The 57,448-nt window shown below is 60.8% G+C and carries 53 protein-coding genes (1 of these 53 cut by a window edge); 31 read left to right on the forward strand and 22 right to left on the reverse strand.

All coding sequences use genetic code 11. From position 1 onward, the window contains the following. Position 1: 1 nt before the first annotated feature. A complete protein-coding gene (pdxH, locus tag D1820_RS04370; RefSeq protein WP_014880086.1) occupies positions 2-607 on the reverse strand; it encodes a pyridoxamine 5'-phosphate oxidase in 606 nt (201 codons plus the stop codon). A gap of 167 nt (positions 608-774) precedes the next feature. Between pdxH and fabI the strand changes: the two genes are divergently transcribed. From fabI to trpE, 6 genes are all read left to right on the forward strand, one after another. Then, entirely contained in the window at positions 775-1,593 is an 819-nt protein-coding gene (fabI, locus tag D1820_RS04375; protein ID WP_024097099.1) for an enoyl-ACP reductase FabI, read from the forward strand. A gap of 116 nt (positions 1,594-1,709) precedes the next feature. Further along, positions 1,710-2,324, forward strand: a complete 615-nt coding sequence (locus D1820_RS04380) for a LysE family translocator (protein ID WP_118068000.1) — start codon at positions 1,710-1,712, stop codon at positions 2,322-2,324. 49 nt (positions 2,325-2,373) lie between these two features. Continuing rightward, entirely contained in the window at positions 2,374-2,877 is a 504-nt protein-coding gene (gene gpt, locus D1820_RS04385) for a xanthine phosphoribosyltransferase (RefSeq protein ID WP_014874783.1), read from the forward strand. A 199-nt stretch (positions 2,878-3,076) separates the two neighbouring features. Then, positions 3,077-4,267, forward strand: a complete 1,191-nt coding sequence (locus D1820_RS04390) for an aminotransferase (protein ID WP_118068001.1) — start codon at positions 3,077-3,079, stop codon at positions 4,265-4,267. A gap of 146 nt (positions 4,268-4,413) precedes the next feature. Further along, on the forward strand, positions 4,414-6,255 hold the full coding sequence (locus D1820_RS04395) for a peptidylprolyl isomerase (protein WP_118070022.1): 1,842 nt from the start codon (positions 4,414-4,416) through the stop codon (positions 6,253-6,255). 15 nt (positions 6,256-6,270) lie between these two features. After that, positions 6,271-7,782, forward strand: a complete 1,512-nt coding sequence (gene trpE / locus D1820_RS04400) for an anthranilate synthase component I (protein ID WP_118068002.1) — start codon at positions 6,271-6,273, stop codon at positions 7,780-7,782. Positions 7,783-7,914: 132 nt separating this feature from the next. On the opposite strand, the gene D1820_RS04405 is transcribed toward trpE, so the two are convergent. Beyond that, a complete protein-coding gene (locus tag D1820_RS04405; protein WP_118068003.1) occupies positions 7,915-9,570 on the reverse strand; it encodes a divergent polysaccharide deacteylase family protein in 1,656 nt (551 codons plus the stop codon). Between the two features lie 198 nt (positions 9,571-9,768). Between D1820_RS04405 and D1820_RS04410 the strand changes: the two genes are divergently transcribed. The 7 genes from D1820_RS04410 (at position 9,769) to lexA (ending at position 15,318) form a co-directional block, all read left to right on the forward strand. Then, on the forward strand, positions 9,769-10,350 hold the full coding sequence (locus D1820_RS04410) for an aminodeoxychorismate/anthranilate synthase component II (protein WP_118068004.1): 582 nt from the start codon (positions 9,769-9,771) through the stop codon (positions 10,348-10,350). Continuing rightward, positions 10,347-11,375, forward strand: a complete 1,029-nt coding sequence (gene trpD, locus D1820_RS04415) for an anthranilate phosphoribosyltransferase (RefSeq protein ID WP_118068005.1) — start codon at positions 10,347-10,349, stop codon at positions 11,373-11,375. The genes D1820_RS04410 and trpD overlap by 4 nt, the downstream gene beginning before the upstream one ends. Next, positions 11,372-12,025, forward strand: a complete 654-nt coding sequence (locus D1820_RS04420) for a uracil-DNA glycosylase (RefSeq protein WP_118068006.1) — start codon at positions 11,372-11,374, stop codon at positions 12,023-12,025. Before trpD ends, D1820_RS04420 begins: the two co-directional genes overlap by 4 nt. Positions 12,026-12,039: 14 nt before the next feature. After that, entirely contained in the window at positions 12,040-12,852 is an 813-nt protein-coding gene (trpC, locus tag D1820_RS04425; RefSeq protein WP_118068007.1) for an indole-3-glycerol phosphate synthase TrpC, read from the forward strand. Beyond that, positions 12,852-13,322 carry a cyclic pyranopterin monophosphate synthase MoaC gene (gene moaC, locus D1820_RS04430; protein ID WP_118068008.1) on the forward strand — a complete coding sequence of 157 codons (471 nt, stop codon included), beginning with the start codon at positions 12,852-12,854 and terminating at the stop codon, positions 13,320-13,322. The genes trpC and moaC overlap by 1 nt, the downstream gene beginning before the upstream one ends. Further along, entirely contained in the window at positions 13,323-14,495 is a 1,173-nt protein-coding gene (gene glp, locus D1820_RS04435) for a gephyrin-like molybdotransferase Glp (RefSeq protein ID WP_118068009.1), read from the forward strand. A 139-nt stretch (positions 14,496-14,634) separates the two neighbouring features. Continuing rightward, a complete protein-coding gene (gene lexA / locus D1820_RS04440; protein ID WP_118068010.1) occupies positions 14,635-15,318 on the forward strand; it encodes a transcriptional repressor LexA in 684 nt (227 codons plus the stop codon). Positions 15,319-15,705: 387 nt separating this feature from the next. Here lexA and D1820_RS04445 read toward each other — a convergent pair whose 3' ends face one another. Next, complete coding sequence (locus D1820_RS04445) at positions 15,706-17,769, reverse strand: ComEC/Rec2 family competence protein (protein WP_118068011.1); 2,064 nt, start codon at positions 17,767-17,769, stop codon at positions 15,706-15,708. Positions 17,770-17,848: 79 nt separating this feature from the next. Here D1820_RS04445 and gltX point away from each other — a divergent pair, with 79 nt between their 5' ends. The 3 genes from gltX to D1820_RS04460 all read left to right on the forward strand — a co-directional run bounded on the left by gltX (position 17,849) and on the right by D1820_RS04460 (position 21,899). Then, the gene (gene gltX / locus D1820_RS04450) at positions 17,849-19,249 is read left to right on the forward strand and encodes a glutamate--tRNA ligase (RefSeq protein WP_118068012.1); all 1,401 of its coding nucleotides are present in this window, start codon (positions 17,849-17,851) and stop codon (positions 19,247-19,249) included. A 126-nt stretch (positions 19,250-19,375) separates the two neighbouring features. Next, positions 19,376-20,671 (forward strand): citrate synthase, encoded by a 1,296-nt coding sequence (gene gltA, locus D1820_RS04455; RefSeq protein WP_014874797.1) that lies wholly within the window; start codon positions 19,376-19,378, stop codon positions 20,669-20,671. 337 nt (positions 20,672-21,008) lie between these two features. Next, positions 21,009-21,899 (forward strand): calcium-binding protein, encoded by an 891-nt coding sequence (locus D1820_RS04460; RefSeq protein ID WP_254683390.1) that lies wholly within the window; start codon positions 21,009-21,011, stop codon positions 21,897-21,899. Between the two features lie 147 nt (positions 21,900-22,046). Here D1820_RS04460 and D1820_RS04465 read toward each other — a convergent pair whose 3' ends face one another. From D1820_RS04465 to D1820_RS04510, 10 genes are all read right to left on the reverse strand, one after another. Further along, positions 22,047-22,823: an enoyl-CoA hydratase-related protein gene (locus tag D1820_RS04465; RefSeq protein WP_040169291.1), complete on the reverse strand. Its 777-nt coding sequence runs from the start codon at positions 22,821-22,823 to the stop codon at positions 22,047-22,049. Positions 22,824-23,009: 186 nt separating this feature from the next. Further along, positions 23,010-23,504, reverse strand: a complete 495-nt coding sequence (locus D1820_RS04470) for a cytochrome c-type biogenesis protein (protein ID WP_118068014.1) — start codon at positions 23,502-23,504, stop codon at positions 23,010-23,012. After that, a complete protein-coding gene (locus D1820_RS04475) occupies positions 23,501-25,465 on the reverse strand; it encodes a heme lyase CcmF/NrfE family subunit (RefSeq protein WP_118068015.1) in 1,965 nt (654 codons plus the stop codon). The genes D1820_RS04470 and D1820_RS04475 overlap by 4 nt, the downstream gene beginning before the upstream one ends. Positions 25,466-25,583: 118 nt before the next feature. Next, positions 25,584-26,195, reverse strand: a complete 612-nt coding sequence (locus D1820_RS04480; RefSeq protein ID WP_118068016.1) for a holin family protein — start codon at positions 26,193-26,195, stop codon at positions 25,584-25,586. After that, the gene (locus D1820_RS04485) at positions 26,186-26,797 is read right to left on the reverse strand and encodes a holin-associated N-acetylmuramidase (protein ID WP_118068017.1); all 612 of its coding nucleotides are present in this window, start codon (positions 26,795-26,797) and stop codon (positions 26,186-26,188) included. The genes D1820_RS04480 and D1820_RS04485 overlap by 10 nt, the downstream gene beginning before the upstream one ends. 119 nt (positions 26,798-26,916) lie before the next feature. Further along, complete coding sequence (ccmE, locus tag D1820_RS04490; protein ID WP_118068018.1) at positions 26,917-27,360, reverse strand: cytochrome c maturation protein CcmE; 444 nt, start codon at positions 27,358-27,360, stop codon at positions 26,917-26,919. Positions 27,361-27,413: 53 nt separating this feature from the next. After that, a complete protein-coding gene (gene argC / locus D1820_RS04495) occupies positions 27,414-28,442 on the reverse strand; it encodes an N-acetyl-gamma-glutamyl-phosphate reductase (RefSeq protein ID WP_118068019.1) in 1,029 nt (342 codons plus the stop codon). Positions 28,443-28,567: 125 nt separating this feature from the next. Next, complete coding sequence (locus D1820_RS04500; protein ID WP_118068020.1) at positions 28,568-29,377, reverse strand: glutamate racemase; 810 nt, start codon at positions 29,375-29,377, stop codon at positions 28,568-28,570. Positions 29,378-29,397: 20 nt separating this feature from the next. Beyond that, positions 29,398-30,318, reverse strand: coding sequence for a lysophospholipid acyltransferase family protein (locus D1820_RS04505; RefSeq protein ID WP_118070024.1), 921 nt, complete (start codon positions 30,316-30,318; stop codon positions 29,398-29,400). Between the two features lie 260 nt (positions 30,319-30,578). After that, a complete protein-coding gene (locus tag D1820_RS04510) occupies positions 30,579-33,998 on the reverse strand; it encodes an indolepyruvate ferredoxin oxidoreductase family protein (protein WP_118068021.1) in 3,420 nt (1,139 codons plus the stop codon). 169 nt (positions 33,999-34,167) lie between these two features. Here D1820_RS04510 and D1820_RS04515 point away from each other — a divergent pair, with 169 nt between their 5' ends. The 7 genes from D1820_RS04515 (at position 34,168) to grxD (ending at position 40,086) form a co-directional block, all read left to right on the forward strand. After that, entirely contained in the window at positions 34,168-35,073 is a 906-nt protein-coding gene (locus tag D1820_RS04515) for a LysR family transcriptional regulator (RefSeq protein ID WP_040178630.1), read from the forward strand. 585 nt (positions 35,074-35,658) lie between these two features. After that, positions 35,659-36,054, forward strand: coding sequence for a hypothetical protein (locus tag D1820_RS04520; RefSeq protein WP_024097071.1), 396 nt, complete (start codon positions 35,659-35,661; stop codon positions 36,052-36,054). A 215-nt stretch (positions 36,055-36,269) separates the two neighbouring features. Continuing rightward, complete coding sequence (gene purL / locus D1820_RS04525) at positions 36,270-38,435, forward strand: phosphoribosylformylglycinamidine synthase subunit PurL (protein ID WP_118068022.1); 2,166 nt, start codon at positions 36,270-36,272, stop codon at positions 38,433-38,435. Between the two features lie 97 nt (positions 38,436-38,532). Further along, positions 38,533-39,081 (forward strand): hypothetical protein, encoded by a 549-nt coding sequence (locus D1820_RS04530; protein ID WP_118068023.1) that lies wholly within the window; start codon positions 38,533-38,535, stop codon positions 39,079-39,081. 67 nt (positions 39,082-39,148) lie between these two features. Continuing rightward, entirely contained in the window at positions 39,149-39,385 is a 237-nt protein-coding gene (locus D1820_RS04535) for a BolA/IbaG family iron-sulfur metabolism protein (protein ID WP_096789236.1), read from the forward strand. Between the two features lie 18 nt (positions 39,386-39,403). After that, the gene (locus tag D1820_RS04540; protein WP_254683354.1) at positions 39,404-39,622 is read left to right on the forward strand and encodes a hypothetical protein; all 219 of its coding nucleotides are present in this window, start codon (positions 39,404-39,406) and stop codon (positions 39,620-39,622) included. Positions 39,623-39,723: 101 nt separating this feature from the next. After that, positions 39,724-40,086: a Grx4 family monothiol glutaredoxin gene (gene grxD / locus D1820_RS04545; RefSeq protein ID WP_040178633.1), complete on the forward strand. Its 363-nt coding sequence runs from the start codon at positions 39,724-39,726 to the stop codon at positions 40,084-40,086. 111 nt (positions 40,087-40,197) lie between these two features. Here grxD and D1820_RS04550 read toward each other — a convergent pair whose 3' ends face one another. Further along, positions 40,198-40,878: a DUF1295 domain-containing protein gene (locus D1820_RS04550; RefSeq protein ID WP_118068024.1), complete on the reverse strand. Its 681-nt coding sequence runs from the start codon at positions 40,876-40,878 to the stop codon at positions 40,198-40,200. Between the two features lie 135 nt (positions 40,879-41,013). Here D1820_RS04550 and D1820_RS04555 point away from each other — a divergent pair, with 135 nt between their 5' ends. Continuing rightward, positions 41,014-41,490 carry a TetR/AcrR family transcriptional regulator gene (locus D1820_RS04555; RefSeq protein ID WP_118070026.1) on the forward strand — a complete coding sequence of 159 codons (477 nt, stop codon included), beginning with the start codon at positions 41,014-41,016 and terminating at the stop codon, positions 41,488-41,490. A gap of 78 nt (positions 41,491-41,568) precedes the next feature. Here D1820_RS04555 and D1820_RS04560 read toward each other — a convergent pair whose 3' ends face one another. Then, the gene (locus tag D1820_RS04560; RefSeq protein WP_024097064.1) at positions 41,569-41,967 is read right to left on the reverse strand and encodes a cell division protein ZapA; all 399 of its coding nucleotides are present in this window, start codon (positions 41,965-41,967) and stop codon (positions 41,569-41,571) included. Continuing rightward, on the reverse strand, positions 41,967-42,965 hold the full coding sequence (locus D1820_RS04565; RefSeq protein ID WP_118068025.1) for a hypothetical protein: 999 nt from the start codon (positions 42,963-42,965) through the stop codon (positions 41,967-41,969). Before D1820_RS04565 ends, D1820_RS04560 begins: the two co-directional genes overlap by 1 nt. A 283-nt stretch (positions 42,966-43,248) precedes the next feature. Here D1820_RS04565 and tkt point away from each other — a divergent pair, with 283 nt between their 5' ends. Further along, the gene (gene tkt, locus D1820_RS04570; RefSeq protein ID WP_118068026.1) at positions 43,249-45,270 is read left to right on the forward strand and encodes a transketolase; all 2,022 of its coding nucleotides are present in this window, start codon (positions 43,249-43,251) and stop codon (positions 45,268-45,270) included. Between the two features lie 67 nt (positions 45,271-45,337). On the opposite strand, the gene D1820_RS04575 is transcribed toward tkt, so the two are convergent. Both D1820_RS04575 and D1820_RS04580 read right to left on the reverse strand, forming a co-directional pair. After that, complete coding sequence (locus D1820_RS04575) at positions 45,338-45,751, reverse strand: hypothetical protein (RefSeq protein WP_162894068.1); 414 nt, start codon at positions 45,749-45,751, stop codon at positions 45,338-45,340. A 42-nt stretch (positions 45,752-45,793) separates the two neighbouring features. After that, entirely contained in the window at positions 45,794-46,765 is a 972-nt protein-coding gene (locus tag D1820_RS04580) for a DUF808 domain-containing protein (RefSeq protein WP_118068028.1), read from the reverse strand. 283 nt (positions 46,766-47,048) lie between these two features. Between D1820_RS04580 and gap the strand changes: the two genes are divergently transcribed. Together gap and D1820_RS19065 are read left to right on the forward strand one after the other, a co-directional pair. Beyond that, the gene (gene gap / locus D1820_RS04585; RefSeq protein WP_118068029.1) at positions 47,049-48,050 is read left to right on the forward strand and encodes a type I glyceraldehyde-3-phosphate dehydrogenase; all 1,002 of its coding nucleotides are present in this window, start codon (positions 47,049-47,051) and stop codon (positions 48,048-48,050) included. Positions 48,051-48,152: 102 nt separating this feature from the next. Next, the gene (locus D1820_RS19065; protein WP_040169328.1) at positions 48,153-48,296 is read left to right on the forward strand and encodes a hypothetical protein; all 144 of its coding nucleotides are present in this window, start codon (positions 48,153-48,155) and stop codon (positions 48,294-48,296) included. 69 nt (positions 48,297-48,365) lie between these two features. On the opposite strand, the gene coaD is transcribed toward D1820_RS19065, so the two are convergent. The 3 genes from coaD to D1820_RS04600 form a co-directional block, all read right to left on the reverse strand. Beyond that, positions 48,366-48,860: a pantetheine-phosphate adenylyltransferase gene (gene coaD / locus D1820_RS04590; RefSeq protein ID WP_014874824.1), complete on the reverse strand. Its 495-nt coding sequence runs from the start codon at positions 48,858-48,860 to the stop codon at positions 48,366-48,368. A gap of 142 nt (positions 48,861-49,002) precedes the next feature. Beyond that, a complete protein-coding gene (locus D1820_RS04595) occupies positions 49,003-49,437 on the reverse strand; it encodes a CBS domain-containing protein (RefSeq protein WP_118068030.1) in 435 nt (144 codons plus the stop codon). Positions 49,438-49,492: 55 nt separating this feature from the next. Further along, complete coding sequence (locus D1820_RS04600; protein ID WP_118068031.1) at positions 49,493-50,389, reverse strand: LysR family transcriptional regulator; 897 nt, start codon at positions 50,387-50,389, stop codon at positions 49,493-49,495. Between the two features lie 132 nt (positions 50,390-50,521). On the opposite strand from D1820_RS04600, the gene D1820_RS04605 reads away from it, so the two are divergent. The 3 genes from D1820_RS04605 to D1820_RS04615 all read left to right on the forward strand — a co-directional run bounded on the left by D1820_RS04605 (position 50,522) and on the right by D1820_RS04615 (position 54,046). Further along, on the forward strand, positions 50,522-52,021 hold the full coding sequence (locus tag D1820_RS04605) for a CoA-acylating methylmalonate-semialdehyde dehydrogenase (protein WP_040169333.1): 1,500 nt from the start codon (positions 50,522-50,524) through the stop codon (positions 52,019-52,021). Positions 52,022-52,234: 213 nt separating this feature from the next. Next, on the forward strand, positions 52,235-53,263 hold the full coding sequence (locus D1820_RS04610) for a fatty acid desaturase (protein WP_102896894.1): 1,029 nt from the start codon (positions 52,235-52,237) through the stop codon (positions 53,261-53,263). Positions 53,264-53,446: 183 nt separating this feature from the next. Further along, a complete protein-coding gene (locus D1820_RS04615; protein WP_118068032.1) occupies positions 53,447-54,046 on the forward strand; it encodes a L,D-transpeptidase in 600 nt (199 codons plus the stop codon). Positions 54,047-54,307: 261 nt separating this feature from the next. Here the strand turns inward: D1820_RS04615 and D1820_RS04620 are convergent, their stop codons facing one another. Beyond that, complete coding sequence (locus D1820_RS04620) at positions 54,308-56,332, reverse strand: UDP-N-acetylglucosamine-peptide N-acetylglucosaminyltransferase (protein WP_254683355.1); 2,025 nt, start codon at positions 56,330-56,332, stop codon at positions 54,308-54,310. A 39-nt stretch (positions 56,333-56,371) separates the two neighbouring features. On the opposite strand from D1820_RS04620, the gene D1820_RS04625 reads away from it, so the two are divergent. Further along, positions 56,372-57,448: the 5' portion of an acyl-CoA dehydrogenase family protein gene (locus D1820_RS04625; protein ID WP_118068034.1), read on the forward strand. It continues 69 nt past the right edge of the window; 1,077 of the gene's 1,146 nt are visible here — the first part of the coding sequence; the start codon lies at positions 56,372-56,374; the stop codon falls past the right edge of the window.

Genomic DNA, 57,448 nt, shown 5'->3' on the forward strand with positions numbered 1-57,448 from the left:
CCTAAGGGCACAGCCGATCCACGGTCCAAAGCGCTTCGGGGGTTTCGCGCCGCCAGACAAACCGATCATGAAGACGGAATGCCCCATCGGCCCAGAATTCGATCTCCAGCGGCGTCAGCCGGTAGCCGCCCCAGAATGGCGGGCGATCCGGGTTTGATCCTTTGGTTGCAGTCACTTTCGCCACCTCTGCCATCAGGGCGCCACGGCTGGATAGTGGCCGCGACTGCGCCGAGGCCCAGGCCCCCAAGCGGCTCTTGAGAGATCGAGATTTGTAGTATTCATCTGCCTGCGGGCCGTTCTCGCGGGTGATGATCCCACGGGCGCGCACCTGACGGCGCAGCGATTTCCAATGCATGACAAACGCAGCCTTGCCCGCCCCGTCCAATTCCTGCGCCTTGGCGCTCTCGTAGTTGGTATAAAAGACAAAGGCCGCGTCCTCGATCTCCTTCAGCAGGACCATCCGGCAATTCGGCAGACCATCTGCATCAACCGTGGACAACGCGATCGCATTGGGATCGTTGATCTCGCTCTCCTCGGCCTCACTCAGCCAGCTGCGGGCGATGGCAAAGGGATCCTCTCCCGCAAAGATACCGCTGCGATCGGACATGGCGCACCTCATAGTCTGTTTTGTTTGGGTTGGCTGGCGCGGGAATGCGCGTGGCTGTTGGGAACCTAGGTCGACATCGGCCCCACGACAAGAGACAGCGCCCTTGAAGCGCCCCGCATGACAGACTAAACGTCGTCTAATTCGAAGATCACAGGCGGAGAACCTGCATGTCTAGTCAACTGATGGCCGGCAAACGTGGCCTCATCATGGGCCTTGCCAATGACAAATCCATCGCGTGGGGCATTGCCAAAGCCTGCGCCGACGCCGGCGCTGAGCTTGCGTTTTCCTACCAGGGCGAGGCCCTGAAAAAACGCGTCGACCCGCTGGCGGCGCAATTGGGCAGCGATATCGTCCTGCCCTGCGATGTGGCCGATGAAGGCTCCGTCGATGCGCTGTTCGCCGCGCTGGAAGAGAAATGGGGGAAGCTGGATTTTCTGGTGCACGCCATCGGCTTTTCCGACAAGAACGAACTGCGCGGTCGCTATGTCGACACCAGCCGAAGCAACTTCCAGATGACCATGGACATCTCGGTCTACTCCTTCACTTCGGTGATGCAGCGTGCCGAGAAGATGATGTCCGAAGGTGGCAGCGCCGTGACGCTGACATACTACGGTGCGGAACAGGTCATGCCACATTATAATGTCATGGGCGTGGCCAAGGCGGCGCTGGAAGCATCGGTCAAGTATCTGGCCGAAGATCTGGGCAAAGACGGCATCCGCGTCAACGCGATCTCGGCTGGCCCGATCAAGACGCTGGCAGCCTCCGGTATCGGTGATTTCCGCTACATCATGAAGTGGAACGAATTCAATTCGCCACTGCGCCGCAACGTGACCATCAATGACGTGGGCAATTCCGCGCTCTATCTGCTGTCGGATCTGTCCTCTGGTGTGACCGGGGAGAACCTGCATGTTGACGCTGGCTATCACGTCGTCGGGATGAAGGCGGTCGACGCCCCCGACATCGACGCGGCCACCGGACGCAAGTAAGGCCGCGCGCAAGCAAGCGCAGGTCCAGCTGCCACACCAGTTGCGGCAGTATCACAAAGCAAGACACAGCAGGCGCGCGGCCCACGCGCGCCTCTTCCAATGACAGAGACCGCATTATGACACTGGCTGCCTTTACCGCTTCCGTCCTGCTCTGCCTGATGGCGGCCATCAGCCCCGGCCCCGCCGTCCTTATGGCCGCGCGCGTTGGCCTTGCCCATGGCTGGCGCAGCGGGTTGGCGCTGGCGATTGGTATCGGCACCGGCGCGGTGCTCTGGGCCTCGGCCGCGCTGTTCGGGCTGAACCTGCTGTTTGACTACGCCCCGTTCCTGCTGACCCTGCTGAAGGTGGGCGGCGCCCTGTTCCTGATCTACATGGCCTGGAACATGTGGCGTCACGCCAATGAGCCGATGTCGCAGGTCAGCGATACGCAACTGCCGCAGACGGCCTTTGCCGCGTTTCGCCTGGGGGTCTTCACCCAGTTCGCAAACCCCAAAGCGGCAGCTTTTTTCGGTGCTGTCTTTGTCGGCACCGTGCCCGATGGCAGCAGCCCTTTCACCCTCGCGGCGCTGCTTATCTGCATCTTTCTGGGTGAAGTCACCTGGAACACCTTTGTGGCCCGTATCTTCTCCTTTGAGAAAACGCGCCGTGGGTATATCAATCTGAAACATGTGATCGACCGGGTCTTTGGCGGCCTGCTCGCCGCCCTCGGGGTCAAGATCGCCGTCCTCTGAGGGCTGATGTGCGATCCGGACGCCAGATCCTAACAGGAGCATCAAAAACATGACCGATCGTCTGCCTCATGAAAAAGGCTTTCATATTTCCTGGGACCAGCTGCACCGCGACAGCCGCGCACTGGCCTGGCGTCTGGATGGGCAAGGGCCCGACAATGGCGCCTGGCGCGCCGTTGTGGCCATCACCCGTGGCGGCATGGCCCCGGCCATGATCGTCAGCCGCGAGCTGGACATCCGCATCGTCGACACCATCGGCGTGAAATCCTACCACCATCAGGATCAGGGACAGGCCGAAGTGCTGAAAGCCCCTGATGCAGAGCTGATGGGCGACGGGGAAGGCGTGCTGATCATCGACGATCTGGTCGACAGCGGCAAAACCCTGGAGCTGGTGCGCCAGATGTACCCGAAGGCACATTTTGCCACCGTCTACGCCAAGCCCAAGGGCCGACCGATGGTCGATACCTTCATCACCGAAGTCAGCCAGGACACCTGGATTTTCTTCCCCTGGGATATGGCGCTGCAATATGTCGAACCCTATCGCGGCACCGACTGATCTCTGTTGATCCAAGCAACAAATGACCACCTAACAAGACGCGCCTTCGGGGGCGTCTTTTTCTTTTGCGCGCAGATGTGGGCTATCCATTTGACCACCCCCAACCAAAGCCCCTTGCAAAACCTCTGAACTTGCGGCGGAGTGGCCCAAACAGGCGCCACCGTTTCACCCACAGACGCCGACGCAGAACAGGACACCCATGCCACAGGCTTCATTTCCAAATGCCCGTACCCGCGACACCTTTGTCTCGCCGATTGTCGAATCCCGGCGCTGGCTTCAGGGGCTGACGCTGCCCGCAGATCTGCCGCTGCTGAACCTCAGTCAGGCGGCACCAGCTGATCCACCGCCGGACGGGCTGCGCCGCGCCATTGCTGAGGCGGCCCTGAACGACGACAGCAGCCATCTTTATGGTGCGGTGCTTGGCCGGGATGAACTGCGCGCAGCCCTCGCCGACAAAATGAACCGTCACTACGCAGCTGATCTGTCTGCGGCAGATGTGGCGATCACCTCCGGCTGCAATCAGGCCTTTGCCGCGACGATTGCGGCGCTCTGTGGTGAGGGCGATCAGGTCATCCTGCCGACACCTTGGTATTTCAACCACAAAATGTGGCTCGACATGCAGGGGGTGGAGACCTGCCCGCTGCCTGTGGGAGAGGCCATGCTGCCCTGCCCCGATGCCGCCGCAAAACTGATCACCGACAGAACCCGCGCCATTGTTCTGGTAACCCCCAACAATCCCTGCGGTGTGGAATATCCCGACGGTCTGGTGCAGCGGTTCTACGATCTGGCCCGCGCCCATAGTCTGGCGCTGATCGTGGATGAAACCTACCGCGACTTTGACAGCCGCAGCGGCCCGCCCCACACGCTGTTTCAGGATCCGAACTGGTCGGACACGCTGATCCATCTTTATTCCTTTTCCAAGGCCTACCGGCTGACCGGCCATCGCCTCGGCGCGATTGCGGCCCATCCGGACCATCTGCTGGAGATGGAGAAATTTCTCGATACCGTCACCATATGTCCGGCCCAGCTGGGACAGGTCGGCGCGCTCTGGGGGCTGGAGAACCTTGACGACTGGCTCGCGGGTGAACGGCAGGAACTGCTCAACCGGCGTTCTGCAATTGAGGCGGGGTTTGCGCCACTTGCGGCGCAGGGCTGGCAACTTCTCGGGTGTGGTGCCTATTTCGCCTATGTCGCCCATCCCTTTGCGGCCTCTTCGGACGCGTTGGCCAGACGTCTGGTGAAAGAGGCCGGTGTCCTGATGCTGCCCGGCAGCATGTTCACCCCGGACGGCGATCCCAGCGGCGCACGGCAGTTCCGCATTGCCTTCGCCAATGTCGACACACATGGCATCCGCACGCTTTTTGACCGACTGGCAAGCTGGACAGCCTGACCCATCCACCCCACTCGCCCGCTCTGAACATGGACGCTGATCAGTCGTCCCTTGCCCCTTTCAAGGTGGCAGCGTATTCAGAGCCTCGACATTTCAGCATTCCCGACTGCCCGGTGCAGTTCGGCGACCGGCAATACGAGGACATCATGGCTGCAGGCATGAAAAAACTATCAAATACATTTGTCTGGATCCTGATGGGGATGCTGATTATCGGTCTGGCCGGATTTGGCGCCGTGAATTTCACAGGCTCTGTTTCCTCCGTCGCCGTGGTTGGCGATCAGGAGGTCTCGGTCGATGATTACGCCCGCGAATTGCAGCGCGAACAGCGCGCGCTTGAGGCGCAGACCGGCCAGCGCATCCCTATCGCCCAGATGACCGCGCTTGGTATGGACCGCGTGGTGCTGGGGCGTTTGATCGCCATTGCCGCCCTGGATCAGGAAAGCAGCGATCTTGGCCTGTCGATTGGCGATCAGAACCTGTTTGATGAAATCAGCCGGATCCCGGCCTTTCAGGATGGCACCGGCGCCTTCAACCGAGACACCTATCAATATGCACTCGACAATATCGGCCTGACCGAGGCCGCGTTTGAGGCCGACCTGCGCCGAGAATCCGCCCGCACCCTGGTGCAGGGCGCCATCATGGCGGGTACTGAAATGCCCGACACGCTGCGCGACACACTGACCAGCTATGTCGGCGCGCGCCGCAGCTTTGAATGGCTGACAGTCAGCGAAGACAGCGTCGCCCTCACCGCGGTCGAGCCGAGCGAAGACCAGCTGCGCGCCTTCTATGACGCCAATATCGACCAGTTCACCCTGCCCCGTACCAAGGTGATCACCTATGCCGCGCTGCGCCCCGACGCGCTGGTGGATGAGATCGAGATCGACGACACAGCGCTTGAAAAGCTCTTCAACGACCGCAGCGCCGAATATCAGGTGCCCGAGCGCCGTCTGGTGGAGCGTCTGGTCTTTGCTGACCGGGACGCCGCCGACAGCGCCAAGGCGCAGCTTGACATCAACGGCAACACATTTGACGCGCTGGTCGCGGATCGCGGCCTCAGCCTGCAGGACGTGGATCTGGGCGATGTGACCATGGGTGACCTTGGCAGCGCAGGTCAGGACGTCTTTGCCGCACAGGTCGGCGATGTCGTCGGGCCGCTCGACAGCGATCTGGGCCCGGCCCTGTTCCGCGTCAATGGCCGTCTCGAGGCCCGCGTGACCATCCTTGAGGATGTCAAGGATGAGCTGCGCGCCGAACTGGCCACCGACCGCGCCCGTCGCCTGATTGAAACCCGCGCGGAGGAGATCAACGACATGCTCGCCGGCGGTGCCACGCTGGAGGAGCTGATTGACGAACCCGGCATGGAACTTGGCAAGGTGGACTGGCACAGCGGCAGCACCGATGGCATCGCCGCCTATGACGGGTTCCGCCAGGCCGCATCCGCCGTCACCGCCGAAGACTTCCCCGAAGTGGCCTTCCTTGAGGATGGCAGCCTGTTTGCAATCCGCTTGGATGAGGAACTGGACCCGCGCCCCGAACCCTTCGCGGATGCGCAGGACAAACTGCGCGCGGCCTGGCAGACCAAACGGTTGCAGGACGCCCTGAAGGCCGAGGCCGAGCGTCTGGCTGATATGCTGCGAAACGGCGAAGACCTCCCCGAGGGTATCGAGTTGACATCAGAAACCGGCCTGACCCGCGCCGCCTATATCGACGCGGCACCACAGCCGCTGATGGCCCGCGTCTTTGATCTGGCAGAGGGCGAGGTTGCCGTGGTCAGCGATGACACAGCCACTGTTGTGGTGCGCCTCACTGAGACCCTGCCGGTGGCCGATACGCCAGAAATGGCAGCGCTGGCCGAGGCGATGGGCACCCAGCTTGATCAGGCGCTGGCACAGGCCCTGTTCGAAGCCTTCGTCCAAGATGCCCAGACCCGCGCGGCCCCGCGCATCGACCCGCAGGCGCTCAATGCCGTGCAGGCCAACTTCCAGTAATCAAGGCAGACCGAAATGGCCCTGACCCCCGATTTCGACACATTTGCCAAGGCCTATGAGGCCGGTGAAAACCAGGTCGTCTACACCCGGCTTGCCGCCGATCTCGACACGCCGGTGTCGCTGATGCTGAAGCTGACAGGCGCCCAGAAGGACGCCTTTATGCTGGAGTCCGTCACCGGTGGCGAGGTGCGCGGGCGCTACTCCATTATTGGCATGAAACCGGATCTGGTCTGGCGCTGCCACGGGGAACGCGCGGCCCTCAATCGGTCTGCCCGCTTTGACGCTGATGCCTTTGAACCGCTGGACGGCAACCCGCTGGACTGCCTGCGTGACCTCATCGCCGAAAGCAAAATAGACCTGCCGGATGATCTGCCGCAGGCCGCAGCCGGCCTGTTTGGCTACCTCGGCTATGACATGATCCGGCTGGTCGAACATCTGCCGGACGTGAACCCCGATCCTCTTGGTCTGCCTGACGCGCTGATGCTGCGCCCCTCTGTTATCGCGGTGCTCGACGGGGTTAAGGGTGAGGTGACCGTGGTCTCCCCCGCCTGGGCCAGCGACGGCCAGTTGGCCAAGGCGGCTTACGCCCAGGCCGCAGAGCGGGTGATGGACGCGGTCCGAGATCTGGAACGCGCCATGCCCGCCGAAAGCCGCGATCTCGGCGATGCCGATGAGGTAGCGCCGCCTGTGAGCAATTTCACCAAGGACGGCTATATGGCCGCGGTGGAGACTGCCAAGGACTACATCCGCGCGGGCGACATCTTTCAGGTGGTGCCAGCACAGCGCTGGACGCAGGAATTCCGCCAGCCCCCCTTCGCGCTTTATCGCTCCCTGCGGCGCACCAACCCCTCGCCCTTCATGTTCTACTTCAACTTTGGCGGCTTTCAGGTGGTGGGGGCTTCCCCCGAAATCCTCGTCCGTGTCTTCGGGCAGGAGGTCACCATTCGGCCTATTGCAGGCACCCGCCCACGTGGCGCCACGCCCGAGGAAGACAAGGCGCTGGAACTGGATCTGCTCGCCGACAAAAAAGAGCTGGCAGAGCACCTGATGCTGCTGGATCTGGGCCGCAACGACACTGGCCGGGTTGCCAAGATCGGCACCGTGCGCCCAACCGAGAAGTTCATCATCGAACGCTACAGCCACGTCATGCACATTGTCTCCAACGTCGTGGGTGAGCTGGCAGAGGATAAGGACGCGCTGGACGCCTTCTTTGCCGGCATGCCCGCAGGCACGGTCTCCGGCGCGCCCAAAGTGCGGGCGATGGAAATCATTGATGAGCTGGAACCGGAAAAACGCGGCATCTACGGCGGCGGCGTCGGTTATTTCTCGGCCGGCGGCGACATGGACATGTGCATCGCGCTGCGCACAGCCATCGTCAAGGACCAGAACCTCTATATCCAGGCCGGTGGCGGCGTTGTCTATGACAGCGACCCGGAGGCCGAATATATGGAGACGGTCCACAAATCCAACGCCATCCGCCGCGCCGCTGCGGATGCGGCCCGCTTCACCGGCAACGGCAACAGCTAGGTCAAAGGCTGGGCGAGCAGCCTGTCATGAGCGCCTGCCTGTCACCTTTCCCAAAATACTCTCGCCGAAGGCCCCAAAGGCGTCGCTCCAACCGGAGCGGCGCCTTTGTCATAAAACCACCTGCCGCGTCGTTTATTCCGCCTGCAGCTTTGCGCGCAGAGAGGCCGAGACCGGCGCCAACGACACCCGGTTTGCCCGGTCCTGAAGGCCCCAGATCAGCAAGGCGGAAATCGTATCCGGCTGAACTCGGCCCAGCATGATCACGGCCCCTTCCTGCCCGGCGCGAAACGCAGCCTGATCCAGAAAGCGCCGGATCGCGCGGGGGTCCTGCCCGGCGCCGTCGAAATCACGGAACACCACACCTGCCGGAACACCTTCGCGCAGGGCGAGCTTCTGCACGGTGTTGAGCCCGGCATCCTGCGTCACCATCCCGTACCCCATCGCGCCAAGCGCCGTGGCCATCTGATCGGCCAGCGGGCGATTGCCCTGAAACCCGGTGGTCACGCCTTCCAACACGGCGACGGCCTCTGGCAGCGTCTCCAGCCAGACCTGCAAGGCCGTCTCTGCATCCTGCGGCGCGGCATCGCGGGGCAGATCGGCGATCAGCATCACCTCAAACCCGGCAGCGCGGTGGCGTGCCATCTTCGCGGCCGCCTCCGGGTCCCTTGGATCCAGCGCAAAGCTCAGCGGATAGGGGAAATCCTGCAAGGCCTCAGCACCTATCGCATCGGCATCATCGATGAGAACAATCGACATCAGGGCGCGGTCCGCCTCCGGCGTGAAGGCTTCGGCGTTGCGTTCAAACGGCACCCCATCCGCCTGCGCATTGGTCTGACTGCCGACCGCCGGCGCATTGGCCTGATCCCGCTCCGTCAGCGGGCGGACCGGGGTGCCGATCCGTGGGCGGCTGCCGGTTTCATCCACTGTGTTGCTCGGTTCTGTCGTGGGGGTGGTTGTTGGCAGATCGGAAATCCGCCGCGCCCCGGCATCCTCGTCCTGGCCTTCGGCACCCGTCCTAGGTTCAGCGCTTGCCGCAGGCTGCGTGCCCACCTCCGTTGGCCCGGCCTGCCCCAGTCCCGGCACCACTGGAATCGCCGTCGGGCCAGGGACCGCGCCCAAGGCTGGTCCTTGGTCGCCCCCAGCCTCTGCCGCGCTGAGGGCTGGACCTCCGGTTGTCACATCCGGCACCGGCAAGCTTGCGGTTGCGGAAGCGTCATTGTCGCCGTCGTCCCCCTCCGCCGATGGTGTGGACGGGTCCTGCCCCAACGGATCGGGAGAGGGTTGATCCGGCGCTGTCGTCAGCCGGGCGGGCGCTTCGTTTGCAGTCTGCGGCACCGGTGGCTGCGCCGGTTCGGACACCACCACAAGACGCTGCTCCTGACTGGGGGCATTGGGTGCGGGCAATGCGTCAACCGGGGTGACGGGCGCATCCCGTGCCACATCGATTGCCGGCGCGCCGACGCCACCGGGCGCAGCGCGATCCCCGCTGCCCAATTCGGTGCCCACGTCGGGACGGCTGGCGGGGTCGGTATCGGCATCCGCAAGTGCTGCCAGATCATCACCCACCACCTGCGGGTCCAGCGCTGCTGGCGGGGTTTCCACCAGATCCGGATCGCTCCCGGCGCTGTCTACTGGGGTTTCTGCCGCCGGGGCCTGCACTTCACTGCGGGCCGGTTCGGCGACACTGACCTCAACCGATTTGGGCAAGGGCACCGACAGCGACCACACCACGGCGCCGCCTGCGGCCACCAAGGCCCCGAAACTCACGCCTCCAAGAAACCCTCGCATCTCTGTCCTGCCTCTCGTTGCCTTCTGGAACCGGTCGCATTCTGTTGGCCAGGCCACACCAAGGCGGTCGGGCACGCTTGGCCCGCCTGCTGTTGGTGATGTGCTCTTGACGCTGCCGCGCAACCCTGAACATGTATGTTGCGACCACTATACTGCGGCGCGGCCCCGGCCCGCCAGCCCTTAAACGAGCCCGCGACTATGCTGCTGCTGATCGACAACTACGACTCCTTTACCTACAACCTCGTGCATTACCTGGGGGAGCTGGGCGCTGACGTGCAGGTCCGCCGCAATGACGCGCTGAATGTGCAGGAGGCCATGGCGATGAACCCGGCCGGCATTCTGTTGTCACCCGGTCCTTGCGATCCGGATCAGGCCGGTATCTGCCTTGCCCTGACCGAGGCCGCAGCTGAGACCAAAACCCCGCTGCTTGGTGTCTGCCTTGGCCATCAGACCATCGGGCAGGCCTTTGGCGGCAACGTTGTGCGCTGCAAAGATATCGTCCACGGCAAGATGGGCACCATGCATCATACCGACACGGGCCTTTTTGCCGGGCTGCCTTCGCCGTTTGAGGCGACGCGCTATCACTCGCTGATTGTTGATCGCGACAGCCTGCCCGACAGCCTTCAGATCACCGCTGAGCTGGACGACGGCACCATTATGGGCCTGCAGCACAAGACGCTGCCGATCCACGGCGTGCAGTTCCACCCGGAATCCATCGCCTCCGAACACGGCCACGCGCTGCTGAAGAACTTCCTCAACGTGATGAAGGTGCCCGCATGAGCAACGCAATGAAGCCGCTGATTGATGCCGCTGCGGAGCGCGCCCTGAGCCGAGATGAGGCCGAGGCCGCCTTCACCCATCTGTTTGAGGGCAACGCCACGCCGAGCCAGATGGGCGGATTGTTGATGGCATTGCGCACCCGCGGCGAAACCGTCGACGAATATGCAGCAGCAGCGGCTGTCATGCGCGCCAAATGCAATCCCGTTATGGCGCCTGAAGGTGCGATGGACATCGTCGGCACCGGTGGCGACGGCAAGGGCACGCTGAACATCTCCACCGCAACCGCCTTTGTCGTGGCCGGGGCCGGAACCGTTGTTGCAAAACACGGCAACCGCAACCTGTCGTCGAAATCCGGCGCAGCGGATGCGCTTGGTCAGATGGGGATCAATGTCATGGTCGGCCCGAAGGTGGCTGAACAGGCGCTGCGCGAGGCCGGGATCTGTTTCATGATGGCGCCGATGCACCACCCCGCCATCGCCCATGTGATGCCCACCCGGCAGGAACTTGGCACGCGCACGATCTTCAACATCCTTGGCCCGCTTACCAATCCGGCCGGCGTCAAACGACAGCTGACCGGCGCGTTCAACCGCGATCTGATCCGCCCGATGGCGAAAACGCTTGGCCAGTTGGGGTCGGAACAGGCCTGGCTTGTCCACGGCTCCGACGGCACAGATGAGCTGACGATCACCGGCGTCAGCTGGGTCGCAGCCCTAGCCCCCGATGGCAGTGTCACCGACATGGAACTCCACCCGGAGGACGCAGGCCTGCCCATGCACCCGTTTGAGGCAATCGTCGGTGGCACCCCGGAAGAAAACGCCAAAGCGTTTGATGCTCTTTTGGCTGGTGAGCCCTCTGCGTATCGCGACGCCGTCTTGCTGAACTCTGCCGCAGCCCTTGTGGTTGCGGGCGCAGCAAACGATCTGAAATCCGGCGCCGAGATGGCCCGCACCAGCATCGACAGCGGTGCGGCCCGCGACAAGATCGACGCCGTCGCCCGCATTACCACCGCTGCCGCTGACAAATGAACGCAGGCCTGTCGGATCTGGGCGGTTGGTCCAAGCTGCCGTTTTTTGCTGACCGCTACCCGGCCATTGCTGCGGCGGTGGCTGAGGATCCGCGCGATATCCTCCCGCCAGCGGGTCAGCGCCTTGCGGCTCTCACGCTGACCCCGCCGGAAGAAACCCGCGTGGTCATTCTGGGTCAGGACCCCTATCCGACGCCCGGTCATGCCCATGGGTTGGCGTTTTCGGTCGAACCCGATGTGCGCCCGCTGCCAAGATCTTTGAACAATATATTCAAAGAGTTGCACGACGATCTTGGCATTGAGCGCGAGACAGGCGACCTGCGCGGCTGGGCACGTCAGGGCGTTTTGCTGCTCAACACCGTCTTGTCCGTCCCCGCTGGCGAGGCCAACGGCCACAAAACCCTTGGCTGGCAGCAGCTCGCCCATGAGGTCCTCAGCCTGTCCAGCCAGCGTCCCACGGCTTATATTCTCTGGGGGAAACAGGCCCAAGGGCTTGAAAAATATATCCAACCGGGTGATCACCTTATCCTGAGGACCGCGCACCCCTCACCACTGTCTGCGCGGCGTGGCTTTTTCGGCTCGCGCCCCTTTTCGACGGTGAACCGCTGGCTTGCTGAGCAGGGCCAGCCGACAATTGACTGGAACGCGTGACGGGAGGCGTCAAGATGACTGAAACAGTGCTGGACAAGATCAAGGCCTATAAGCTGGAAGAGATCACCGCTGACAAGGCTGCCAAACCCCTCGAAGCGGTTGAGGCCGAAGCCCGTGATGCCAGCCCGGTGCGCGGCTTTGCCAAGGCGCTTATGCAGGCCGGCCGCGATGGCTACGGGCTGATTGCTGAAATCAAGAAAGCCAGCCCCTCCAAAGGGTTGATCCGGGAGAATTTCCATCCCGCAGACCTCGCCCAGGCCTATGAGGCCGGCGGTGCAACCTGCCTCTCCGTGCTGACTGATACTCCCAGTTTTCAGGGCGCGAAATCCTTTCTGACCGAGGCGCGCGAGGCCTGTGCCCTCCCGGCCCTGCGCAAGGATTTCATGTATGATCCTTATCAGGTGGCTGAGGCCCGTGCGCTTGGTGCTGACTGTATCCTGATTATTCTTGCCTCAGTCTCCGACACGCAGGCAGCAGAGCTGGAAGCCGCCGCCGCTGATTGGAATATGGACGTCCTGCTAGAGGTTCATGACGAGGAAGAGTTGCATCGCGCCTGCAAGCTGAAATCGCCTCTTCTTGGCATCAACAACCGCAATCTCAAAACCTTTGAGACCACATTGGACACCACCCGCACCCTGTCCCGTCTGGTTCCCGCCGATCGGACCATTGTCTGCGAAAGCGCGTTGTCCACGCCTGCGGATCTCTCTGATATGGCCCGCTACGGCGCGCGCAGCTTCCTCATCGGTGAAAGCCTGATGCGTCAGGATGACGTGGCCGCCGCGACCCGTGACATCCTCGCAAACCCGCTGATGCCGGGGGCCATGTAATGCCCCTCACCCATTTCGACGGCAAGGGCGACGCCCATATGGTCGATGTCTCGGACAAAGCGGTCACCTCGCGGATCGCCACCGCTGAGGGTCACATCACCATGGCCCGCGAAACCTATGATATCATTGCAGAAGGTCGCGCAAAGAAGGGCGATGTCCTGTCGGTGGCACGGCTCGCAGGCATCATGGGGGCCAAGAAGACACCGGAGCTCATCCCGCTCTGCCATCCGCTGCCCGTGACCAAGGTTGCCGTGGATCTGACCCTCGACCCCGATCTGCCCGGCGTCCGCATCGCGGCCACCGTGAAAACCACGGGCCAAACCGGCGTCGAAATGGAGGCGCTGACCGCGGTCTCCACCGCAGCGCTCACAGTCTATGACATGGCCAAGGCCGTCGACAAGGCGATGGCAATCGGCGGCATCCGTGTAACATTGAAAGATGGCGGAAAATCAGGACGATACGAGGCCTAAATGATCTCAGTTTCCGACGCATTGACCACGCTGCTTGATCTGGTGGTTCCGCTTGAAGTGGAGACCGTTCCCCTGCGCGCCGCTGCTGGCCGCGTGCTGGCAAAACCTGTGTCTGCCAACCGGGACCAGCCCCCCTTTGCGGCCTCCGCCATGGATGGCTATGCCGTAAAGACGGCAGAGGTCGAGCGGGATGCGATGTTCAAAGTGATCGGAGAAAGCGCCGCCGGCCATGGGTTTCAGGGGCGCGTCGGCCCCGGCCAGGCAGTGCGGATCTTCACGGGAGCACCAGTGCCTGAAGGCGCTGATTTCGTTGTTATTCAGGAGGATACCAGTGTTACCGGCTCCTTGCTGACCATCACGGACCATCCCGGACCTGGCCATAACATCCGCGCCAAAGGTGGCGATTTTCAAATCGGCACCACTGTTGACGCGCCGCGCAACCTGACACCGGCGGATATCGCCCTGCTCGCGGCGATGAACATCGCCGAGGTGCCCGTGCACCGCAAACCAACAGTGGCGCTGATCTCCACCGGGGATGAGCTGGTCCTGCCCGGCGAAAGCCCCGGCCCGGATCAGATCATCGCCTCCAACACCTTTGGACTGGACGCCATGCTAAGCGCTGCAGGCGCTGAGCCCCGGATTTTGCCCATCGCCCGCGACACCGAAAGCAGCCTGCGCATGGCGCTGGATCTGGCGCAGGACGCCGACCTGATCGTCACCATTGGCGGGGCCTCGGTTGGGGATCACGATCTGGTCGCCGGGGTGACCGAGGGGCTTGGCATGTCGCGCGCATTCTACAAGGTTGCGATGCGCCCGGGAAAGCCGCTGATGGCTGGAACGCTGGGCCGATCCGCGATGGTGGGATTGCCGGGAAATCCCGTATCTGCAATGGTTTGCGGGCATGTCTTTCTGTTGCCCATGCTGCGCGTGATGCAAGGTTTGTCACCTCTGGATCAGCAGCCGGCGACGGCAACTCTGGCTCATGACCTGCCTGCAAATGGCCCACGGACACATTATATGCGCGCCAGGTTGAGCGGCGGCGATCTACATGTCTTCGACGATCAGGACAGCGCCCGGCTAACCCTTCTGGCCGAGGCAAACGCCCTCGCCATTCGTCCCCCGCATGATCCCCCCCGAGGCAAGGGCGCACCGCTCGCCTATATTGTGATCTGACAGGGCGCTCCGCTTTCACTTTGCCAACAATTCATCGTCAATTCCGCCGGATATGACAGGTTTTACGCAAGGACCCGTTGACACAAAACGGGAACATGCGTAGAACAAAGAGAAACATCGAGCGGTTGAGAGGGATGTCATGCTGACGAAGAAGCAATTGGATTTGCTGGATTTCATCCACACACGCCTGCAGAAGGATGGCGTCCCGCCCAGCTTTGATGAGATGAAGGTGGCGCTGGATCTGCGGTCCAAATCCGGCATCCACCGGCTGATCACCGCGCTGGAGGAGCGCGGCTTCATTCGCCGTCTCGCCCATCGGGCCCGCGCGATTGAGATTATTCGCCTGCCGGACAGCCTTGGCAAAACCGCTCAGACGACGGAGGTGGCACTTCCTGCCCAGAGCCCTGCAAATCAGGTATCGGCGCCTGCGATGATCGCCGCGATGGAACTGCCGGTGATGGGACGCATCGCTGCCGGTGTTCCGATTGAGGCCATCAATCAGGTCTCTCATCAGGTCGCTGTTCCCGCCTCCATGCTCTCGGCGCAAGGGCAGCATTTTGCATTGGAGGTGCGCGGCGACTCCATGATCGAGGCTGGGATCAACGATGGCGATATCGTCGTGATCCGGGAAACAGCGGTGGCAGACAACGGCGACGTGGTGGTGGCCCTGGTAGAGGGGCAAGAAGCCACGCTGAAACGCATCTATCGCAAGGGCAGCACCATCGCGCTGGAGGCCGCCAACCCCGCCTATGAAACCCGCCGCTACCCGCAGGATCAGGTGAAGGTGCAAGGCCGCCTCGTCGGCCTCATCCGCACCTACTGAGCGACATCGTGGCTCCCCCAGCATCATGGGCGGAAGTGCGGTATCCCGGGACCGGCACATTTATGAGGTTGAGAGCCCTGCACGACGAACAGAGTGCGAGAGGCGCTGCCATATGATGTGGCGCGACATAGGCCTGACGAGACGCAGCCTTTGTTTTGGTCTCTCTCGCACTTGTGGTTGGCCTGCGTCGCTTGGCAACTAGGTACTTTGCGAGCATAGATCGGCCAGACGCTGAATCCTGACGCCACGCGAGCGCAGTCTAAACTACCAATCCTGTAGCTGCCGCCCTGTCACCGGCAGGCTGAGTGAGCCAAGGCCCGGATGATCACCGACCCAAATCATGGTTAGCATCGGGCAGTGTCAGCACCAAACGTCATTGGATTGTTATTATGGACTTGATCGTGATGTCGCCGGATCGCGGCTCCACAGACGCGTTCCCACCACATCTTGCACCGAAATCCAGCGCCCCTGCGCATCCATCTGAAGGCTGCCCAAACGATTCAGCGCATCTGCGTCAAACACCAGGCAGTCCCCGATCGGCGCCACTGATTTGGCGCTGATGATCACCTCACCGGCTGTACATTCGGTCATTGCCTCGGCCGCTGCCTTGCCGATCACATGGGTCAGCCGTTGATCCGTCGCCGCCAGATATGCGGTGACCGATTTACCGGGCGCCTCTGACCCGGCAATCAGCGGCCACAATTCCGCGCCCTCCTCCTGTGTCTGCAAACGTCCGTCATTTTCCGTCCAACGTTCCGCCGCATAGCCATGCCCCTTGGCGCGCGACAGGGCCCGTCCCTCCGCCGTCAGGACCCCGACGATGCCGCCATTGGGCGCCACCAGAACCGCAGGGCGCGGGCTGAAATGCCAGATCATCGCACCCCCAATCAGCACCGGCACACCAAGAAGGCGCAACCGCCCGCGCCAAAGGCCGAGCAACAGTCCCCCAAAAGCCACCAGTGGCAGCACCGGTGCAGGCGGCATTGTCACCGCCCCCTGCGCGCCGTCAAGAGCGGCAACCCAATTGGCAACAAACAGGATCCAGCTGATCCCCAGATCCATCAGCGCAAGGCCAATCCACGATGCCCCCACTGGCGCGAGGCAAAGCGCCAGAACTGCAGCCGGCACCACCAGCGCCCCCATCACCGGCACCGCCAGGACATTGGCCAACAACCCGTAATGCGAAATCATGTTGAAATGCGCGGCACCAAATGGCGCGGTTGCAAGTCCCGCAATCAGCGAGGACAGCACGACACCCGCCGCCATCCGCAGCCAGCGCGGACTGCTCGGGGTCAGCCGGTCTCGCAGGCCACCAAAGATCACGATCAAGGCGGTTGTGGCGGCAAAACTCATCTGAAATCCGGGGCTGAGCAAGCTTTCCGGACGCAAGAGCAGGATCACCATTGCCGCCAGCGCCACCGCGCGCAGCGACAGCGCCCGCCGGTCGAGCAGCACCGCCCCCAACATCATCGCCACCATGATATAGGCCCGCGTGCTGGCCACCTGCATCCCCGACAGCAACAGATAGGCGCTGGCCGCAAGCAAGGCGCCAACCGCCGCCAGTTTTTTGGTGTCGACACGCTGCGCAGCGGCTGGCGCAAGCGCCAGCAACAGCCGCAGCCCGCCAAAGACAACGCCGGCCAGCAGCCCCATATGCAGCCCCGAAATTGCCAACAGATGTGCCAGGTTACTGGCCCGCAACGCCTCCAGCGCCGCGTGGGGGATCGCCGAACGGTCGCCCGTAGTAATGGCCGAGGCAAAACCGCCTGTCGCCACCGGCATCTGCGAACGAATGCCGGTAGAGAGCTTCTGGCGCAATTGCTCAACCGGCAGATCATGCGGGCCGCGGTTTATGATCAGCACCGGCACACGGGTGTACCCCACCGCGCCGAGCTGTTGAAACCAGGCATGTCGTCGAAAATCGAACCCATGCGGTTCAACAGGGCCTTGTGGCGGCATCAGATGGGCTGTGGTCATCACCCGGTCGCCAATGCGTGGAACCGCTGCCCCGTCCGGCAACGACAACCTGAGCCGCTCAGGGGTTTGAGCAGGCGAGATGCGGTCGAGAAAGGGCTGATCCAATGTGATCCGCAGCCGGTCACGGGCAGAGCGGTCGATGGCAATCACCCGCCCCTCCACCGCGCCATAGCTGCGGTACTGGAGCACCGGCGCGCCAACCGTATGGGCGCGCAACCCGGCGGTGGCAAACCCGAGGGCGACCAGCAGCAGCATCCAGCCCAGAAAGACCACAGCATCCTGCCGGTCGCCGCGCCACAGCATCGCCAGCGCGGCGCAGGCCATTCCGACGCCCCAAAGGTAATGCGCCATCCCCGGCTCAAACTGGAGTGAGAAAAACAGCCCGATGCCAACCCCGAACAAGACCGGCACCCAGGGAAAAAGATCCCCGCGCTGGGATTGCAGCAGACCATCAAGGACGCCAAGGGCGCGCATGCTTGCTCCTTGCCTTCTGGCTCGGTAGACAGGCGGCAAAACTAGCCCTTCCATGGTTTCCAAAAGGTAAATCACCCCAATGTCCAAACCGGTCGTCACCCGTTTCGCCCCCTCACCCACAGGCTATCTGCATATCGGCGGCGCCCGCACCGCGCTGTTCAACTGGCTTTATGCCCGTGGCCGCAGCGGCAAGTTCCTGTTGCGGATCGAGGACACCGACCGCGAGCGCTCCAATCCGGAGGCGACAGCCGCGATCCTGCAGGGCATGGCCTGGCTCGGCCTTGATCACGACGGTGAGGTGGTCAGCCAGTTTGAAGGCGCCGAACGTCACGCCGCTGTCGCCCGTGAGCTGCTTGCGGAAGGCAAGGCTTATAAGTGCTTCGCCACACAAGAAGAAATCGCGGCCTTCCGCGATCAGGCAAAAGCCGAGGGGAAATCGACTCTCTACCGTTCGCCTTGGCGTGATGCGGCAGAGGCCGATCATCCAGACGCGCCTTACGTGATCCGCATCAAGGCCCCGCAGGACGGCACCACAGTGATCCGCGATGAGGTGCAGGGCGATGTTACGATCAAGAATGACCAGCTCGATGATATGATCCTGCTGCGTTCAGACGGGACCCCTGTTTATATGCTGGCCGTTGTGGTGGACGATCACGACATGGGCGTCACCCATGTGATCCGGGGCGATGACCACCTCAATAACGCCGCGCGTCAGATGATGATTTATGAGGCGATGGGCTGGGATGTGCCGGTCTGGGCGCATATCCCGCTGATCCACGGTCCCGATGGCAAAAAACTCTCCAAACGCCATGGTGCCTTGGGCGCGCAGGAATATCAGGCGATGGGTTATCCGGCTGCGGGCATGCGCAACTACCTGGCCCGTCTGGGCTGGAGCCATGGCGATGATGAGTTCTTTACCGATGCGCAGGCGCGCGACTGGTTCGACCTTGACGGCATCGGCAAAAGCCCGGCGCGGTTTGATACCAAGAAGCTGGAAAACCTTTGCGGTCAGCATATCGCCATCAGCGATGATGCTGCACTGCGGAATGAGCTTCAGGCCTATCTGGCGGCAGCTGACAAGCCACAGTTAAATGACGTTCAGTCAAACGATCTTGAACGTGCGATGTATTGCCTCAAGGACCGCGCCAAGACATTCCCAGAGCTACTTGAAAAAGCTCATTTTATTCTGGTTTCAAGGCCGATTGAACCCGATCAGAAGGCCGCTAAGGCCCTCGCATCTGTATCCGACGGTATACTGAGTGAATTGACGCCGCAGCTGCAAAATGCTAGCTGGTCCCGAGACGATCTGGAGGCGCTTCTGAACGCATTTGCAGAAGCACAGGATACCAAGTTCGGCAAACTGGCGGGTCCCTTGCGGGCGGCGCTGGCTGGTCGTGCGGTAACCCCTTCAGTTTTCGACATGATGCTGATTCTGGGCCGGGACGAAACACTGGCCCGACTCTCCGACGTTGCTGGCTGACCCTGTCGTTAACCGCTGGGTAAGTCGGTACCGCTATGACCTCACCTGCGCGATTGCCGTGCAGGTGCTGCCTGCACAAGGCGGGGGCCTCCCCTGCTTTCGTGCCTGTATCAGGAAGGGACATCTATGACCGATACAAAAAAAACCGCCCAGCTCAGCCTGAATGGCGAAACTTACGAGCTTCCCATTTTCTCGCCGACGACCGGGCCCGATGTTCTGGATATCCGCAAGCTCTATGGCCAGGCCGGTGTGTTTACCTATGATCCCGGCTTTACCTCCACTGCGAGCTGCGACAGCACCATCACCTATATCGATGGTGGCAAGGGCGAACTGCTGCACCGCGGCTACCCGATTGACCAGCTGGCATCCAAATCGCACCACCTCGAAGTCTGCTATCTGCTGCTTTATGGTGAGCTGCCGACCGCGGCTCAGTTGGAAGATTTCGAGACCCGTGTGACCCGTCACACCATGGTGCATGAACAGATGCACAACTTCTTCCGCGGCTTCCGCCGGGATGCGCACCCGATGGCGACCCTTGTGGGTGTGGTCGGCGCCATGTCGGCCTTCTACCACGATTCCACTGACATTAATGATCCTTGGCAGCGCGAAGTGGCTGCGATCCGCCTGATCGCGAAACTGCCCACCATCGCTGCGATGGCCTATAAGTATTCCATCGGCCAGCCCTTCGTGTATCCACGCAACGATCTGGATTACGCGGCGAACTTCCTGCACATGTGTTTCTCCGTTCCGGCAGAAGAATACCATGTTGATCCGATCCTTGCCCGTGCGATGGACCGGATCTTCATCCTGCATGCAGACCACGAACAGAACGCCTCAACCTCCACCGTGCGTCTGGCGTCCTCATCCGGTGCTAACCCGTTCGCCTGTATTGCGGCGGGCATCGCTTGTCTCTGGGGGCCGGCCCATGGTGGCGCCAACCAGGCTTGTCTGGAAATGCTCAAGGAAATCGGCTCCGTCGACCGCATCCCTGAGTTCATCGAACGCGCCAAGGACAAGAACGATCCGTTCCGTCTGATGGGCTTTGGCCACCGGGTCTACAAGAACACTGATCCGCGCGCCAAGGTGCTGAAGCAATCCGCCGACGAGGTGCTGGAACTTTTGGGTGTTGAGAATAACCCGCTCCTGCAGGTCGCCAAGGAACTGGAGCGGACCGCGCTCAACGATGAATATTTCATCGAGAAGAAACTGTTCCCGAACGTGGATTTCTATTCCGGCATCATCCTTGAGGCGATGGGCTTCCCGACCTCGATGTTCACACCGATCTTCGCGCTGTCGCGCACCGTCGGCTGGATTTCGCAGTGGAAAGAAATGATCGCGGATCCACAGAACAAAATCGGTCGCCCGCGTCAGCTCTACCTCGGCGAAACCGCCCGCGACTACATCGATATCGAAAGCCGCTGATCACAGGCTGCGCCATCGCATCATCGGTGATAGAAAATTGCAAACCCTGCCTTTTCGGAGGCAGGGTTTTTTCGTGACTTCAGCCGATACGATGAGGGCGCGACAGGTCTGCGCCCCCCCCCTATCAGTGATACATCTTTTGATTGCAGGCCTACGTCTTTCGGCCAGTGCGACAATCAAAAGGATAGGCAGTCGATGTTTCCAATCCGGAAACCTGGTTAACCTGTTTGATCGCATTTTACTCAATTACGGCGGGTTTCGATTGACGGAATTCCACCTCCTGAATAGGCATGTCGCTAATTGCTAATTAAACCTTAACGGGAGACGCACCGTGCTTATGCTCATGACATTGCTTGGGGTTGGCCTGCTGGCTGGCGTGATCATCAATGACTCCGGTGATTCCGATAGCGCCGATTCTGGCGCCAACGAAAGCGGTAACGAAGACAACACTGAAACCGTCGTCGAAGGCACTGACGGCGCGGATCTGCTGTTTGGCACAACCGGCAGCGAAAACCTGCTTGGCGGCGCTGGGGACGACAATATCGACGCCCGTGGTGGTCCTGACACCATCGAAGGTGGCGCCGGCGATGATACGCTGGATGGCGGCTCAGCGGCCGACAATATCTTCGGTGGCGACGGCGAAGACACTCTGGTCGGCGGTAACGGCGATGACTTCATGCGCGGCAACGCAGGGGACGACACCCTGATCGATACCCGCGGTGCGGATCACCTCGTCGGTGGTCAGGGCGATGACATTATTATCGCCGCCGGAATCCTGGATGAGGGCGCCTATGAGGACATCGTTCAAGGCCGTGCGACACCCACCTCCGAAGCAGAGGTTAATGCGCTGCTGAACGTCGACTACACCGCGGATCAGGATGGCGAAGGCGACACCATCAATGCAGGAGCAGGCGATGACTCGGTGCTCTTTGGTCTCAACGACACGGTGACCGGTGGCAGCGGCAGTGACAGCTTTGAGACCGGCGCCTGGTTGAGCGAGGATGAGCAGGCCACCATCACCGATTTCACCGCCGATGATGACCGCGTGCTTTATTACTACGATGAAGACGAGGAAGAGCCGGAGCTGGACGTGGTCACCCGCGCCAATGATGATGGCGGCACCGATGCCTTCCTGGTGGCCAATGGCGAGGAAGTGGTGCGTCTGATCAATGCCGGTACCACCTTCAACCTGGCCGAGCATGTTGCGCTGGTCGCCCGCAGCGGCTGATAAATTGCTCCGCTGCGGTGGGTCAATTGATCTGGCCCGCCCCGGCAGAGCCCGCACGAACGCAGCAAAAAACCCGCCCTACCGCATAGCGGAAGGGCGGGTTTTTTCGTTTGCACCGTTCAAGAGTCAGACGCGGATCGCGGCGCCTCAGCGACCTTCGAATTTCGCCGGCCGTTTTTCCATGAAGGCGGTAACCCCTTCCATGAAATCGCGGGTCTTGCCACATTGACCTTGCAGATGCGCCTCTTCGGACAGTTGCTCCGGCAGGCTGTTGCCATAGCCATCGCGGATTGCCGTCTTGATCGCGCCAAAGGCACGGGTCGGACCAGAGGCCAGATAGGCCGCACGGGCACGCCAATGGGCGTCGAACTCGGCGTCGGGAATGGCCTCCCAGATCATGCCCCAGTCGCTCGCCTGTTTGGCAGTGATCTTATCGGCAAACAGCGCAGCCCCCATCGCCTTTGCCATGCCCATCTGGCGCGGCATGAACCAAGTGCCACCGGCATCGGGCATCAGACCAATGCGGGCAAAGGCCTGCATGAAATAAGCGCTCTCTGTTGCGATCACCACATCTGCGGCCAGCGCCAGATTGGCGCCTGCGCCCGCCGCCGGGCCATTGACCGCAGCGATGGTCGGCACCGGGCAGTTGTAGATCGCCTCCAGCATCGGGGTGTATTCATCGCGCAGGGTGCGCTCCAGATCCAGCTTGCCCTGGCTTGCCGCATCGGACAGATCCTGACCCGAACAGAAGGACACGCCGGAGCCGGTCAGCACCACGGCACGGGCCTCTTTTCCAGCACGCTGCATCGCATGGGTGATTTCCGCCCGCGTCAGACCGGTCAAGGCGTTCATCTTGGCGGGGCGGTTCAGCGTCACAACGGCCAAGCCGTCTTCCAGCGAGAACAGAATTTCCTGATAATCCATCAAAGGGCCTCGTGGTTAAAGGTTTTTCGCAGACTTGCCTATGCAAGCCCGCAGGAAAAGGCAAACGCCGCGTAACCTCTCGCGGCAAAACCACCCACACGGTGCGCCCCTGTCGCCCGGTGCCGGAAGGGTTGTGGCCCAAGCGATCCGCGGCCCGTGGCATAGAAAACCACCGATATCGAACGGTCAGTCTTTCAGAATACGATCCAGTTGCGCCCGCTCCTGCGCGCTGAGCCCCTCGGCACCGGGATCCTCCGCGCTTGGGGTGCGGCTGCGGGTGCGGATATAGCCCCCGGCCAGTATCAGCGCCAGCACCAGCATCAAGGGACCAGCCGCATAGAGCAGCCAGTTGGCGCCACTGGCCCGGGGGCTGAGCAGAACATATTCGCCGTAACGCTCCACGATGAAATCCATCGCCTCATCATTGCTGTCGCCTGCCACCAGGCGCTCGCGCACCAGAAGGCGCAGATCACGGGCCAGATCGGCGTTGCTTTCGTCGATATTCTCGTTGCGACACACCAGACAGCGCAGGTCCTTGGACAGCTCGCGCGCGCGGCCTTCCAGCACCGGATCTTCCAGAATTTCGTCGGGTTCAACCGCCAGCGCCGGGGTGCTGGTCACCACCATCGGGGCCAGCAGCGTCAACGACAGCAACAGCCGGGCAAGAAACGCATTTCTCATTCCGCTGGCACTCCTTCACGCGGGCGACGGCGCGCACCGGCCGCAACGCGGAATCGCCGATCTGTCAGGCTCAGCAGGCCGCCAAGCGACATGAGAAGGCAGCCACCCCAGATCCAGTTGGCCAGCGGTTTGATATAGGTCCGCACCGTCCAGCCGCCATTGGCCTGCTGGTCGCCGATCACCACATAAAGATCCCGCAGGAACCGGTAGTCGATTGCGGCTTCGGTGGTGGGCATGCGCGAGACCGGGTAGTCCCGCTTTTCCGGGTTCAGCAGCGCCACAAACCGACCAGCACGGGTCACTTCGATATCCGCCATAGTGCTGAGGTAGTTGGGTCCTTGCACACGGCGCACATTCTGCAATTCCAGCGTATAGGCCCCGACGTTGAAGGGCCGGTTCAGCTCGGCGATCCTAATATCCTCATCCTGCCAGGCGGTCAGCCCGGCAATGGCAAAGATCGTGACCCCCAGACCCGCATGGGCCAGCGCCTTGCCCCAGTCGGCGCGCGGCAGGCGCAACAGACGCTGCCAACGCCCGGTCGCACTGCCCCGCAGCCAAAGATCCGCAAAAGCGCCAACAACCACCCAGACACCGATAAACAGCCCAATCGGCCCCAGCCCGGAGCGACCGGTCTGCATCGCCCAGGCCAGCACGCCAAGTGCGACAGCCAGCGCAAAGACAAAGCGCAGGCGCCAGGCCGTGCGCCCCAATAGACCGCGTTTCCACGGCAGCATCGCGCCCACGGGCAGGATTGCGCCCAGCACCACCATGAAGGGCGTGAAGGCCGCATTGAAGAACGGCGGACCGACGCTCAGCTTACGGTCAAAGGCCATCTCCGCCACTACCGGCCAGAGCGTGCCGAAGAAGACCACAAAACAGCTTACTGCCAGAAGGATGTTATTGGCCACCAGCGCGGTTTCGCGGCTCACCAGACCAAAGACGCCTTTGGCCTGCATCGCCTGTGCGCGCAGCGCAAACAGCAGCAGCGCGCCACCGGTGAAAAACGCCAGAATATACAGGATAAACACGCCCCGCTCCGGGTCGCTGGCAAAGGCATGGACGGAGGTCAGCAGCCCGGAGCGCACGATAAATGTGCCGATCAGGGAGAAGCCAAAGGCCAGGATCGCCAGCAGGATGGTCCAGCTTTTCAACGCCTCGCGTTTCTCAACCACAATGGCGGAATGCAGCAGCGCCGCCGCCAACAACCAGGGCATGAAGGACGCGTTCTCAACCGGATCCCAGAACCAGAATCCGCCCCAACCCAGCTCATAATAGGCCCACCAGGACCCCAGCGCGATGCCGATGGTGAGGAAGATCCAGGCCGCCAGCGTCCAAGGCCGCACCCAGCGCCCCCAGGCCGCATCGACACGGCCCTCAATCAGGGCCGCCACCGCAAAGGAAAACGCCATACTCAACCCGACATAGCCGAGGTAGAGGAACGGCGGATGAAAGGCGAGGCCCGGATCCTGCAACAACGGGTTCAGCCCCTGCCCGTCAAACGGCGGCACCGCAAGGCGCAGAAATGGGTTGGAGGTAAACAGAATGAAGGCAAAGAACGCGACACCAATCGCCGCCTGAACCGCCAGCACCCGCGCCTTTAGCGTTGGCGGCAGGCCATTTCCATACACCGAGGCCACCGCCCCGAACAGGCTGACAATAAGCACCCACAAGAGAATTGAGCCCTCGTGGTTGCCCCAAGTGCCGGAGATTTTATAGAGCATCGGCTTGGCGGAATGACTGTTGAGCGCAACCAGCCGCAGCGAGAAGTCGGAGGTGATGAACGCCCACATCAACGCCAAAAAGGCAAAGCCTGTGAAGAAGAACTGCGCCTGTGCCGCAGGTTCCGCAACCGACATCCAGCCGGGCCATCGGAAATGAGCGCCAACCAGCGGCACCACCATCTGTACGATGGCAATCACAAAAGCGAGGATAAGGGCGAAGTGACCGAGTTCTGTAATCATAGCCTATCTATAGGGCGATCCGGCAAGGCCGCCAATCGCAATCGGCGCGTCCTCACGCCGCAGTGTCCCCGCCCGTGCCCCTGCCCGCACGCACCTGAAGGCAACCCGTGCCAATCCTTCATTTGGCTGCCTTGGATAGTTCTATCCACTCAGACAACGCTGGATTTTCTGTTTCTTTGCCTTCACTTATACTGTGGCGATGATCCGCTTCGGAAGGATCAGACATCGCAGGGGCCGCAGGCTCAGACGCCCGCAGTTCATTGATCCGGGATACATTTGCCGCCACCGCGGGGGCCTGTGCCAGGCTGGCGGCGATCTCACGCTGGAAGCCTTGGCTTTTCAACTGCTGACGCGCGCCGAAATAAAACGAGACAATGACCCCAAGCAGCCACCAGAGTGGTTCCGGCACCAGTGCCAGCCCCTGCATGCGGGCGGCGAACCACAGCGGGTCCACCATGGCTGAGCCAAGCAGCGCCAGCGTCGACAACGCCAGCAAGGGACGTGGCAGGCGGTTCACGCCATCCATCCAGCGATCAAACCGACTGACGGGGCCGTGCCCGGCCTGACTGCGGGCGAATTCCGCTGCGAATTGCGCCAGCGCATCGGCCCGGCCGGTGTGACCCCTTACCGCGCCAGCTTCCGCGTTTTCGCGAAACACCTCCAGCGTTTCGGCAACCACATTGCGCTCCCGCCCGAACAGGCCCCGCAGCACATCCGCAATCAGCCCCATGCCGCCACCCGCGCCTGAAATTCCGCCTCGCTCAGATGGTATTGCGGCGCGATGAAGCTTTCGGCCCGCAGGATCCAGCCCCCTTTGCCACCCTTGCGAGTGCGGGCGTACTTGCGGCTGGCAGGTCGGCGATCGGCGATGCGGAAATAATAGTTCCGCCGGGCCACACCATAGGCATCACGCAGCGCCACACGGCCAATCTTGGCCGCAGCGCGAGCGGCCCCGGCGGTTTTGGGACCAATCCGCCCATCCACTGCCAGCTCATATCCCATCTGCACCAACAACCGTTGCAGGATCCGCACCGCATTGGCCCCGGCGTTGACATACATGTCAAAGACCGAAGGATGCAGCATCTCCGGCAGGGCTGCGATGCGCGGTTTGTCAAAATAGTGCCGTATATAAAGGTCCACCGCCTGCGCCTGGCTGACGGCGGCCACATCTGCCTTGTCGATACGGCCATCGCGCGTCAAATCCATGCCAAGACGCTGTAGCGTACCCAATGTCACGCCATGTTTGGTAGCCCCACCCGGATCATCCGGGTCGTCAACATAGCCGCCTTCGCGGGCAACGATTTCCTGAGCGATGGCCTTGATGTCTTGCATGGGTCAGTCCCTTCAATTGGAGTGGGACACCAGCATGACAGTCAAAAATGAGCGCACCCGGACCTGAGCGCGCGCTTAGCGCGCAACACCCTTGATGTGCGCCCTCGGGCAGAGGGAATCTAGGTTTCCGGCTCCTGATAGACGCCCTGCTCTTTCAGCGCGTCGACAACCTCTTTCGGCATGTAGGTTTCATCATGTTTGGCAAGAATTTCGGAGGCTTCAAAGGTGCCATTGACGTAGCGACCGGTGCCGACCATGCCTTGGTTTTCGGAGAAGAGATCGGGCAGAACGCCCGTATAGGTCACCGGCACAGAGGCACCGCCGTCTGTCACCACAAAGCGCAGTGTCTCACCCTGACCGCGTATGATGCTGCCTTCTTCTACCAGACCACCGATGCGAAACACCTCGTTGGCCTCTGGCGGCTCAGCAATCACCTGGCTGGGGGAGCGGAAGAAGTTGATCCCGTCCCGCATGGCATAGCCAATCAGCGCCGTGGCGACCACCAGTGCCACGGTGGTCAGCGCGATGATCTGGATGCGGCGCTGTTTCTTCAGTGACTTCATCGCGGCCTCTTTGGGTGGGGATCCGGCGCATGTTGCGCCAGACCTTTGGGTCGTTAGGGGAACAGCGGCGCCATCATCAGCCCGGTTATCTCCTCCTCACCTAACATCAGGTTGGCATTCTGCAAGGCCTGACCGCTGCTACCTTTTGTCAGGTTATCCAGCGCCGCGATGACTATCGTGCGGCCTTCAATCCGGTCCGCCGCTACCCCGATGTGGCAGAAGTTGGAGCCACGGATATGCCGGGTTGAGGGCGCTTCTCCGATGGGCAGCAGCTCAATAAACGGCTCATCCGCATAAGCCTTGGCAAAGGTGTCATGGATCGCCTGCGCGTCCCCCTTGACATAGACGGTCGCCAGAATGCCGCGATTGGCGGGCACCAGATGCGGGGTAAACTGCACCTTGACCGGGCGGCCTGCGATCTTGCTGAACTCCTGATCGAATTCACCCAAGTGCCGATGCGTGCCGCCGACGGCGTAGCCATGGTAGCCTTCGCTCAGCTCCGCATGCAGCAGGTTCTCCTTGAGCGACCGACCCGCGCCAGAGACCGCGCATTTCAAATCCAGAATGATGTCATCCAGGTCAATCACCCCGGCCGCGATCAGCGGCCGCAGGGCAAACTGCCCCGTCGCGGCATTACAACCGGTGCCTGCCACCAGACGCGCGGATTTGATCTCATCCCGGTAAAACTCGGTCAGGCCGTAAACCGCCTCTTCCTGTTGCGCCAGCGCGGCGTGGGGGTTGCCGTACCATTTCTCGTATTCCGCCGGGTCCCGCAGCCGGAAGTCCGCAGACAGATCGACGATCTTCAGATCCTGCGGCAGGGCGGCAATCACCTCCTGGCTGGTCTTATGCGGCAGGGCGCAGAAACACAGGTCGATGCCAGAAAAGTCGATTTCACCGATCTTGCAAAGCCGGGGCAGCTCCAGATGGCGCAGGTGCGGGAACACCTCGGCCATGGTCATACCGGCCTTACGCTCAGCGGAGAGAGCCGCAATCTCAATCGTGGGGTGCTGGGCAATCAGCCGCACCAGTTCAGCGCCGGTGTAACCGGAGGCGCCAAGAATAGCTACTTTATGGGTCATGTCAGACCTCGTCTTTCGATGTGAAATGTCGGTTCCGCAGCCATCTGCGGAGAGAAATAAAGGGGCAGAGCCTTGCGCACTTTGACCTGGAACAAGCATTTAGCAGTGTTCCGGGGCGTTTGCGCTTACGCTGCCTGAAAGATCATCTCTCGTCGCAAGAACTGCGTGGCGCGGTCACTGACGCGGGCAGGCATACCAGTGGTGTAAAACCCACCCTGCCCCCGACCCATCATCTGGGGGTGACGGTCAAGGTAATCCGCCAGACTGTCGGCAACCAGTTTGCCCTGGCTGAACACCTGAACATCCGTGCCCAGTGCAGCCTGAAAGATCTCTTCCATCAGCGGGTAATGGGTGCAGCCAAGGATCGCGGCCTGCGGCTCTGGCATCTTGCGTTTCAGCGCATCCACATGGCTGCGCACCAAGGCTTCGGCGAGGATCATGTCGCCGTCCTCAATGGCATCCACAACACCGCCACAGGCCTGCGCCTCCACATCGACGCCAATGGCGCGGAATGCCAGTTCACGCTGGAACGCCCGGCTGGCAACAGTCGCCGGGGTCGCAAAAAGCGCGACATGTTTGGTTTCCACCTCCCGCGGCGGGGAGTTGTCGCCCCATTGCCGTTCTGTCAGCGCCTCAATGAGCGGCACAAAGACGCCCAGCACCCGCTTGCCTTCGGGGACACCGGCTTCCTGCATCCGCCGCAGCGCTGCCGCCGACGCAGTGTTGCAAGCCAGAACCACAAGATTGCAGCCCTTAGACCACATGTCCTCAACCGCCGCCTTGGTCAGCTGATAAATATCTTCGGCATCGCGCACACCATAAGGCGCATGCGCACTATCCGCATAGTAGAGGAAGTCCACATCCGGGAGCCGCTCCTGCACGGCATTCAGCACGGTCAGCCCGCCAAGGCCGGAATCAAAGATACCTACAGCCATCTGTCTCTCTCGCTGTGCGCTCAGGCGCGGTGTTTCTCCTCAAACTCATACCCGTAGTCATAGGATTTGAGTGGCGTTGGTGACAGCTCATACGTGGCTTTGCGCAGGAAATCCATCATTGCTTTTGCGTCACTTGCCAGCGGGTCCAGCACATCGCGTCCGATCGGACTCCCAATAGAGACGCGCACCGGCGTATCGACGCGTTTGCGAAACTCCTTGATTAACAGCCCCATACGCAATGTGGGATGCAAATGGCTGGCCATCTGGAACAGCCGGGAGGTATGCCCGTCAAAGTAGATGGGCACCACAACCGCACGTGATTTGGCAATCATCCGCGCGGTAAAGCCGCGCCACATCGGGTCCATCGGCGGCACCTTTGGCCGCAGAAAAGGCCGCACGGCGGTGGAGACCGTGCCACCAGGGAAAATCCCGATGGCGCCCCCTTGTCCGAGATACTCCAAAGCCGTCTTGCGCGTCTCAAGATTGGTTTTCAGCGCTGCTTTGGTTTCGGCAAAATCAATCGGCAGGATGACGCGGGACAGATCATCAGCCTTGCGAAACACCTGATGGGCCAGAATACGGAAGTCACCGCGCGCCTCGGACAGGATATGCCCCAGCATCAGCCCGTCGAGAATGCCATAAGGGTGATTGGCAATCACCACCACAGGCTGATCCTGCGGGATATGAGAGAGCGTGCCGCGCACCACCTCCAATTGCAATCCGTAACGCGCGCGCATCACGCTCCAGAAACTTTGCCCGGCAGCGACATCGGCCTCATACCCCTCGGCGCGCCTAATCAGTTGCAAACGCCCAGTGGCGTTCTCCATCATCCGGATCATCGCGCGTCCGGGCCGGGTCTGGGCGGAATGCGCATAGGAGAGATCGCGCGCGCTGCGCATCGCCTCACGCCGGGAGACAGTCCCGGATGGCTGGGTTTTCATGTTGCCATGCGTGCTGCGGGTGGGAAACATGGGATGGGCCTCGTGATCTCGGTCTCTGTCTTACGTAGGGGCAGCCTGCTGCCGCGTTCGGCTATAGAGTCGGTATCACGGTTTGCACAACCGAGGTAACAATCACACGACAGCCCGCCCGCCATCCTGTGTCTTTCTGGTCCTACGCGATGGAACAAACAAAAACGCCCTGGCAAGCCGGAGCGTTCTTTTGGTGTTTTAGAGGCTGCGCCCGAGGCGGCTGCAGTCGATTACTCTGCGGCGGTCTTCAACTCGGTGCCGCCATGACACAATGCGGCCAGCAGCTCCTCGCGGCGCTTTGCCGCCTTGGCTTCGTTGGCCTGTTTCACCGGACCAAAGCCCCGGATCTCCAGCGGCAATTCCGCCAGCGCAATCAGCGGCGCCATGATTTCTGGGCTGGCCTTGGGCAGCCATTCCTTCATGTCGGCCTCATACTGCGCAATCAACGCCCGCTCCATCTTGCGTTCAGCGGTGTAGCCAAACACATCCAGCGGCGTGCCGCGCAGGCCTTTGAACTTCGCCAGCAGACGCAGTCCACGTTCCAGACCGGGGCCGAATTTACGCTTCTTGGGGCGGCCATTGGGGTCGGTGCCTGTCAGCATCGGTGGCGCGAGGTTGTAGGAAATCTTCAGATCACCCTCAAACTCCGCCTCGGCCTTCTCCCGGCTGGACAGCAACAGGCGCGCAACCTCGTATTCGTCCTTATACGCCAGCAGCTTGTGATAGCCCTTGGCAACCGCTTCCTTCAGCGCCTTGTCGGAGATGCCGTCCACCATCTTGCCATAGCGTTTGGCCAGACGGGGGCCCTGATAGTCGGTCAGATGCCCCTTGCGGAAGGCGATCTTCTCCTCCAGCGACTTGGGCAGGTCGACAACATTGGGTTCCGCAAGGCGCGCGGCATCCTGCGGGTACAGCACCGCCCAGCGACCGATATCAAAGGCGCGCAAATTGCGCTCTACCGCGGCCCCGTTGAGGGTGATCGCCTCCTGAATGGCCTCAAGCGTGATTGGCAGCAGACCGCGCTGCCAGGCTGCGCCAAAGATCATCATGTTGGAGAAAATCGAATCTCCCATGCTGGCGCGCGCCAGATCGGAGGCATCAAACAGATCCAGCCGATCCCGCAACCGTGCCTCGAGTGCCACCTGCAACCGGTCGGTGGGAAGCTGGAAATCGGTGTCGCGGGTGAAATCACCGGTGATGATCTCATGGCTGTTCACCACCGCGCCGGTCTTGCCGGTTTTCATCAGACCGATGGTCTTTGCGCCAGCCGACACCACCAGGTCACCCCCGATCAGCGCGTCACATTCGCCGGTGGCGACGCGGATGGCGCTGATGTCCTCGGGCTTGTTGGCAATGCGGCAGTGAATATGCACCGCGCCGCCCTTCTGGGCGAGACCAGCCATTTCCATCATGCCAGCACCCTTGCCATCAATCTGCGCCGCCTGTGCCAGCACCGCTCCGATAGTGACAACGCCGGTGCCACCAACCCCGGTGATCACCACATTATGAGTGCCGTCAATCGCGGGCAGCTCTGGCTTCGGCAGGTCCGGCAGATCCAATGCGGCGGTTGGTTCCTTGCGGATCTTGGCCCCTTCGATTGTCAGGAACGACGGGCAGAAACCTTTGACGCAGCTGAAATCCTTGTTGCAGGACGACTGGTCAATCGCCCGCTTGCGGCCCAGCTCAGTCTCCTTTGGCACGATAGAGACACAGTTCGACTGCACCCCACAATCCCCGCAGCCCTCGCAGACGTCGGGGTTGATGAACACGCGCTGATCGGGATCGGGAAACTGGCCCTTCTTGCGGCGGCGACGTTTCTCGGCGGCACAGGTCTGGATATAGATGATGGCGGAAACGCCTTCGACTGTCTCCATTTCCTTCTGCACCACCATCAGCTCAGCCCGCTCGTGCATCCGCATGCCCGCCGGGAACAGTTTGGTGTCGACGTCTTCTTTCTCGTCATAGACCACGGCGATGGTCTTCACGCCCATCGCCGTCAGCTCATGCGCGATCTGATGTGCGGTCAGCCCGCCCTCGGCCTCCTGTCCGCCAGTCATGGCAACGGCGTCATTGTAGAGGATCTTGAAGGTGATATTCGTCCCCTCGGCCAGCGCTGCCCGGATCGCCTGCACACCGGAGTGGTTGTAGGTACCATCGCCAAGGTTCTGGAACACATGCTTGCGGGTGGAGAATGGCGCCTCGCCGACCCAGTTCACACCCTCACCCCCCATATGGGTAAAGCCGGTGGTTTCGCGGTCCATCCACTGCACCATGAAGTGACAGCCGATCCCCGCATAGGCGCGGCTGCCGTCCGGCAGCTTGGTTGAGGAGTTATGCGGACAGCCTGAGCAGAAATAAGGCAGACGGGCGGCGATCTCTTCGGCGTTGTCGGCGCGTTTGGCATCATCCAGCGCGGTCAGCCCGGCGCGGATCGCCTCCGTTTCGCGCCCCTCCTCGATCAGGATCTGGCCCAGTTTCTCGGCGATCATGATCGGGTCGAGCGCGTATTTGGTCGGGAACAGCTCTTCGCGGTGCATGGCCCCGGCGCCGCCTTTGTACCAGCCATAGACACGGCGGCCCTGGCGGTCATCAAAGATGGCTTCCTTGATCTGAATTTCGATCAGCTTGCGCTTTTCTTCGACAACTACGATCAGGTCCAGCCCTTCGGCCCAGTCGTTGAAGCCCTTCATATCCAGCGGCCAGGTCTGGCCGACCTTATATGTGGTGATGCCCAGCCGTTCGGCCATGGTTTCGTCGATGTTCAGCAGCGACATGGCATGGACCAGATCCAGCCAGTTCTTGCCCGCCGCGACAAAACCGATCTTGGCCCCCGGTGTGCCCCACATGCGCTTGTCCATCTTGTTGGCGTGGCTGAAAGCCTCCGCCGCAAAGCGCTTGTAGTCGATGATCCGGTTTTCCTGCCGGAACCGGTCATCATCCAGACGGATGTTCAGCCCATCTGCCGGCATGTCAAACTCCGGCGTGACCAGCTTCATCCGGTCGGGATCGCCATCAACGACCGAGGTGACCTCGATCGTGTCTTTCATCGTCTTCAGGCCGACCCACAGACCGGAAAACCGGCTGAGCGCCAGACCATAGGCCCCGTAGTCGAGGATTTCCTGCACGCCAGCGGGGCTGACGATGGGCAGGTAGCAATCCATCAGCGACCATTCCGACTGGTGCAACACGGTGGAGCTTTCGCCGGTGTGGTCATCGCCCATGGCAACCAGAACGCCGCCGTGTTTGGACGAACCGGCCATATTGGCGTGCCGGATCGCATCGCCTGAACGGTCAACGCCCGGTCCCTTGCCGTACCAGAGGCCAAAGACCCCGTCGTATTTGCCCTCACCCCGGACCTCAGCCTGCTGCGCGCCCCATAGGGCGGTCACGGCGAGATCCTCGTTCAAACCATACTGAAAGGTGACATCGCTGGCGGTCAGATGCTTTTCCGCCCGCTTCATCTGCATATCAACCGCGCCAAGGGGCGATCCACGATAGCCGGTGACCAGACCGGCCGTATTCAGCCCCGCGGCCTTATCCCGGTGCTTCTGCATCAGCATAAGACGCACCAGCGCCTGTGTGCCGTTCAGCATCACCTGCGATTTTGTCAGGTCAAATTTGTCGTTCAGAGAAATTTTCTGCGTGCTCATCCTGGGCCTCCCCAACCTCGATTAGCTTGCACTTCTTGGCGTCATATTAGGTCACAATTGCTGACCTGTATACTGTTTTTTGCCGGAATATGTTTCTGACCGCCCTATCAAATTGAAAGTTTCGATACATTTCATATAGGCTACGAGAGAGGCATCGAAAGTGACGGGTATGGATTGGGATAAGCTTAGAATATTTCACGCGGTGGCGGACGCAGGCAGTCTGACCCACGCGGGCGACAAGCTGAACTTGTCGCAGTCGGCGGTCAGTCGGCAGATTCGCGCATTGGAAGAGAGCCTCAGCTCGACCCTGTTTCACCGCCACGCGCGGGGGTTGATTCTCACCGAACAGGGAGAGCTGCTGTTTGACGCCACCAAATCGATGTCAAAACGGCTCGAGGCCGCCTCGGCCCGCATTCGCGACAGCGAGGAAGAAGTCTTTGGCGAACTGCGCGTCACCACCACCTTTGGCTTTGGCACGCTCTGGCTCGCGCCGCGCCTGACCAAGCTTTATGAGCAATACCCGGATCTGAAGATTGATCTGATGCTGGAGGAACGCGTGCTGGACCTGCCCATGCGCGAGGCCGATGTGGCCATCCGCATGAAGGAACCCAGCCAGGCTGATCTGATCCGCAAGCGGCTGATGACCGTGCAGATGAAACTCTATGCTTCGCGCGGCTATGTTGAACGCAACGGCGCGCCGGACCAGGCCGAAGATATCGTCGATCACCGGCTGATCTGCCAGAACCCCCGTTCCGCTCAGGTTGGCTCTGCCGCGGTACTGGTGCAGAAACTCATGACCCATAACCCGTCATCGCTGCTGACCGTGAACAACTACTTTGGTGTGTTGCAGGGCGTCATTCATGATCTGGGCATCGGGGTACTGCCCGATTACGTGACTGAGGACTTTCCCGATCTGGTGCCGGTCCTGCAGGATGAGGACACCAGCGACGTGCCGGTCTACCTCGCCTACCCGGAAGAATTGCGCCATTCCCGGCGGATTTCCGCATTCCGGGATTTCGTCCAGAACGAGATTATTGCACATCGCAAGCATATGAAAGAACTGGGCAAAATATGACATCTGGCGAGCCATGCAAAAAATGCATGGCGGCCTTGCCATTTTCCAAGTCTGATTGCCCTTGATCGGGGCGCATTGCACCCCTAAATCAACTCTCGAAGGCAGCGACACTGTCGCCCTTCATACCTCCCTGTTGGACTTCGGCCGAGCTTAGTGCTCGGCCTTTTTTTTGGCCCATACTCGCTCTATGTCCCGGCAGCTCTGGCGACATCGGCACCTGCAACGTCACAGCCCGCCTGCCCCCCGTCAACCGGCTCATCCGGTCTTGATCGGTACTTGCGCGCGGTATTCACCCAACTGCTGCAAATTTCAGCGCCAGTGCCGGATTTATCGCCCCTCTCCGTATAAATATCGTCCAGATCGGCCGGAAAGCCGCCGTAGCCCGGTCCACACAACAGGTCATTTCCCGTCTCATCATGACCCCGGTTTGTTCAGCCCTATCAGGGGGTTGAACAATGAGCATCTGGTTAATGCTCGTGTAAAAACCCACCCGATTTCGAAAAAATCAGGAACCTTTGGCAGGGGCACCCCGTTGGGTAGCCAGAACACAAGACACCAACGCATCTGACTTGAAGGAGAGCAACAATGCTTCGCATGACCTCTATCGCCGCCCTGATCGCCATGACCGGTGCTGCCAGCGCTGAAGTGCTGACCGAAAACGCCACCCCGAATGATGCGGGCGAGACATTCCTTGAGGAAAACATCGAATTTATGGGCGCGCCCGTGGTTGACGTAAACGGCGTGTTCCTGGGCAAGGTTGTCGAGGTCGGCACCGAGCCGGGCCCCGATCGTAAAATCCTGGTCGAGTTCCGCGACAGTTTCTCCGACAAGCTGAGCGGCCTGCGCTTCAACCTTGATGGCATGTGGGAAACCGACGGCGTGCTGCGCATGGGTCAAACCACTGGTGAGCTGCGGACCATGCTGGAAACCTACGCCAACGAGAACCCTGACAAGCTCACTGATGGCTCCGTCTTGAACTAAGCGGCACAATCAGACAGTGATCGCCCCCGCATCGCGCGGGGCCGGGGATCAGATTTGGGTCAGAGCCACAGCGGCTCTGGCCCTTTTCCATATCTGACCACCTCCAGCAACGCAGCGCACCAAAGCGCCAGCAGCCGCCTTGCGCTTTTTCCTTCCCCCTTGGCCCTCCTTGCCCTAAAAGGCGCGCAATCGCAGCCATTGGGGACGTTACACGGATGCAAGAACCCGCCATCACGCCTGAACTGATTGCCAACCACGGGTTGAAGCCCGAGGAGTACGATCTGATCCTCGAAATCATCGGGCGGGAGCCAACATTCACGGAGCTGGGCATTTTCTCGGCCATGTGGAATGAGCACTGTTCTTATAAATCCTCCAAAAAATGGCTCCGCACCCTGCCGACCGACGGCCCGCAGGTGATCTGTGGCCCCGGTGAAAACGCAGGGATTGTGGATATCGGTGACGGTGATGCCGTTGTTTTCAAAATGGAAAGCCACAACCACCCCTCCTACATCGAGCCCTATCAGGGTGCGGCGACCGGGGTTGGTGGCATTCTGCGCGACGTCTTCACCATGGGCGCGCGGCCCATCGCCTCGATGAATGCGCTGTCCTTCGGCGAGCCGTCCCATCACAAGACCCGCCAGCTGGTCAACGGTGTGGTTGAGGGCATCGGCGGTTATGGCAACTGCTTTGGCGTGCCTTGTGTTGGCGGCGAAGTGCGCTTCCATCCCGCTTACAATGGCAACTGTCTCGTGAACGCCTTTGCGGCCGGCCTCGCCAAAACTGACAGCATTTTCTACTCCGCCGCCTCCGGCGTCGGCATGCCGGTTGTATACCTTGGCGCCAAAACTGGTCGTGACGGCGTTGGCGGAGCCACCATGGCCTCTGCCGAATTTGACGACACCATCGAGGAAAAGCGCCCCACCGTTCAGGTTGGCGACCCCTTCACCGAAAAACGCCTGATGGAAGCCACGCTGGAGCTGATGCAGACCGGCGCGGTGATCTCTATTCAGGACATGGGCGCCGCGGGCCTCACCTGTTCTGCCGTGGAAATGGGCGACAAGGGCAAGCTGGGCGTCAAGCTGAACCTCGAAGACGTGCCGCAGCGCGAAGAGAACATGACGGCCTATGAAATGATGCTGTCGGAATCTCAGGAACGCATGCTGATGGTTCTGAAGCCCGAACTGGAAGCCGAAGCCCGCGCCGTGTTTGAGAAATGGGACCTCGATTTCGCCATCGTCGGCGAGACCATCGCCGAGGATCGCTTCCTGATCCTGCACAATGGTGAGGTAAAGGCAGATCTGGTTCTGTCGAAACTGGCCTCCACCGCGCCTGAATACGATCGCCCCTGGGTGGAGACGCCCGCGCCTGAGCCGCTCACCGACGCGGATGTGCCCACCATTGACCCAATTGACGGCCTGAAGGCGCTGATCTCCAGCCCGAACTATTCCGGCAAACAGTGGGTCTATGAGCAATATGACACCACGGTTATGGGCGACACCGCCCGCCGCCCCGGCGCAGGCTCCGGTATCGTGCGGGTGCATGGCACCGACAAACAGCTGGCCTTCACCTCCGACGTGACCCCGCGCTACGTCATGGCAAACCCGTTCGAGGGCGGCAAGCAGGCGGTGGCCGAGGCTTATCGCAACCTGACAGCTGTCGGCGCCACGCCCTTGGCGACAACCGACAACCTGAACTTCGGCAACCCTGAGAAGCCCGAAATCATGGGTCAGTTTGTTGGCGCCATCAAAGGTATCGGCGAGGCGGTTGCAGCCCTCGATATGCCAATCGTGTCCGGCAATGTATCGCTCTACAATGAAACCGACGGTCAGGGCATCCTGCCCACGCCCACCATTGGCGCGGTTGGCCTGATCGCTGCGGGCGAAGAAGCCATCACCGGCGAAGTCCGTGACGGTCACATCGCCCTCCTGATCGGTGACACCATCGGCCATCTTGGCCAATCGGCACTGCTGGCCGAAGTGTTCAACCGCGAGGACGGCGATGCACCGGCGGTGGATCTGGCGGCGGAGAAGCGCAACGGCGAATTCATCCGTGCCAACCGCGAGCTGATCAAAGCCTGCACCGACCTTGGTGACGGCGGTCTGGCCATGGCAGCCTTTGAACTGGCCGAAGGCGCCGGTGTTGGCGTGCAGATCGACGCGGGCGACACCCCGACCGTGTTTGGTGAGGATCAGGCGCGCTATCTCGTGGCCTGCAACTTCGATCAGGCCGAGGCACTGATGATGGCCGCAGGTCAGGCCGGTGTCACGGTCACCAGCGTCGGCAAATTCGGCGGCGACATGGTGAAGATCGGCGGCTCAGAGGCGCCTCTGGCCGAACTGGCCGACATCTTCCGCTCGAGCTTTGCCGCTGCTGTGGCCTAAAGACAGCCAGCGTTGGGGCATAGTCCTCAGCACTCGAATACCGGGTGGGATGGCGGCGTCATCCCACCCCTTTTTTTGACCTCTCTCAGGTGACCCAATGCCCCTGCCCGGCCAGTCAGCACAGATCGACTTCCCCGAACTGACAGCCGATTGCAGCCGCTGCGCTGCGCTTTGTTGTGTGGCCTACCCGTTTGAGGAAGACGAGGATTTTGCGATCCTGAAGGAGACGGACCACCCCTGCCCCAACCTCTCGCCCTCCTGTTTCAACTGCACCATCCATGCCGATCTGAGCGCCCGTGGCTTTGGCGGCTGTATCGCCTATTCCTGCGCTGGCGCCGGGCAGCGGGTGACCGAGGTGCTGTTTCAGGGCGAGACATGGCGCGACGATCCTGACCTCCTGCCACATATGACCCATGCCCTGCGTGTCCTGCGCCCCATCCATGAGGCGCTGCTGATCCTGCAGGAGGCCGCCGCCCTGAGCCTCCCCGACGCGCTGCGGGCGGAGGTGACCCGCCTGAGCGAGACCCTCGCCGTGCGCGACGGCACCTCGATCTGGGATTTCGAGGAACCGGAGGTGCAGGCCGCCCTGGCGCAGGTTCCTGAGTTCGTGCCGCGCCTTGCCCCCTATGTGGTGCCGCGCGGCTAATCCGCCTTGCAGAGGTCCCTGCAGCACCCTACATTTTCCATAAGCTAGAAATAAGGACATCCCCCCAATGCCGATGCAAGCCCAAGAAATCGAAGACCTGCTGCGCGAGAGTTTTCCAGATGCGGAAATTCAGGTTGGCGGCCATGACGGTGTGCATATGTCCGCGATGGTCATCGACGAGAGCTTTCGCGGCAAGAACCGTGTCCAGCAGCAGCGCGCGGTCTATGCCGCGCTGAAGGGCAAGATGGATGGCGCCAACGGGGAGCTGCACGCCCTTGCCCTGACCACAAAGGTGCCTGAATAAACCGCCATGTCGCTGTTCATGTCCCTTCTGATCCTCGGCATTGTTGTCATGACCGCGCTTGTCGCGCTGATTGGCCAGCGCCGCGCGCCGATTGAAGAGGATGAAACAGATCCGGATTACCACACCCTGCGCTCTGACTATCAGTCGGGCATGGGGGGCGGATCAATGCGGACCTGGAAGGTGCCCAAGGATCCGGACGAATATGCCCGCTTCTTTGTGCCCAAGGGCAAAAAGTAACAGCGCCACCCGAAATTCCCGGCGCCGATTGGCAATCCCCCGCTTTGTGCCTATATGACGGCCAACGGACCATCGGCCCATCCGCCAAAAGGAAACGCAATATGACCGACGTTAAAACCCGCATCGACGAAACCGTCAAAGCCAGCGATGTCGTGCTCTTCATGAAGGGCACCAAGGATATGCCGCAATGTGGCTTCTCCTCACGCGTGGCCGGCGTTCTGAATTACATCGGCGTCGACTACACCGATGTGAATGTGCTGGCTGATGAGGAACTGCGCGCCGGCATCAAGGATTATTCCGACTGGCCGACCATCCCGCAGCTTTATGTCAAAGGTGAGTTTGTGGGCGGTTGCGACATCATCACCGAGATGACCCTGTCGGGTGAACTGGACGGAATGTTTGAACAAAACGGCGTCACCTTCGACAAAGACGCCGCTGACAAGATCCGCGAAGCCAACGGCTGATCCTGCAGCATCCGATCCGACGCGATCGGCTCAGCAACACAATGAAAAAGCCTGCCACAGTCTGCGTGGCAGGCTTTTTTCGTCATGAAAGCGCTTTGCGACTGCGCCACCTCAGTAGACGAAGGGCAGGAATTTCGCCGTCCGCGCAGCATAGGCGCGAAACTCCGCCCCGTAGCGATCCGCCAGATACCGGTCCAGCGCCGGAATATGGTAGAAAATGAACATGCCCGTCATCAGTATTGGCACGACCCCCGCCCAAAGCGACGCTGTCAGGACGGCCCATCCGGTGAACAGAATGCTGTCGCCGAGGTAGTTCACATGCATCGCATAGGCAAACAGCCCACCGGTGTAACAATGCCCCTTGCTCTCTGGCCGCTTTTTCCACTGCCACCGCTGCAGCTCCGATCCGGTGTTCACCGCGGATCCGATCAGCAATAGCACACCTCCCAGAATATCCCATGGACCAAACGGCGCCGCCGCGCCGGAGATCAGCCCTGCACCCAACAGCAGAAAGCCAATTTCGAAAGCGGCCATAAACGCCGCCAGCCCCAGCCCCTCAGACAGATCGACCTTCCGCTGGAGCAGGACAAACAGCGTCACCAGATGGCGCAGAAAATACAGCGCAGCTGCCCCGGCCAGCAGCTTCGCGCGCATAGGATCCGGCCAGTCCAGCCCGCCAAAGGCCAGCCAGAGGCAGATCGACACCGATCCGGCATGCAGGGCTGCAAAACACAGTTTGCTGCGCAACGACCGCCCATGGGAGCGGTCAACACCACCATAGTTGCTGCTCATTCGAATGTCCCTTCGTGATTTCCGCCGCGACCGTGCACCGGATCTTGCGGGTTATTTCGTCCAACTGGTCTGCAAAAACTATTGGACAGTGGATCTGGGCTCTGTCAATTCTATTTCGACCATATGGACGAAATAATGCCGAAGATTGTTGACCACGACGCCCACAGCCAGGACCTCGCCCGCCGCGCGGCAGAGTATTTTTCACACCATGGCTATGCTGGTAGCAGTATGCGCAAAATTGCCGCGCATCTGGGGCTGTCGAAAAGCGCGCTCTATCACTATTTCCCGACCAAGGAGGCGCTGTTTCTGGCCTGCACGCATCAGGTGATGGGCACGTTCACCTCCCTGGCCATCGCAGCGGATGCAACTGAGGCACAGAAATTGGCACAGCTGACGGATCTGCTGCGGCCGGGTTTTGCGCGGGAGATGGCACTGATTTTCGACTATTTGCGCGGTAAATCCGCCGAGGAGATCGCCGCGGATGAGGCGATGCAGCTTGCACTGTCGACATATCGTCGGGCTGTTGCGGACATTGTCGGAGAGGACGCGGCAGAGACCGCCCTTGCCCAGCTGCTCGGCACGCTGCTGCTCGAATTCATGTCTGGACGATAAAGCCGTCCATGTAAAATTCACCGCAAACCCAGAGGCTTGCGGTGACTATTTCATGTAGCAATTTTCTGGCCGGACCAGTTAGCTTGCTGCGGTTTGCTCTTCCAGCTCCTGCGCCAGCGCTTCGGTCCGCGCGGCCAGCTCCGCCAATGTCTCGGTCACCAGTGGCGGCACAACAGGCACCTCAATCCGTTCCGGCTCCGGTGCCGGTGCTGCGCGCAGCTCCGCCAATTCGGCATTGCGCTCCGCCAGCTCGGCCTCGACCTCCTTGATGCGATCTTCAACGGCGGCGGTTTTATCCGCCAGCATCAGCCCCGCCATCAACAGCATTCGTGCCTCAGGCATCCGCCCGATCTGGTCGGACAGCACCTGCGCCTCATCATCCAGCATTTTGGCGGCGGAATGCAGATAGCTCTCTTCGCCCTCCTGGCAGGAGACCTCAAAACCGCGACCCCCGATATGAATAGTGACTTCGGGCATCAGATTTCCTCCCCTTCGGGCATAGGCTGGGCGGTAAGCGGCGGCGGCGCAACGGACATGACTGCGGTATCCGCAACCGGCGTCTCAACCGCTGCAGCGACGGTCTGCTCCGCTCCCAACAGCGGTTCCAGCTTGGCCAGCACCGCATTGACCTCAGCCTGATCGCTGGCCCGCGCCGCCGTCAGCGCATCGATATCGGCCTGCAGCGCCGAATTGATCAGCGCCGCGTCGCCAACGCCCGCTGCATTCGCCTCCCGCAGGGCCGCGTTGGAGGCGCGCAGCTGATCATTGCTCTGCCGCAGCTCTTGCAGCGTCGCATCCAGACGCAGCAGCGTTTCATTCTGCTGGGCGATGTCCTCAGCACTCGGGCCTGCGGGGCGTTCCGCAAGCGCGGCTGTCGCGCGCGCAGCGTCGGACTGTGCGGCCTCCAGTTGGCGCCGCAGCGCCTCCGCCTCCGCCTCCAGCGCAGCGGTGTCGACTGCCGCTCCCAGATCATCCGGCTGTTCGGCCAGCTCTTCCTGCAGCCGCGCCAGCGAGGCCTGCGCCTCGTCCAACTCATCCTGAAGGGTTTCGCGGGCGGTGGCCGCCTCATTGCCCTGCACTTCCATTTCCTGTTTCAGCCGCGCCACTTCTGCCTTCAGCGCGTCTTTCTCGCTGGTGTTGCTCAGCTCATTGCGCAGCAACTCCACCTCGGATTGCAGCGCCGCCAGCTCACCGATATCGGCGCCGGGCGCCGGGGCGGCGTTGGCCTCGGCCTCTTCCAGCTTGGCGCGCAGCACTTTCAGCCGCTCTTCCAGCTGGGCATTGGCGAGTTTTTCCTCTTCCAGCGCGCGGCTGAGGTCATTCTGCGCGGCATCCGTCTTGGACTGGGCCTCTGCCTGGGCCTGAACATGGGCCTCCGCCGAGGCGCGCGCATTAGCCTGCAACGCCGCAGCACCGCTGCCAATCCGGTCCATTGCCGCCAGGATCCGACCCTGCAATTCTTCGATCTGCTCCATGCCTGCCCCTTTACGACCCCGTGAGTGTCTGCCGGTCTTGTCCGCCGGTCCCATATGCAGCGCTCTCACCCCCGTTCGGCGGCCTGTTTTGCATCCAGGGCGCGAATCAAGGCGGATCTGACGCTGCACATCCAGCTTAGTTCATGCAGGGATAAATTACCCCCTGTTTGCTTTCAACCACTTGCAGCGTCAACTTCGCGCAGGAAGCCGCGCAAACGCTTGATCTTTGCCATATCACTGCTATTGAGCGCTCAGTCTGCCGAAAACCCAGAGGAAAAATCCAGTGGATCTGACAGCCCTGCGCAACGCAAACCCCGAACATTGGACCAAGGCCGCGGCCATCCGTGCCCTGACCCTTGATGCCGTTGCTGCGGCAAATTCGGGCCATTCCGGCATGCCGATTGGCATGGCCGATGTCGCCACCGTCCTGTTTGAAAAACACATGAAGTTCGATGTGGCCAATCCCCAGTGGCCCGACCGCGACCGGTTTATCCTGTCCGCTGGTCACGGCTCCATGCTGATCTACTCGCTGCTCTATCTCATGGGTGACGCGCAGGTGACGCTGGATCAGGTGAAGAACTTCCGCCAGATGGGCGCGCTGACCGCCGGCCACCCCGAGAATTTCCTCATTGATGCGGTGGAAACCACCACGGGCCCGCTGGGTCAGGGCATCGCCAATGCCGTCGGCTTTGCCATGGCAGAAGAAATGCAGCGCGCGCAGTATGGCCGCAAGCTGGTCGATCACCACACCTATGTGATCGCGGGCGACGGCTGCCTGATGGAAGGCATCAGCCAGGAGGCCATCGGCCTCGCCGGTCGTCATTCCCTGGGCAAGCTGATCGTGCTTTGGGACAACAACAACATCACCATCGACGGCACCGTTGAACTCAGCGACCGCACCAATCAGGTGCAGCGCTTCAAGGCGTCGGGTTGGCAGGTCATCGAAATCGACGGCCACGACCCCAAGGCCATCGACGAGGCGCTCACCGCCGCGAAGAAGTCGAAGAAACCGTCGATGATCGCCTGCAAGACGCATATCGCGCTGGGTCACGCCGCACAGGACACCTCCAAGGGTCACGGCGCGCTGACCGACGCTGACCAGATGCGGGACGCCAAGGCGGCCTATGGCTGGACCACCGGCCCGTTTGATGTGCCCGCAGACGTCAAATCCCAGTGGGAAGCCATCGGCCAGCGCGGCGCATCCGAACGCGAAGCCTGGGAAGCCCGCTTTGCCGAAGCCTCCCAGCAAAAGCAGGACCGCTTCAACCGTGCCTATGCGCTGGACGCACCCAAGAAACTCTCCGCCACCGTCAAGGCGCTGAAAAAGCAGGTCTCCGAAACCCAGCCCAAGGTGGCCACCCGGAAATCCTCCGAGATGGCGCTGGAAGTGATCAACCCGATCATGCCGGAAACCGTGGGCGGCTCTGCGGATCTCACCGGTTCCAACAACACCAAGACCGGCGATCTCGGCATCTTTGACACGGACAATCGCAAGGGCCGTTACGTCTACTGGGGTATCCGTGAGCACGGCATGGCCTCTGCGATGAACGGTATGGCGCTGCACGGTGGCATGCGCCCCTATGGCGGCACCTTCTTCTGCTTCACCGATTACGCCCGCCCCGCGATGCGTCTGGCGGCCCTGATGAAGATCCCGACCGTCTTTGTCATGACCCATGATTCCATCGGCGTTGGCGAAGATGGCCCGACCCACCAGCCGGTGGAGCATCTGGCGATCTGTCGCGCGACCCCGAACACCTATGTGTTCCGTCCCGCCGACACCGTGGAAACCGCAGAGGCCTGGGAAATCGCCCTCACCTCCAAGGACACCCCCTCGGTGATGACCCTGACCCGTCAGAACCTGCCCACCGTGCGGACCGAGCACAAGCTCAGCAACCTCACAGCCAAGGGCGGCTATGTTCTCGCCGAAGCTGAGGGCAAGCGTCAGGTCATTTTGATCGCCACCGGTTCTGAGGTCTCTGTCGCGATGGACGCCAAGGCCAAGCTGGAAGCCGACGGCATCGGCACCCGCGTGGTCTCCATGCCCTGCATGGAACTGTTCGCAGAGCAGGACGAAGCCTACCGCCGCAAGGTTCTGCCCGCAGGCCCCGTTCGCGTCGGTATTGAAGCCGCCATGCGCGCCGGCGGCTGGGATCGTCTGCTGATGGGTGAACGCGGCCAGGAAAAGAAAGCCGCATTCGTGGGCATGGACCGCTTCGGCGCCTCCGCCCCCGCAGGTGAGCTGTTCGAGAAGTTCGGCATCACGGCAGAGAACACCGTTGCGAAGGTGAAAGAGCTGCTGGGCTGAGGTCCGTAAAATACTAGAAACAGAAAAGGGCTCCTGTCGGAGCCCTTTTTTTTTCGGTTTGAACCACCTATTGCGCGTTGTCAGTTTCGGCCATTTCCTTCAACGCATCATAGGCTTTCTGTGCATAGTCCAAACGCAGCTCGTAGTTACCGCTGGCGACGATGAATTCTGGAGGTTCTATCCCCGCAGCAAGGAAAGCCTGCGTCATTTGAGTACCGGAAAGCGGGACATAGTCCGAAGACACGCCGCTGAAATTGTTGAACAACCGGCCTCCGAACCAGCCACTGCGAGCCTGTGCCTGTTTTGCGGAATGCAGACGAAAATGGAGGAAACCGTACAACTGTTTCACGTCCATGGGGGCCAGGTCCGCTGCCTTGCTGATTGCCGAGAGCAAAGACGCCGTTCCGCCTGTCGAGATTTCACCTGCTGCGACTTGGTTTGGAGTTGGGCCGGAAAGAATCTTGAAAATTGGCTTATTCAAAAGCGAATCCTCAAACTTTTGCAATCATATGACTTATCACTTTCAGTGTCCCGCAGACTTCCCCGAAACCGCCGCAATCACCGGTCCCACAACCTTCGTCGCCAGCGGGATCAGCACCAGCCCCCAGGCCAGGCCGAACACGCCGTCCATCGCCGCCTTGGCGCTCCACTCGGCAAAGCCCGCCCAAGCGGCAGGCACCGCGTGGCCGACGGCGTAGGCCCAGTCGTGGATGTGGTGGCCCAGCCAGCCAAAGCCCAGAACCTCCAGCCCGTGAATAATGATAGAACCGCCAACCCAGAGCATCGCCGCAGTGCCGACCACCGACAGGATCCACATCAGCACCGGCATGAATTTCACCAGCCCACGGCCCAGCCCACGCCCGATGGGCGTTGGTGCGTTGCCCGCCAGATACAGCCCCACGTCGTCCATCTTCACAATCACCGCGACTGAGCCGTAGACCGCCAGCGTCACACCAATCGCGACCACGGCCAGCGTTGCCGCCTGCATCCAGACATTCGGCGCCTCGATGGCGGCCAGCGCGATGGTCATGATCTCAGCGGACAGGATAAAATCGGTCTTGATGGCGCCCTTGATCTTCTGCTCTTCCAGATGACCGGGGTCCTTGACGCTCATATCTTCGTGGACCGCGTGGCTTGCATGCGGGAACAGCACGTGAAAAATCTTCTCGGCGCCCTCAAAACACAAATAGGATCCGCCCAGCATCAGCAGCGGCGTGATTGCCCAAGGCGCGAAATTGGCCAGCAACATGGCGACCGGCATCAGCAGGATCAGTTTGTTGAACAGCGAGCCGCGGGTGATGCGCCAGATGATCGGCAATTCGCGCGCCGGGGCAAAGCCTTGCAGATACTTCGGTGTCACCGCCGCATCGTCGATGATCACGCCCGCCGTTTTGGCCCCGGCCTTCCCCGCCGCTGCTGCCACGTCATCCACTGACGCCGCAGCAACCTTTGCAATGCCTGCCACATCATCGAGCAAAGCCAACAAACCGCTCATACCGGGATCCTTTTTCTAGTCGCGCGCATTTTGGCACACCCTATCCTATCGCCTATCAGGTACAAGCCGTTGAGCCGCCCGTTTGTTCCCGCCGGGCCTTTGATGCTGTCTTCATCTGCTGCCCCCACCGACGGGTAAAACCGTTATCGCAATCAGTCAATTCCGTTACCGCAACCAGTCAAGTTTTGCGCTAACAGTCTGGAATAATGCCATTTTTAAGCTTTTGACCCGAGGGAATGGTCGCTATAGCGAGGACAATTCTTGCTCGCTTGGAGATACGCATATGACCATCAAAGTCGGGATCAACGGGTTTGGCCGCATCGGCCGCTGCACCTTGGCGCATATCGCAGCCTCTGGCCGGGACGATATCGAAGTGGTCAAGGTGAACGCCACCGGCCCGCTGGAGACCGCAGCGCATCTGCTGAAATACGACTCCGTGCATGGACGTTTCCCCGGTGAGTTGACCTTGGGTGAAAACACCATGAACCTCGGCCGTGGCGACATGCAGATGTTCTCCACCTATAATATGGAAGAGCTGGACTGGTCCGGCTGTGACGTCGTGCTGGAATGTACCGGCAAATTCAACGACGGCGAAAAAGCCAAGGCGCATCTGGCGCGCGGTGCCAAGAAGGTGCTGCTGTCTGCCCCCGGCACCAATGTCGATAAGACCATCGTGTTCGGTGTCAATGACGACAAGCTGCGCGCTGGTGACCGGATGGTCTCCAACGGCTCCTGCACCACCAACTGTCTGGCCCCGCTCGCCAAGGTGCTGGATGAAACTGTCGGCATCGAAAGCGGGATCATGACCACGATCCACGCCTATACCGGTGACCAGCCGACGCTCGACCGTCGTCACGACGATCTCTACCGTGCCCGCGCCGCGGCAATGGCGATGATCCCCACCACCACAGGTGCGGCCAAGGCGCTGGGTGAGGTGCTGCCGAACCTCAAGGGCCGTCTGGACGGATCCGCGATCCGCGTGCCGACGCCGAATGTCTCCGCCGTGGATCTGACCTTCCGCGCCAGCAAAGAGACAAGCGTGACCGAGATCAACGCCATCATGAGCGAAGCCGCCAAGGGCCATATGTCCCGCGTGATCGGCTATGAACCTGCGCCGCTGGTGTCGATCGACTTCAATCATACAGAACACAGCTCGATCTTTGCCCCGGATCAGACCCGCGTGGTGGAAAACAGCCTGGTCCGCGTTCTGGCCTGGTATGACAATGAATGGGCCTTCTCCGTCCGGATGGCGGATGTGGCTGTCGCAATGGGGCGTCTGGGCTAATCCCTGCGCCGGCACAGCGTGTTCTCGAGAGGCGCTGCGACTTGTAAGACACCGCCCGGTCAGGCATATCTGACCGGGCGTATCTTATTTTGAGCCGGGATCATGACCAACAAAGTTGCCCTCTTTCTTGCGCTACTGATCCTGATCGCTCTTGCCGTGGATCTCTCGCTTTATGGCAGCGAGCATATGGTGTTTCTGGGCAAACGCCTGTTTGAGCTGATCGACTGGATCGCCTTCTGGCGCTGATCTATCGGGCAGACAACAAAAAGCGGCCCCAAACGGGACCGCCCTAGCATCCGATCAATGTGGCACGCGTTACTTGGCCAATTGACGGCGCAGCTCGCTTTCGACCAGAGGCGTCACAAATTTCGAGACATCCCCCCCCAGCCGCGCGATTTCCTTCACCAGTTTTGAGGCAATCGCCTGATGCCGCGCTTCGGCCATCAGAAACACCGTCTCGACCGAACTGTCGAGTGCCCGGTTCATGCCGACCATCTGGAACTCATATTCGAAATCAGCCACCGCCCGCAGCCCCCGTACGATGATCTGCGCGCCGACGTCGCGGGCACAATCAATCAGCAGGTTCTCAAACGGATGGGCGACAATCTCGGTGCCGGTCTGCTCGCTCAGCTTGGCACATTCCGCCTCGATCATGGCGACACGCTCTTCCAGCGAAAACAATGGCCCCTTGTCGCGGTTGATCGCAACGCCGATCACCAGCTTGTCCACCAGCGCGCTGGCCCGGCGGATAATATCTATATGTCCCAATGTGATGGGATCGAATGTGCCGGGATACAAGCCAATACGCATGGGGCCTCTCCTGCCTGCTGGTTGGATGCGCGCAAGCAAACATTTTTGTCATCGGGGCGCAAGAGCGTGGAAATACCGAGCCGCTCCTGCGCCGTGACGTCAGGGCTTCGACGCCGACCATGGTCGCCGTCGAAGTGTGGGGTCAGTGCCCCATGATCATGCCCTCAAGGGCATCTTTCTCCATCGCAACCTCAGCCAGCTGTGCCTTCACAACATCGCCCAGCGACACCAGACCGATCAGCTTGCCATCTTCCACCACCGGCATGTGGCGGAACCGTCCCTCGGTCATCTGTTTCAACACATCCTCGACATTGGACTGGCTGGTGCAGGTGACCAGCTTGCGGGTCATATATTCACTGGTGGGTTTGCTCAGACAGCCGGAGCCACTGCGGGCCAATTCCCGCACGATATCGCGCTCAGACAGGATCCCTTCGGCGGTCTCGCCATCGCTGGAGACCACCACGGTCCCGATTTTATGATCGCCCAACAGTTTGGCTGCCTCGGATATCGTTGCCTCAGGAGCAATGGTAACCACCCCAGAGCTTGCCTTGGACTTCAGAATCAATTGAACCAGCATAGGCGCTCCTTTTGTAATTTTCTTGCGTACCACCAAGGGTTGCCCTATCGCGGCATCAAGTCAAGCCTTCCAGCCGGACCACTTCGTCGCGTATGCCTTTTGACAACGCCTGCGCAAAGCGATTGAGCCGGTCGCTGCGCTGATCTCCCTGATGACGCACCAGATAGAAACTGCGGCTGAGGCTGATTTTGTCGGTCAGCACTTTGCGCAGGGAACGATGCGACGGCAGCGTGAAATCATGCGCCACGCAGAGCGCGGTGCCCTCCGCCGCCAGTTTGATCTGTACCGACACCGAATTGGAGGCCAGCGCCACCCGCTCGACGCCGAGGTTGTTGAGGTAATCCAACTCGCGATCAAAGATCATGTCGGGGATATAGCCGATCATCTTATGGTGCTTCAGATCCTCCAGCGTGTTGATCGGCGGATGCTCGCGCAGATAGTGACGCGATCCCACCAGGTGCAGTTTGTAGTCAGTGATCTTCTGCACCAACAGCTGGCCAGCGGTAGGCGCGCTGACCGTCACAGCCATATCGGCCTCGCGACGGCTGAGGTTGATGACCCGCGGCAGGGCGACGATCTGTATATCCAGATCCGGGTTCTCAGCACCGATCCTGGCACAGACCTGCGGCAGCAGATAATTGGCACTGCCATCCGGTGCACCGATACGGATCTGCCCGGACAGTGTGTCGCTGGGGCCGACCAACGCCTCCTGCCCCGCGCGCATCGCCTGTTCTGCTGCCTCCGCATGGCCCAACAGACGGTCCCCGGCAGCGCTCAGCGCATAGCCCTGCGGTGATTTCACAAACAGTGGCGTATCCAGCGCCTCTTCAAAGCGAGAGATCCGTCGCCCCACCGTTGCCGGGTCCATTTTCAGGATCCGCCCCGCCCCCGACAGGCTGCTCTCCCGCGCCACTGCCAGGAACACCCGCATGTCATCCCATTGTGGATCCATGAGCTTTCCCTCCTCCTGCCGTCAACATTCTGTTAACCTTTGCGTTCCTGCAAAGCCTCTTTGAGATCTTTCCTCTTTTCCAGTGTTTTTTGCAAGCCTAGGATATCGCCAAGATGAACACAGGAGGATCCGATGAAAGAGCTCGGCCACTTTATCAACGGCAAACTGGTCTCCGGCACTTCGGGCCGGTTTGACGATGTTTTCAACCCCGCAACCGGCGAGGTGCAGTATCAGTGCCCGATGGCCAGCGCTGCGGAAACCACCGATGCGATCGAAAAAGCCGCTGCCGCGCAGCCCGCGTGGGGCGCCACCAACCCACAGAAACGCGCCCGCGTGATGATGAAAATGGTCGCGCTGATGAACCGCGACATGGACAAGCTGGCCGAGGCGCTCTCCCGCGAGCATGGCAAAACGATTCCGGACGCCAAGGGCGACCTTCAGCGTGGTCTGGAAGTGGTCGAATATTGCATCGGCGCACCGCAGATGCTGAAGGGCGAGTTCACCGACAGCGCAGGCCCCGGCATCGACATGTATTCCATGCGCCAGCCGCTGGGTGTTGTCGGCTCCATCATGCCGTTCAACTTCCCTGCGATGATGCCGCTGTGGCATGTCGGCCCGGCCCTGGCCTGCGGCAACGCTGTGGTGCTGAAACCCTCCGAACGTGACCCCTCCGTGCCGCTGATGCTGGCGGAGCTGTTTGTTGAGGCCGGCCTGCCCGAAGGCGTGTTCCAGGTCGTGAACGGTGATAAGGAAGCGGTTGACACCATTCTGGACAGCGAGATCATTCAGGGCGTGTCCTTTGTCGGCTCCACCCCGATTGCGCAGTACATCTACTCCCGCGCCACCGCCAACGGCAAGCGCGCGCAGTGTTTCGGTGGCGCCAAGAACCACATGATCGTGATGCCTGACGCCGATCTGGACCAGGCCGCAGACGCCTTGGTTGGTGCTGGTTTCGGCGCGGCTGGCGAACGCTGCATGGCGATCTCCGTTGCCGTTCCCGTCGGTGAAGAAACCGCCGACAAGCTGATCGAGAAGCTGATCCCGCGCATCGAAAAGCTGAAAGTCGGCCCCTACACCGCAGGCGACGATGTCGACCTCGGCCCGGTTGTGACCGCCGCATCCAAAGAGCGGATCCTGGGCCTGATCCAGTCCGGCGTGGATCAAGGTGCGACGCTGGTGGTTGATAACCGCGACTTCAAACTGCAGGGCTACGAGGACGGCTTCTTCGTCGGTGCACATCTGTTTGACCATGTCACCCCGGACATGGACATCTACAAGCAGGAGATCTTTGGCCCGGTTCTGTCCACCGTGCGTGCAGACAGCTATGAGGACGCGCTGAAGCTGGCGATGGACCACGAATACGGCAACGGCACCGCGATCTTTACCCGTGATGGCGACACCGCGCGTGACTTCGCGTCCCGCGTCAACATCGGCATGGTCGGCATCAACGTGCCAATCCCCGTGCCGCTGGCCTATCACACCTTTGGCGGCTGGAAGAAATCCATGTTTGGCGACCTGAACCAGCACGGTCCGGACAGCTTCAAATTCTATACCCGCACCAAGACCGTGACCTCCCGCTGGCCCTCGGGCATCAAGGAAGGTGGCGAATTCAACTTCAAGGCGATGGACTGATTTTCAGGTCAATCCACCAGTAATTCAAGGCTCCGGCGCTGCCGGGGCCTTTTCTTATGGCGAGCGCCCGCAATTGATGTTGCCGCGCCGCACTCCCCGTATTTCTGCGCACTTGCGCGTGATTTTGGCCTATTTGGTCCGGATTTTACTTGCTCAATACCACCGGTAGTCTATCCGGTCTGCCAGAGGCAGTGAAACGACAGGCAGATAAGTATGTCCCAAAAGCAAAACGGGCCGCAGGCGGCTGAGAAGACGGCGCGTGATTGGGTCAAGATCCTCGCGCAATACCGCGAGCCCAATATGCTGCGCAGCCTGTTTGAATTGACCGTCACCGTTGTGCCTTTTGTGCTGCTCTGGGCCTTGGCCTGGTGGTCACTCTCGGTCAGCTACTGGCTGACACTGGGCCTCTCGGTTCTGATCGCGGCCTTCCTTCTGCGGCTCTTTACCATTCAGCATGATTGCGGCCATGGCTCGTTTTTCAGCAACCGGCGGCTCAGCGACTGGGTCGGGCGCATTATCGGAGTGCTGACCCTCACGCCTTATGATGTCTGGCGCCGCACTCATTCGATCCATCACAGCACCCATGGCAACCTCGGCAAACGTGGCATGGGCGATATCCACACCATGACTGTTGCCGAATATCGTGCCGAAAGCCGTTGGGGTCGTCTGATGTATCGGCTCTACCGCCATCCGGTCACCCTGTTTGCCATCGGGCCTGGCTATCTGTTTTTTCTGCAGAACCGCATTCCCTTTGGTCTGATGGGACAGGCGCGCTATTGGATCAGCGCGATGGGCACCAATCTCACCATCGTGATTGCGCTGGCCGCGATCTGGTATTTCGGCGGGCTGATGCCGCTTTTGCTGATCTTCGTCCCGGCGACCCTGCTTGCGGCCACCGCCGGGCTGTGGCTGTTCTATGTTCAGCACCAGTTCGAGACCACCCAGTGGGAACAGGAAGACGACTGGCAGCTGCATGACGCAGCCTTGCACGGCAGCTCACATTACGTGCTGCCCCCCGTGCTGCAATGGATCAGCGCCAATATCGGCATCCACCATGTGCATCACCTCTACAGCCGTATCCCGTTTTATCGCCTGCCGCAGGTGCTGCGCGATCATGCTGAACTGGCCGAGGGCAACCGGATGACCATCCGCGAAAGCCTCGCAAACGCGCGGCTGCATCTGTGGGATGAAAACAGCAAACGCCTGTTGTCCTTCGCGCAGGTCCGCCAGCTCTACGGCTGATCGTTACCAGCTGGGGCGGACGGTCCGCCCTGCTATCAGCCAACGGCGTGATTTCGCCATTTGTGGCATCCTGAGGTTACACAACCCTGTGAGGCTGGCGGAAATCACCGTCCGGCCCCTAGGAAATTGCGGTGCCATGCTTAATTAAAGGCCGCATGTCCGAGCAGACCGCCGAAGGATACCATGAGCAAACTTCATATGACCCGCCGCGCCGCCCTGTCCGGGCTTGGCGCCACATTGGCCACCCCGACCCTGCTGCGCGCGCAATCCAGCGACGCCTTCCCGGTGGAAGAGCCAAAGATCGAGACCGAAATCCCGGTCAAACGCAACATCTCCTCCTTCCAGCAGCAGGCCTGGCAGGATCACTTTGATGAGCTGGGCGTCGGCTGCATGCTGGCCGATATCTCCTCGCGTGCGCTGCACTACTGGGGCGGTGATGGCGTCACCTACCGGCTGTTCCCCTCCTCCGTGCCGATGACAGAGGAATTGACCAAGCGCGGTTACACCAAGGTGGTGCGCAAGGCCAAGAACCCGAGCTGGACGCCGACAGCCTCGATGCGCGAACGCGACCCCTCGCTACCCTTGCGGATGGATGGCGGCGCTGGCAACCCCTTGGGCACCCGCGCCATGTACCTCAGCTGGCCCGCTTATCTGGTTCATGGCACCCACGACACCCGCAAGATCGGCCGCCAAAGCAGCTCCGGCTGTATTGGCCTTTATAATCAGCACGTCGAAGCGCTCTATGAAATGGTGGAGGTCGGCACCCAGGTGCGCCTGCTTTAAACGCCGACGGAGCCCAGCCGCTAGACCCGCGGCCTAGTCGCCACGTCAATGAGAAGTGCTGCCGATAAGACCAGTGTCTGCCAGGGTCTATTCTAAGGTCGAACCTCAAGCAGCAGGACCCAACCGGCTGCAAATCTGCAAAGCGCGCACCGGCAGTCCGGCGCGCGCTTTTTATCTGGTTAGTCTGATAACCTTGCAGCGCGGGATCCAATAGCAGACAGTCCATGTCTGACGGCAGCGGATCTCGCGTCTCCGCCGTGGTTAGACTTTGCCGTCAGCGAGGCTCAGATGATCCGGTTTCAAACCGTCATCATAACGCAGGATCGCCTTTTCCATCAGCGCCTCGAAATCCCGAACATATTGCTCAGTATCGTATAGCGGCGTGGTGGAGATATTCGCCGCAAGCTTCTCACGCAGCGCCTTAAGCTCCTCAGGCCGGGTGGCCAGACGCAGCGCCAGCGCGTGATACGCCTCTTCCGTTTCGGCAATCAGCTCAGGGCAACCAACCGCCGTCACAATGCTGGCCGCAACACGGGCGGCAAACTGCTCCCCTGGTTTGGTGACCACCGGCACGCCGGACCACAGCATCTCACTCGCTGTGGTATGGGCATTACAGGCAAAAGTATCGAGGAAGATATCCGCCAGAGGCAGTCGCGCCACGTGATCCGGTGTACTGCAGCGCCCGGCAAAGACAATCCGATCCGCAGGCACACCGCGCGCCTCTGCTTCCTTAAGGATATTGGCACGGACAACATCAGCGGCAGCCAAGAACCACAGCACGCTATTATCCACCTGATTCAGCAGGTCCATCCAGATATCAAACTCGACCGGAGTAACCTTGTTGTGGTTGTTGAAAGCACAGAACACAACCGCATCTTCCGGCAGCCCCATATCGGCCCGTGTCGGCAGATTTTCAGGATGCTCCCGGCTGTTATCGTTCACCTGATAACAGTTCGGCATATAGAGGATTTTCTCTGAGAAATGGCGTCGCCCCTCTTTTGGGACGGTGATGGGATCCGCGAGGAAGTAGTCCATTGTCGGCATGCCCGTGGTGCTGGGGTATCCTAGGTAGGAGATCTGCAGTGGTGCTGCACGAAAACCAAAAATCGCAGGCCGAGCATGTTTGGTGTAGCCTTTCAGGTCAATGGCAATATCGAGGCCATCCGCCCGTGCCAGTTCGGCGACATCCTCATCTTTCATATCCGAGACTTGGTGGTAGCAATCAGCCGCGCTAAGCACCCGCTGACGCATCACATTGTCAGGTGTTTCGCTATAATCGTAGATATAGATTTCGAATTTGTCCCGGTCATGCAGCTCAAAATGGCGCGCCATCAGGAACATTGTCGCGTGATTAAAAAAATCACAGGAGAAGTATCCTACCCGGATCTTGCGACCTGCTACAGAGGTACGGTTGAATTTATGCGCCACCTTCCGTCCTGAAATAGCAGCCTTGGTCTTCGATTTCGTAACGGCACGTTTTTTTTGAAAGGCCGCGTCATCCACATACAGCAGGGTTGTAAATGGGTCGCCGTTGGCCGGATCATTGTCCAGAATTCTCAGCTTGTTTTTCTGATCCTCGTAAACCGACCAATCACACAGATTCATTTGCGACTGAACCAGACGCGAGACATTCATCGCGTTTTCCGGCTCCAGCTGATACACCGCTTCAAAGAAACCAACTGCATCCCCTAATTTGTCCATCAAAAACAAGATGGTGCCGATTGCACTCAGCCATTTCGGGTTTAGTGGCTCCAGTTTGAGCGCCCCCATCAGATGCTTCAGCGCAAGTTCGTATTTCTTTTCCTGCATAAAGCTGGACGCAATCTCTGCATGCAGCGTCGCATTACCTGGCTCAAACATTAGTGCTTGCGTCGTCAGGTCGCGCGCACGTGGGTAATCCGCCTCTACAAAGGCTCGGGCGGCCTCCGCCTTAAGCCGGTCCGCAGGAGATACCGCAGTGGCATCCAGTTTGCGACGCGCCGATTTGGAAAGATGTTTGGTGCGCAATGGCTTGTTCATCGAAAGTCTGCCCTCAGCTGATCCTCCGCGGCTGCGATGCGCCCCGGTTTTTGACAAATTTCGACCAGTTTGAAAGAAAATAACTAAGAAACGGTTCACTGCCCTGGCGCTCGCACTTCTTGCAGCAATGCCCTTACTTATCCGCCTGAATCGAGGACAAACCGACATTTCTGCACAGCAGCTTTGCACCGCTGCGGCTTGCCCTGTCGCCCTTGGGTCGCTAAAAAATAAACAACCGTTCAATTCATGACGACCCCGGCGGGTCATATCCGGGCCGGGCTGCGTTCACACGAGGGAGGACACGCTGTGGATTTCGCATTGACCGAGGAACAGACCGCCATTTTCGATATGGCTTTCGCCTTTGGACAGGAGCATATCGCCCCCTTCGCCCGCCAGTGGGAGGCTGAGGGCACCATTCCGAAATCACTCTGGCCGCAGATCGGTGAGCTGGGCTTTGGCGCGCTTTATGTCTCTGAGGAGACCGGCGGCGCCGGCCTGTCGCGGTTGGATGCCACATTGGTGTTTGAGGCGCTGTCGATGGCCTGCCCGTCTGTGGCCGCTTTCCTGTCGATCCACAACATGTGCGCAAAGATGCTCGACAGTTTTGCCAGTGACGAGATGAAGGCGCGGATCATGCCGGACATCCTGTCGATGAAGACCGTGCTCAGCTACTGTCTCACCGAGCCCGGTTCCGGCTCTGATGCCGCAGCGCTGAAAACCCGTGCTGCCAAAACCAACGAGGGCTATACCCTCAACGGCACCAAGGCGTTCATCTCCGGTGGCGGCTACTCCGACGCCTATGTCTGCATGGTGCGCAGCGGTGAGGACGGCCCCAAAGGTGTCTCTACCGTCTATGTCGAGGATGGCACCGCAGGGCTCAGCTTTGGCGGGCTTGAGGATAAAATGGGCTGGAAGAGCCAGCCCACAGCCCAGGTTCAATTCGACGATTGCAAAATCCCCGCAGGCAATCTGGTCGGAGAAGAGGACAAAGGCTTCACCTACGCGATGAAAGGTCTCGATGGCGGACGTCTGAACATCGCCTCCTGCTCCCTTGGCGCGGCCCAGCAGGCACTGACGATGACGCTGCAATATATGTCCGAGCGCAAGGCGTTTGGTAAATCCATTGATCAGTTTCAGGGCCTGCAATTCCGCCTTGCGGATATGGAAATCGAACTTCAGGCGGCCCGTGTGTTCCTGCGTCAGGCGGCGTGGAAACTGGATCAGGGCGCGCCGGATGCGTCCAAACACTGCGCCATGGCGAAGAAATTTGTCACTGAGGCCGGGTCCAAGGTTGTTGATCAATGCCTGCAGCTGCATGGCGGTTACGGCTATCTTGCGGACTACGGGATTGAAAAGCTGGTGCGTGATCTGCGCGTCCATCAG

It is taken from the genome of Phaeobacter sp. LSS9, from assembly GCF_003443595.1.
Lineage (GTDB): Bacteria > Pseudomonadota > Alphaproteobacteria > Rhodobacterales > Rhodobacteraceae > Phaeobacter > Phaeobacter piscinae.

Bases quoted from the DNA above. Each gene is read 5' to 3' on its own strand.
- D1820_RS04515 (WP_040178630.1), top strand. From the start codon at position 34,168: ATGGATTGGGATAAGCTTAGAATATTTCACGCGGTGGCGGACGCAGGC.
- grxD (WP_040178633.1), top strand. From the start codon at position 39,724: ATGACCGACGTTAAAACCCGCATCGACGAAACCGTCAAAGCCAGCGAT.
- trpC (WP_118068007.1), top strand. From the start codon at position 12,040: ATGACTGAAACAGTGCTGGACAAGATCAAGGCCTATAAGCTGGAAGAG.
- gltX (WP_118068012.1), top strand. From the start codon at position 17,849: ATGTCCAAACCGGTCGTCACCCGTTTCGCCCCCTCACCCACAGGCTAT.
- D1820_RS04465 (WP_040169291.1), bottom strand. From the start codon at position 22,823: ATGGATTATCAGGAAATTCTGTTCTCGCTGGAAGACGGCTTGGCCGTT.
- D1820_RS04485 (WP_118068017.1), bottom strand. From the start codon at position 26,797: ATGCAAGACATCAAGGCCATCGCTCAGGAAATCGTTGCCCGCGAAGGC.
- D1820_RS04595 (WP_118068030.1), bottom strand. From the start codon at position 49,437: ATGCTGGTTCAATTGATTCTGAAGTCCAAGGCAAGCTCTGGGGTGGTT.
- D1820_RS04535 (WP_096789236.1), top strand. From the start codon at position 39,149: ATGCCGATGCAAGCCCAAGAAATCGAAGACCTGCTGCGCGAGAGTTTT.
- D1820_RS04480 (WP_118068016.1), bottom strand. From the start codon at position 26,195: ATGGGGCTGATTGCGGATGTGCTGCGGGGCCTGTTCGGGCGGGAGCGC.
- purL (WP_118068022.1), top strand. From the start codon at position 36,270: ATGCAAGAACCCGCCATCACGCCTGAACTGATTGCCAACCACGGGTTG.
- argC (WP_118068019.1), bottom strand. From the start codon at position 28,442: ATGACCCATAAAGTAGCTATTCTTGGCGCCTCCGGTTACACCGGCGCT.
- gap (WP_118068029.1), top strand. From the start codon at position 47,049: ATGACCATCAAAGTCGGGATCAACGGGTTTGGCCGCATCGGCCGCTGC.
- D1820_RS04540 (WP_254683354.1), top strand. From the start codon at position 39,404: ATGTCCCTTCTGATCCTCGGCATTGTTGTCATGACCGCGCTTGTCGCG.
- D1820_RS04565 (WP_118068025.1), bottom strand. From the start codon at position 42,965: ATGGAGCAGATCGAAGAATTGCAGGGTCGGATCCTGGCGGCAATGGAC.
- D1820_RS04390 (WP_118068001.1), top strand. From the start codon at position 3,077: ATGCCACAGGCTTCATTTCCAAATGCCCGTACCCGCGACACCTTTGTC.
- pdxH (WP_014880086.1), bottom strand. From the start codon at position 607: ATGTCCGATCGCAGCGGTATCTTTGCGGGAGAGGATCCCTTTGCCATC.
- trpE (WP_118068002.1), top strand. From the start codon at position 6,271: ATGGCCCTGACCCCCGATTTCGACACATTTGCCAAGGCCTATGAGGCC.
- D1820_RS04500 (WP_118068020.1), bottom strand. From the start codon at position 29,377: ATGGCTGTAGGTATCTTTGATTCCGGCCTTGGCGGGCTGACCGTGCTG.
- trpD (WP_118068005.1), top strand. From the start codon at position 10,347: ATGAGCAACGCAATGAAGCCGCTGATTGATGCCGCTGCGGAGCGCGCC.
- D1820_RS04555 (WP_118070026.1), top strand. From the start codon at position 41,014: ATGCCGAAGATTGTTGACCACGACGCCCACAGCCAGGACCTCGCCCGC.
- D1820_RS04460 (WP_254683390.1), top strand. From the start codon at position 21,009: ATGCTCATGACATTGCTTGGGGTTGGCCTGCTGGCTGGCGTGATCATC.
- D1820_RS04615 (WP_118068032.1), top strand. From the start codon at position 53,447: ATGAGCAAACTTCATATGACCCGCCGCGCCGCCCTGTCCGGGCTTGGC.
- D1820_RS04470 (WP_118068014.1), bottom strand. From the start codon at position 23,504: ATGAGAAATGCGTTTCTTGCCCGGCTGTTGCTGTCGTTGACGCTGCTG.
- D1820_RS04445 (WP_118068011.1), bottom strand. From the start codon at position 17,769: ATGCGCGCCCTTGGCGTCCTTGATGGTCTGCTGCAATCCCAGCGCGGG.
- D1820_RS19065 (WP_040169328.1), top strand. From the start codon at position 48,153: ATGACCAACAAAGTTGCCCTCTTTCTTGCGCTACTGATCCTGATCGCT.
- D1820_RS04395 (WP_118070022.1), top strand. From the start codon at position 4,414: ATGGCTGCAGGCATGAAAAAACTATCAAATACATTTGTCTGGATCCTG.
- gltA (WP_014874797.1), top strand. From the start codon at position 19,376: ATGACCGATACAAAAAAAACCGCCCAGCTCAGCCTGAATGGCGAAACT.
- D1820_RS04410 (WP_118068004.1), top strand. From the start codon at position 9,769: ATGCTGCTGCTGATCGACAACTACGACTCCTTTACCTACAACCTCGTG.
- ccmE (WP_118068018.1), bottom strand. From the start codon at position 27,360: ATGAAGTCACTGAAGAAACAGCGCCGCATCCAGATCATCGCGCTGACC.
- D1820_RS04520 (WP_024097071.1), top strand. From the start codon at position 35,659: ATGCTTCGCATGACCTCTATCGCCGCCCTGATCGCCATGACCGGTGCT.
- D1820_RS04560 (WP_024097064.1), bottom strand. From the start codon at position 41,967: ATGCCCGAAGTCACTATTCATATCGGGGGTCGCGGTTTTGAGGTCTCC.
- D1820_RS04475 (WP_118068015.1), bottom strand. From the start codon at position 25,465: ATGATTACAGAACTCGGTCACTTCGCCCTTATCCTCGCTTTTGTGATT.
- fabI (WP_024097099.1), top strand. From the start codon at position 775: ATGTCTAGTCAACTGATGGCCGGCAAACGTGGCCTCATCATGGGCCTT.
- lexA (WP_118068010.1), top strand. From the start codon at position 14,635: ATGCTGACGAAGAAGCAATTGGATTTGCTGGATTTCATCCACACACGC.
- D1820_RS04550 (WP_118068024.1), bottom strand. From the start codon at position 40,878: ATGAGCAGCAACTATGGTGGTGTTGACCGCTCCCATGGGCGGTCGTTG.
- D1820_RS04505 (WP_118070024.1), bottom strand. From the start codon at position 30,318: ATGAAAACCCAGCCATCCGGGACTGTCTCCCGGCGTGAGGCGATGCGC.
- D1820_RS04610 (WP_102896894.1), top strand. From the start codon at position 52,235: ATGTCCCAAAAGCAAAACGGGCCGCAGGCGGCTGAGAAGACGGCGCGT.
- D1820_RS04510 (WP_118068021.1), bottom strand. From the start codon at position 33,998: ATGAGCACGCAGAAAATTTCTCTGAACGACAAATTTGACCTGACAAAA.
- coaD (WP_014874824.1), bottom strand. From the start codon at position 48,860: ATGCGTATTGGCTTGTATCCCGGCACATTCGATCCCATCACATTGGGA.
- D1820_RS04405 (WP_118068003.1), bottom strand. From the start codon at position 9,570: ATGCGAGGGTTTCTTGGAGGCGTGAGTTTCGGGGCCTTGGTGGCCGCA.
- glp (WP_118068009.1), top strand. From the start codon at position 13,323: ATGATCTCAGTTTCCGACGCATTGACCACGCTGCTTGATCTGGTGGTT.
- D1820_RS04530 (WP_118068023.1), top strand. From the start codon at position 38,533: ATGCCCCTGCCCGGCCAGTCAGCACAGATCGACTTCCCCGAACTGACA.
- D1820_RS04605 (WP_040169333.1), top strand. From the start codon at position 50,522: ATGAAAGAGCTCGGCCACTTTATCAACGGCAAACTGGTCTCCGGCACT.
- D1820_RS04420 (WP_118068006.1), top strand. From the start codon at position 11,372: ATGAACGCAGGCCTGTCGGATCTGGGCGGTTGGTCCAAGCTGCCGTTT.
- D1820_RS04580 (WP_118068028.1), bottom strand. From the start codon at position 46,765: ATGAGCGGTTTGTTGGCTTTGCTCGATGATGTGGCAGGCATTGCAAAG.
- gpt (WP_014874783.1), top strand. From the start codon at position 2,374: ATGACCGATCGTCTGCCTCATGAAAAAGGCTTTCATATTTCCTGGGAC.
- D1820_RS04620 (WP_254683355.1), bottom strand. From the start codon at position 56,332: ATGACCCGCCGGGGTCGTCATGAATTGAACGGTTGTTTATTTTTTAGC.
- moaC (WP_118068008.1), top strand. From the start codon at position 12,852: ATGCCCCTCACCCATTTCGACGGCAAGGGCGACGCCCATATGGTCGAT.
- D1820_RS04600 (WP_118068031.1), bottom strand. From the start codon at position 50,389: ATGGATCCACAATGGGATGACATGCGGGTGTTCCTGGCAGTGGCGCGG.
- D1820_RS04380 (WP_118068000.1), top strand. From the start codon at position 1,710: ATGACACTGGCTGCCTTTACCGCTTCCGTCCTGCTCTGCCTGATGGCG.